We start from the raw sequence: 50,318 nt of genomic DNA on the forward strand, positions 1-50,318 counted from the left end.
CCGACCCACCCCCACACCCCCCCCCCCCCCCCCCCCCCCCCCCCCCCCCCCCCCCCCCCCCCCCCCCCCCCCCCCCCCCCCCCCCCCCCCCCCGCCGTGCCGTCCGCTCGTGGTCAGCAGGGCACCGGCTCCGCCCGGTTGGAGCAGTACTGGGTGGGCGGGTCGTCGTCCTGGGGAACGGGCTGCGGGAGCGGCTCCTCCACCACCGTCGGCTGCGACGGTGCCGACGAGTTCCCGGTGAGGGCGAACGCCAGGACCGTGGCGCCGGCGATAGCGACCAGCGCGACGGCGGCCAGCACGGCGAGCAGGGTCCGGTGCAGGGACGCCCACGAGGCGGCCGGGGCGGTGTGCGGGGTAGCGGTCATCGGAGTCCCTCTCCGGGCCGGCGGCGCGGCCCTGGCCGTCCCGGTCCTTCCGGGACCGCCTGCTCCGACGCTGGTCCCCGGCGGTCGCGCCGCCGTCCGTCCTCCGGTCGCAGCGCGGTCGCGATCCGGTCGCGGTCGCCTGCCGGCCGGTCGCGACCGTCAGCCCCCGGCGCAGTCCCCGGGCGGCAGGTACAGCCGGCACTCGTCGCGGGACAGCTCGCGGGTCACCTCGGCGCGGGCGAGGGCGACCAGGTCGTCGAGGTGGACCGCGGCCACCCGGACGGTCGCCTCGGTGTCCGACGCGGCGAGGTGGTCGCCGTCCGGGCTGAAGGCCACGCTCTTGATCCGGGTGGTCTGCCCGCGCAGGACCGTGACGGCCTGCCCGGAGTCGGCGTCCCACAGCCGGACCAGCCCGTCCTCGTGGCCGGTCGCGATGAGGGAGCCGTCGGGGCTGTAGGCGAACGAGGAGATCGCCGCCCCGGCGCCGGTCAGCTGCGTGACCTCGGCCCCGCTGGACAGGTCGACCACGGTGGCCTGCTCGCTCCGCGCGACGACGATGCGCTCCCCGTCGGGGCTGACGGCCAGGGGCGCCTCGTAGCCCGGCACCGCGATGCGCCGCACGACCTCGTCGCGGCGCCAGTCCCAGAGCTCGACCTCCGGCGATGTTCCCCGGGCGGTCTCGAACGGGCCGCGGTGGTAGGCCAGCAGCCGACCGTCGGGGGTGAACTCGACGGCGCCGAAGGTGGCCGGTTCGTCGCTGGTGTGGCGGGTCACCTCGCGGCCCGTCCGGTCCAGGACGACGACCTCGCCGCCGCTGTCGGTGTCGACGGTGCCCCAGCTCGCGGCGGCGACGAACCGGCTGTCCGGGGTCCAGGCGACCGAGTCGGCCCAGCCGGCGAGGGCCCTCGTGAACACCTCCGCCCCCGTGGCCGCGTCCCACACGGACATGGTGCTGTCGGCGCCGGTGGTGGCGATCATCGAGCCGTCCGGGCTGACGTCGACGGAGTAGACGGTGCGCTGGGCGCCGGCCGGCATGCCCGCGTGCGGACCCGCCCGCTGCACGACCTCGCCGGTCGCCGTGTCCAGGACGGTGGCCTCGCCCGAGCCCGTGCCGGCGACCAGCCGGTTCGCGTCGGCCGTGTAGTCGAGGCCGACGTACCCCTCGGTGTCGACCGTGAAGGTCGCGACCTCGGCGTCGCCACCCACCCCGACGTCCCAGACGGTCACGGCCGGTGGGTCCTGGGTCCCGGTGAGCAGGCGCCCCCCGTCGGGGGAGAACGTCAGCCACGCCACCGCCGGGCGCGTGCTGGCGGCCGACAGCGTCATCACCTCGGCCAGCGACCCGGCGTCGAGCTCCCACACCTTCGCCGTCCCGTCGCTGCTCCCGGTGGCCAGCCGCCGGCCGTCCGGGCTCCAGGTGACGGACAGGACGAAGCTGGTGTGCCCCTGCACCCGGGCGATCTCGGCGCCGGTGGCCGCGTCGGCGACGAAGAGGTACCTGGCGTCGGCGGTCGCGACGTACCGGCCGTCGGGGCTCCACTCGACGTCGGCCGTCGAGAACACACCCGCCGGGAGGTCGAAGAGCGTCCGGCCCGTGGCCAGGTCGGCCACGCGGGGATGGCCGTCGAACATGAACGCGACCTGGGTGCCGTCGGGGCTGAACGCGGTGGCCAGGGACGGCTCGGCGCTGTCCCGCGTGGCGAACTCCCGGACGAGGGTGCCGGTGGCGACGTCCCAGACCCGGGCGACGCCCTCGTCGCCGTGCCACGAGGCGGCGACCAGCCGCCCGTCGGGGCTGAAGGACGGCGCGACCACGCGGGTGCCCGGAGCCCCTCGGAGTGTGCGGACCAGCGTCCCGGTCGCGGCGCCCCACACCTCGAGGGCCCCGTCGAAGCCGGTGGTGGCGAGGAGCGCGCCGTCCGCGCTGTAGGCCAGGTCGGCGAGGTCCGGCTCGTGCGCGGCCCAGCTCTGCGTGAGGTCCCCGGTCACGGCGTCGCGGATCTCGACCACGCCGCTGCCGTCGGCGCTCTTGACGGCGTAGCTGCCCCCGGCGGGGCTCCAGTCCGCGGCGCCGCCGGCGCCGTCGAGGACGGAGAGGATGCGGGACGACGCCAGCGCGCCGTGCAGGGCCTCCGTGGCCTCGCGCAGCGCCACCCCGCCGACCGGGCGGGCGCGGTCCACGGCCTCCAGGGCGAGCAGGACGGCGAGCTCGGCGTCCTGGGGCACGACGGCCGTGGAGCTCGCGGCCAGGGCGCGGGCCTGCGCGGTGGTGGCCTCGCGCTCGGCACGGTCCTCCGCGCGGACGGCGACGACGCCGGCCACGAGGGCGGCCACCAGGACGACCGCCAGCCCGCCGAGCAGGAAGCGCAGCCGGCGGTTCTGCCGGGTCGCCGCGGCCGCCCGCTGCTGCGCGTCGCGGCGCTCGGCGTCCTGCTGGGCCAGGCCGCGCTCGACGAAGGCGCGCTCGACGTCGGTGACCTCGTCGGGGTGGGCGGCGGCGAAGTCGGCGCCGGCGACCAGGCGGCTGCCGCGCCACAGCTGCGCGTCCTCGCGGCCGCCGGCGTCCCACTCGGCGGCCGCCACGACCAGCCGCCGCTGCACGGCGCGGGCCTCGGCGTCTTCGGCCAGCCAGCCGGCCAGCCGCGGCCACTCGCGGAACAGCGCCTCGTGGGCGACCTCCACGTGGCCGGCACCGAGGCTGAGCAGCCGGGCGTCGGCCAGCGGGGAGACGACGGCGGCGACCCGCGGGTCGGGCAGGGTGCGGAGCTCGGCCAGCGGGACCCGGCGCCGGGTGGCCGCGTCGGCCTCCCCCGGGCCGGCCAGCCGCAGCAGCAGGACCCGTGCGGCCGCCTGGTCCTCGGGCGACAGCGCCAGGTAGGCGCGCTCGGCGATCCGGGCGACGGCCCCGCGCAGGCCGCCGGCCGCCACGTAGGCCGCCAGGGTGAGGCGGTCGCCGTCCCGGTGCTCCCACAGCTCGGTGAGCGCGGTGGAGAGGAGCGGCAGCACGCCGGGCTCGGCGCCGGCGTCGGAGACCAGGGCGTCGACCAGGCCGGTGTCGAGGATCAGACCCGAGCGGGCGGCTGGGTGCTCGACGGCGCGGCGGACCTCGGCCTCGCTGGGCGCCCCGACCAGGACGGTGGCGTCGGTCAGCGCCCGGGCGAGGGACGGGTGGTCGGCCAGCTCGCCCACGTAGTCGGCGCGCACCGCCAGGACGACGCGGCAGCCCTGGTCGGCGGTCACCAGCTCGGCCAGGGCGTCGAGGAAGGCCGTGCGCTCGGCCGGGTCGGGGCAGGTCGTCCAGACCTCCTCGAGCTGGTCGACGACGAGGACGACGCCACTCCGGGAGTCGTCGTCGAAGACCAGCTGCTCGAGCAGGTCGGCGACGTCGTCCCTAGTCTTCTGCTGCCCGTGGAGGGTGATGCGGACCAGCTCGCGGAGCGGGTGACGGCCGGGGCGCATCACGAACTGCGGCCACCGGTCGCTGCCGGGGAGGGCACCCGCAGCCAGGGAGGCCAGCAGGCCGGCGCGGAGCAGCGAGGACTTGCCGCTGCCGGAGGCGCCGACCAGGGCCAGCAGCGGCGCGGACGCGACCCGGGCCAGCAGCTCGGCCACCAGGCGCTCACGCCCGGCGAACCACGGGGCGTCGCCCACCTCGTAGGAGACCAGCCCCTTCCACGGGCAGACGTCGGCCGGAGCCGGGCGGGACCGTTCCAGGTGCCCGCCGAACTCGGCGACCCCCTCGGTCAGCGACTCGCGGGCGGCGACCAGCGCGGTCTGCATGCGGGTGGTGCGGACGGCGGCGTCGCTGACCTTCTCGTGGATCCGGCGGCCGGCGAGCGCCAGCGCCGCGTCGTGCACCCGGCCGGGAACCCCGCCGGTGTCGCGCAGCACCCGCCGCACGGTGTCGTCGTCGGCGGGGGACGGCAGGTACGGGTCGAGCAGCCGGCGGACGTCGTCGGCGTCGAGGGGGGCGAGCGGGACGGTGAGCGCGTCGGGCGGGACGGCGTCGGCCCGCCCGTGGACGACCAGCAGCAGCCGCGGGCCGGTGTCGGCGGTGGCCGCGTCGACGCCGTCGAGGACGGTCAGGGTGGGCACGGTCGCCGGCGGCAGCGGGTCGGCCGGTGAGGTCACGTACTCGACGGGGAAACCCTGCCCGGTGACGACGTCGGCGAGCTCGGCGGCGAGCCGGCGCGCACCGGCGCCCGGTGGGCCGCGGAGCGCGACGGTCTGCGCCGCGCCCTGGCGGGTCCGCTCCCAGGCGTCGCGGAGCAGCTGCAGCTCGGCGTCGCGGCCGACGAGGGCCCCGGGTGGCCGGCGCAGGGGGCCGGGCAGCCGTGGTGCCGGGCGGGCGGGGCGCAGGGCAGGGTCCTGTTTCAGGATCTGGGCGTGCAGCCGGCGCAGCTCCTCCCCCGGGTCGGCGCCCAGCTCGGCGAGCAGCACCTCGCGGGCCCGGCTGTAGGCGGCCAGCGCGTCGGCCTGCCGGCCGGAGCGGTACAGCGCGAGGACCAGCAGGTACCAGAGCCGCTCGCGCAGCGGGTGCTCGTGGACCAGCTGCTCGAGCTCGGGGACCACCTCGCGTTCCCGGTCCTGCTCGAGCTGGGCGGCGATCCGGTCCTCGACCGCGACGAGCCTGAGCTCCTCCAGTCTCCTCGCTTCGCCGCCGCATGCCCGGTCGGGCAGGCCGGCATAGGCGGGCCCGCGCCACAGGGCGAGCGCCTCGGTGAGGGTGGAGGCGGCGGCCTCGGCCCGGCCGTCGGCGAGCGCCTGTCGACCGAGCTCGACCAGCGTGGCGAAGCGGCGGGCGTCGACCGCGTCGTCGGGGACGGCCAGCCGGTAGCCGCGGCCGTCGGTGACCAGGATGTGCGGTCGGCCGTTGCGCTCGGGCTCGAGCACGTTGCGCAGCCGCAGGACGTAGTTCTGCAGGGACTTGGTCGCCGTCCGCGGGGGCTGCTCGCCCCAGAGGTTGTCGATCAGCTCCTCGGTGGAGACCATCCGCCCCTGGGCGGCGACGAGGTGGGCCAGCAGGGCGCGTTCCTTGGCGCCGACCACGTCGACTGGTCCATCCGGCCCGACCACCTGGAGCGGGCCGAGGACGGCGAACTCCACCGGGAAACGGTAGGGCCGAACGCGACCGGACGACACGGATCCGAGCCTGGCGGCGGCCGGTCGCAACCCGGTCGCCGTCTGGTCGCGCCCGGCTGGGTCAGCCGGGCTCTGCGGCCTCATCCCGCCCGGACGTCGGGTCGCCGCACGAGCTGCGCGGCGACCCGACGTCCTCGTTCACGGACGAGGCTGGGTGTGCTCCGTCCACCCCGAGCCGTCGAACCAGCGCATGAGGCCGGCGTTGTCCTGCGGGTCCGGGTACCAGCCGGCCGCGGGAGCCTGCTGGGGCGGCAGCGCGACCTGACCCTGCTGGAGCGCGGCCAGCTGTGCCTGCTGAGCCGCCTGGTTCTGCAGCTGGTACGTGGCGGCGAGCTGTGCCTGTGCTTGCGCAGCCATGGCCTGCATCTGCGCGGCGTGCTGCTCAGCCTGGGCCTTGGTCTGCGCCCGGACCGCCTTGTCCGTGCGACGAGTAGACCGCGCGATGCGTTCCTTGTCGCTGCGGAAGTCGATGAGCCCGAGCGTCGACACCGACATGGACTTCCTGATCAGCCCCACCAGTGCACCTTTCCGATGTGAGGACGAGAGGAACGATGCGTGCGCGTCAGGGGCAGGGCTCGCCCCGCTTGACCACGCCGAAGTCGATGAGGCCTTCGACGTCCCCGGTGACCTGCTGGCCGGCCGGGATGTTCTGGTCGCAGACGACCCAGTTCGAGTCGACCATCTGGTTGCGGCTCCCCAGCAGGTCGTGCGACAGACTGAGGAAGACGCCGTTGGCCTGGACCAGGTTCTGCGCCGTCTGGAGGTCCATCCCGACGAAGTCGGGCATCGCGAAGTTGACGACCGGGGCCTGCGGCGCCTCCGTCGGCGCGACGGTGGACGGAGTCGAGGCCACCGGCGGAACCACCGGTGCGCTGCTGGGAGGCGGCAGGGCCGGCTGGCTCGAGGAGGACTCGCTCGCGCTCGCCGAGGCGGTCTCGTCGTCCTTCTTGTTGAGCGCGGTCCCGATCACGGCCAGGGCGGCGATGACAACGATCACGATGAACCACGAACGCTTGTAGAGCGGCTGCTGCGGCTGCTGGTTCGGCGTAGCGGGAGGAAAACCTGCCGGCGGCGCGAAGGCCGTCTGAGCAGGGCCCGGCGCCAGCGGCGGTCCCTGAGGCGGCGGACCGTAGGGCTGCTGGCCGGGCGGGACCGGACCAGGAAGCGGAGCTCCCTGAGGCGGCGGGCCGTAGGGCGGTTGCGACATTGCGTGTCCCCGTTGCGTGAGGGCGAGGCGGGGCCGAGGCGGGCCCCGCGGTGAACGGGGCGACCCTGACACGACCGCTGCCCGACGCCCGCTATTTCGAACCAGATACGTCCGCAACTGCCCCTGTGTTCCCAGCAGCTCCCAGCCGTCGCAACCGGCGTCGCGCGCTGACCTTTGATCACCCACGCGATGTCGCGGGGGCCTACCGCGTCGCTCCCCGAGGAGGGCCGTCCGGCGCCCGCATAGTGGGGTCATGGCAACAGCGGACTTCATCGCACGGGAAGCGCTGGACCGGCTGGCGTCCCTGCGGCAGCACGAACGCAACGGTCGGCGGGCACCGCACAAGCCACTCCTCCTGCTGCTCGCCCTCAGCAGGCTCGCGTCGAGCGGGTCGAGCGCCACCCCGTGGTCGGTGGCAGAACAGCAGCTCGCGGCCCTGATCGACGAGTTCGGCCCGCCGTCGAAGACCGGGTCGGCGCAGAGTGCGGCCTACCCGTTCACGCACCTGCGCTCGGACGCGGTGTGGGTGCTCGACCGCGACGTGCCGATGGACAACGTGCGCCCGCTGCGGGAAGGCGTCACCGGCCGGCTGGAGCACTCCCTCGAGGAGATGCTGCTCCGACGGCCGAAGGCGATCCCGGTGGTGGCACGCGGCCTCGTGGACAGCCACTTCCCTGCCACCGTCGCTCCCGACGTGCTGAGCGCCCTGGGCTTCGATCCGGAGGAGCCGGTCGCCCCGGCGACCCCCCTCGATCCCGGACAGCGCAAGCGGAGCGCGACCTGGCGGGCCGAGGTGATCGAGGCGTGGGACCGCCAGTGCGCCTTCTGCGGGTTCGACGGGCAGGCAGGCGGCGTTCCGGTCGGCCTGGAGGCAGCGCACGTGCGCTGGTTCGCCCTCGACGGCCCGGACAGCCTCGACAACGGACTGGCGCTGTGCATGCTGCACCACAAGCTGTTCGACCGCGGGATGCTCGGGCTCGACGACGAGGTGTCGGTCGTGGTCAGCCGTCGATTCTCCGCACGAACGCCGCACGGCCGCGCCGTGTACGACCTGCACGGGCACCGGCTCGCCGCCCGCCCGGGCACCCCGTTGCCGGCACTGCCGCACGTCCGCTGGCACCAGGAGCAGGTGTTCCAAGGAACCCCGCTCAGCGCCTGACTACAGGTATCACGAGCGATACCATTGCCGCCATGGCCATGACGTTGCGCCTCGACGACCAGGAGGCAGAAGCCCTGCGCCGCCGGGCTCAGCTGGAGGGGCGATCGATGCAGGAGGTCGCCCGGCAGGCGGTACGCGACTACATCGAGCGCACCAGCAAGCGCGAGCTGCTCGATCGCGTGCTCGACCAGGAACTGCCTCGCTACGCCGAAGCGCTGGAGCGGCTCGGCCGGTGATCCACCTGGACCTGGAGGACCTCCTGCACGTCGCGCACCGGACGCTGGGGAACGTGCAGGTGCGGGACATCGGTCTCCTGGAGTCCGCGGCGGCGAGACCGCGCTCCACGGCGTTCGGCGAGGACGCGTACCGGTCGGTGCACGACAAGGCGGCCGCCCTGATGCACTCGCTCGCCCGCACGCAACCCCTGGTCGACGGGAACGAGCGGCTCGCCCTGGCCGCGACGATCGCCTTCTACGGCCTCAACGGCCTGCGACTGACGCTTTCCAACGAAGCCGCCTACGACCTGGTGATGGCGGTGGCGACCGGACGGCTCGACGACGTCGCGCCCATCGCCGAGCGCTTGCTGCGCGCCGCGGTCCCCTGCTAGGCGTCCTGGCAGCCGTCGAGCGATGCTCGGCGGACCGGGTCAGAGATCGTCTCGGTCACGCCTCCCCCCGCCGCTCCAGCCAGCGGATCAACGGTGGTCGGTCGTCGTCGATCTCCGCTTCCCGCTCGAAGAGCAGGTACTCCACCTTCTCCGCGTCGATGCCCGGGTAGTGCTGACTGAGCCGTTCAGCCGCCGCTTCGAGATCGTCGAGATAGCCGGCGTACTGGCCCCACCACCGCCGCGAGGGCACATCGGCCTGCGTGTGCATCAGGATCAGGCAGTCGACGACCCGCTTGTCGAGCACGTACGCCCGCCCCTTGCTCTCCGCGGCGAGCGAGACGGCCCAGAACCACTTGGTGAAGAAGGAGACGCCGCAGCCGGTCACGCGGAAGGCTTGGAAGGCGGCGTCGAGCTGGTCCGCCCGCACGAGACGGGCGGTTTCTCGGAGCACGTCGACGAGCGGCCCGTGAGCAAGGCCTTGCGCCGTGCGCCACGGCCCCCGGCCGTTGGTCATCCCGGAGCCCCAGATCATCGTGGCGACCCACAGGCCGATGAGTCCCTCGTCGCCGTCCGACGAGAGCTTCTCCGAGCGTGCGAGCAGGTCACGCCGCTCGATGCGGGCGTCCGCCCGGCCGTGGGTCTCCCGGGTGAGCCCGTCGAGAACGGCGAGAGCGGCCTCCGTACGAGCCTCGTCGTAGGGCGTGCAGCGTGACTTCGGCCGATGCGAGCCGCCGTCCCTCAGCCACGGGCGCCAGGTCGCCGTTCGCACCTTGGTCCACCGGGTCAGCGGGACCGGCTCCGCGATCCACCGCTCGTGGACGAGCTCCGCGGCGACGTACTCCCCGATCGTCTCGGCGATCAGCTGTGCGGACGGCGTCATGCGCCCGAGCCCGTGAGCCGCCGGACGACCGCCTCTCCCCCGACCCGGCGGATCAGCTCCAGGTCACCGCACACGACGAGCAGGTCACGGGCGCGGGACAGGCCGACGTAGAGCATCTCCCGGGCCCGGGCCTCGTCGCGGAAGCCGTTGACCGCCAGCACCACGGCCGGCCGCTCGAGCCCCTTGAAGCCGAGCACGTGACCGTAGAAGAGGTCCTCGTCGTCCCAGTACGTCGCCCAGTAGGCGTCCTGGCCCCCGGCCTGCCGCTCGGCCTGGACGGGATGGCGCCGGTGCGTCGTCAGCAGTGCGACCGCCTCGGGCGGCCAGCCCTCGTCGAGCAGGTCGGCCGCGACGTCATCTGCCACCCCGACGGCGTCCTCGGTGCTGCACTGCACGAACCGCACCGGCAGCCCTGACTGCCCGCGGACCTTCATCCCCGGGACGAAACTCGAGAACGTGCCGGCGATCTGCTTGGTGTTGCGCAGGTTCTCGGTGAGCGGGATGGGCATCAGCTCGACCGTCGGCCGGCCCTGCCGGGCGAAGATCCGCTGTCCCTCGTCGGAGAAGACGTAGAGGCAGCCCGCCTCCGGGTCGCGCAGCGCGGCGAGGACGGCGTCCCACCAGCTCTGCGCGAAGTCCTGGCCCTCGTCGATGACGATGGCGTCGAACTTGCGCTCGTCCGGCAGGTCAGCGGCGAGCGACACCATGCGCGCCGGGAGGAACTCCTCCCAGTAGGGGCTGTCGTCGTCCGAGCCCTGGGGCACGCCCCAGCCGATGCCGAGGTAGTGGAACGTGCCCACGTAGTCGGGCCGCTGCTTCTTCGGCAGCGTCTCCACGCGACGCTTGAGGAACTCCGCCAGCCCGCGCGAGTAGCACATGAGCGCCACCCGCTTGCCCTCCTTGGCCAGCCGACGGGCCTTCTCCACGGCCAGCCACGTCTTGCCGGAGCCGGCGCCGCCCTGGATCTCGACCCGCGGGAAGGCCGCGAGCATGTCGAGCACCTTCGCCTGGTCCTGGGTCAGCAGGTCGCAGGTGGCCTCCCGCTCGGCGAGCTCGGCCACGACGTGCTGCTGCGGGATCGCCGTCCCGGCGAGGCAGTCGGCGAGCTCCTCGATGTCCTCGGCCAGCGGGGGCTCGGGTTCGTCGCGCACCCTCTCCAGCGCCGCCCGGATCCGCGCGGCGGCGTGCGGGACGTCGCTGGTGTCGAGCGCCATCCAGCGGGCCAGGCCAGGGGCGACGAAGGCGTCCGGCAGCGTGGTGGCGGGCAGCGCGACGAGGTGTGCGGTGCGGGGACGGCCGGCGGTCCAGCGGGGGTGGTCGGCGAGGTACTCGCACAGCAGGTACTTGCAGGCGACCGCCTGGTCGACGGGGTGGATGACGCGCTCGCCGCCGTCCCAGGCCTGGCGCCACCCGCCCCGGTCCAGCCACACGCTGCCGCCCTTGACCTCGACGACAGCGATCCCGACGCCCGGCCAGCCGACGACCACGTCGGCCTCGCGATCCTGGCTGCCGTCGCTGAAGCGGAGGTTGCAGAAGAGGACGGCGTCGTCGGGCAGCTGCTCCTGCAGCGTGCGGACGAACAGCTCCTCCGAGCGTGACCCGTACCGCGGCTGGTCGGGGAACAGCCGCGCGGTCACGCGCGCACGCCCGACAGCGACTCCCAGAAGACGGCTTCGCTGATGACCCGGATGCCGAGCGCTCGGGCCTTGGACGCCTTGCCCGACTGCGAGTGCGGGTCGGCGCAGACCAGGACGCCGGTCCGCTTCGACACCGACGACGTCGGCACCAGCCCGGCGTCGCGCGCTGCCTGCTCGAGCTCCCCCCGGGTGCGGCTCATCGCGCCGGTGAAGACGATCTTCGTGCCGGGCGGCAGGAAGGCGTTCTCCCGTCGCGGCATGGAGACCTTCGCACCGCTCCGCACGACGGTCATCGCCAGCGCCACGTCGCGGCTGCCGAGCCCGAGCAGGGTGGCCACCCGCTCCAGGTCGGCGCGCTCCTCAGGGGTGACGACGCCGTCCGCATAGGCCGCGGTCGCCAGCGCGTCGAGGTAGAGCCGGTGCGCGGTGAGCACGTGGTCGCGACCGCAGCCCAGCTCGGCGGCGAGCGCCATGAGGGTCTCCCCCTCGGGAACGCTGACCAGCCGGTCCTCCAGCACCTGGTCGAGCACCGTCAGGTACGGCGCCATGCTCGGCGGCGCGTCCTCCAGCGCGGGCAGGGCGGCGACCAGGCCGCCCAGGTAGCCGTCCCGCTGCCGGGCGGCGGCGGTGGCGGCGTCCCGCGGCAGGGCGGGGCACCGCGTGGCCGGCGCGCCGGGTGTGCCGGCCAGACCGACCAGCTCCGCCCAGGAGGCGTCGAGCGCCTCGAAGCCGCGGTAGCCGCCGTCGTCCTCGAACTGCACCTGCACGCCGGCGCCGGCGAGCGAGCCGTCGCCGAGGTGGGAGGAGAGCATGTGCAGCATCAGCTCGGCGGTGGCGCGGGCGTCGTGCAGCGCCGCGTGGCCGTGCTCGAGCGGGATGTCGACGAAGTCGCACAGCGCCTGCAGCGATCGGGTGCCGGGGCCGAAGAACAGCGGCGCCAGCCGCATGGTGCACAGCGTCGGCGGCAGCTCGACCGGCAGACCGGCGCGGCCGAACTCGCGGGCCAGGAACCGCAGGTCGAACAGCGCGTTGTGGGCGACGACGACCCGGCCGGCCAGAAGCGAGCGCAGGTACGGCGCGACGTCGGCGAAGGCCGGCGCCTCGACGACGTCGGCGGCGCGGATGCCGTGCAGGTGGGTCGGGCCGACGTCCCGGCCCGGGTTGACCAGGGTCTCGAACTCCGCCTCGACCTCACCGCGGTCGTCGAGCAGGACGACGCCCAGCTCCACGACCCGGTCGGTCCTCGGCGACAGCCCGGTGGTCTCCACGTCGATGACAGCGACCGTCACGACGGCTCCTCTGCGCTCCCGGCCGCGCCCCGCCGCGGCCGACTGGTTCGGCGTCCGGCGGACCATGGCACGGTCGAGGGACTCAACCCGGGGTTTCGGTCCGGAAGCGGCCGCTTCCGCACCACTCGCCACAGGAGGGAACTGAGGACCCGTCGTGGACGGCTGGACCGGTCAGCTGCGCACGAGGGCGTCCCGGTACTCGATGCCGCGGCTCTGGGCGGCGACGGCATCCATGACGTCGAGAACGGGCTCGACGGTGAACGAGAACGGCGCGAACACCGTGGTCACGTGGTGCAGGTCGGCCCTGCTGTCGGTCTCGATGACGGCGTAGCCGCCGAACTCGCCGACCCGGACGAGGAACTGCTGGAACTCCAGGCTCTCCGGCATCTTCCAGTCGGCGAAGACCTCGAGGATGCGCTTCTGAGCGGCCTCGTACTCCGCGGCCGATCCGGTGGGCCGCTCACGCCAGTTCACGACGTACTTCATGGTCTTCTCCCTCCGCTGGAGCCCGGTGGCGGACACCGTGGCGAGGCCTCTGGAGGTCAGCAAGGAAGTCGCGCCGCGTCGCGCGCCCCGTGGCACGGCGCCACGCGCGGTCACGCCCGCCCGCCCTACGGTGAGCCGGTGCCCGGGCCGGACGACGACGCTCCCCGGTGGCCGCGGGCGGCCGGCCCCGGCCCGGTGGTCGCCCTGGGCAAGCTGGTGGCCGACCAGGTGCTGTCGCTCTCGGAACCGCTGGTGGTCGGCGGTCAGCAGCGGGTGGTCCGGACGACGACGGCGGGCGGTGCGCCGGCCAACGCCACGGCGAACGTAGCCCGGCTGGGGGGGCCGGCGCGACTGGCCGGCTGGGCGGGCGCGGACTCGATCGCGGACGGTTTGCTGGCCGGGCTGACCACGCGCGGGGTCGAGATCGCGGTGGTGCGTCGCGGTCGGACGCCGGTGTCGACGGTGCTGGTCCACCCCGACGGCGAGCGCACCCTGCTGTCCGACGGCGGCGAGGGCGGGCTGGGGCCGGCGGACGTCCGACGCGAGTGGCTGGCCGATGCCGCCGTCGTCCACCTCGACGGCTACGACCTGCTCCGCTACCCCGAGGCCCTGCGGACGGCGGCCGCGCTCGCCCGCGCCGCCGGCGTACCCGTCAGCGCGGACGTCGCCGCCGCGACCCGTATCCGGCGCGCCGGGAACTACGTCGAGCTGCTCGCCGCGCTGCGGGCCGACGTCCTGTTCTGCAACGCGGCCGAGGCGGCGGCGCTCGGGCTGGCCGGCGACCTGCCCGACTGGGCGCCGGAGCTCGTCGTGGTGCACGACGGTCCGCGGCCGACGTCGGTGCGCACGCGGCAGGGCGCCCGGCAGGTGCCGGTCGAGCCGGTGCCGGTGCGGGACACCACCGGCTGCGGCGACGCCCTCGCCGCGGGGGTGCTCGCCGGATGGCGGGCAGGCGCGCCGGTGCTCGACGCCGTCCGCACCGGCCACGCGGCGGCCGCCGTGGTGGCCGGGGTGGTCGGTGCCCAGCCGCCGGAAGCGCCCGCCCGAGCTACCGCTGCACGCTCCGGACCACCTCGGCCCACTCCTGGGTGATCGACTCGATCCGGCTCATCGCGTCCTCGAAGATCTTGCCGGGCTCGACCTCCGGGGCCTGGTCGGCGGCACCGGCCTCGTCGGGCTCCTGCACGTGGTTGTCCCGCATCTCGTATGCCACGTCGTCGATGATCCCGGGCAGGACGACGGTTCCGGCACTCCGGCGGGCGGAACCGAGGCGCATGTCACCCGCTGCCGGGCTCGTCGTCGCCGTCGGCGACCATGCGGACACATCCCCGCTCGGGGGGTCACCCAGGAGCTAGCGCCGCGGGTCGACCCACGACGTCGTCCAGCGTGCGCTCCAGGGCGTGCTGCGGCGACCACCGCCCTCCCTCCTCGCAGGCCGCGTCGTAGGCCTGGTCGCCGAGCTGCGCCCGCGACCGCGCCGCCAGGTCCGCCACCAGGGGCGGCAGCGCGGGTGTCAGCGGCGCGGCGATGTGCCGCCGGGCGGCGGCCGCCGCGGCCAGCGCCCGGGCGGCCACCGCAGGGTGGCCGTCGGCCAGCGCCACCGCGGCCAGCCCCTCCAGGGAGTAGGCGACCGCCGTGGTCTGCCCCCAGCGCTGGTTGGCCGCCGCGCCGTCCAGGACCGACCGCCGTGCGCCGGCCACGTCGCCCCGGCTCAGCAGCACGAGTCCCCGCAAGCTCATGGCCTGGCCGATCATCGCGTCGTCGTCGAGACGCCGGGCCAGCTCCACGACCCGGCGGTAGCGCCGGTCGGCCGTGTCGAGGTCGCCGCCGGCCAGCGCGATGTCCCCGCCCACCATCTCCATGTAGGCCTCGCCGAGCTCCTGCCCCAGCGCGACGAAGCGGGCGAGCGCCTCCTCGTGGGCGGCGCGGACCCCCTCGAGCGAACCGCGGGCCACGGCGGCGTAGATGCCGGCGGTGGCCGCGAAGGAGCGGTCGTACTCGTGGTCGGCGTCGTCGGGGAGCAGCGGCCGGCCCTCGTCCAGCAACGTGGCGACGGCGGCGAGGTCGTTGAGAATCCCGGCGACGAGCGCCCGCAGCACGAGAAGCCGCCCGCGGACGGCATCCGGAGCCCCGTGCGACATCGACAGCGCCCGGTCCAGCCACGCCCCGACCTCCCGTTCGCCGTCCCTGCGGGTCATGTAGCCGAACGTGTTGCGCACGAGGAGCGCGGCCGTGGTCAGGTCGCCGGCGTCGAGCACGCGGTCGATCGCCGTCCGCAGGTTGGGCAGCTCGTCGTCGAGCCGGAGGGAGCGCCCCCGGACCTCGGGCACGGGTGCGGTCAGCAGGGCACCGGTGAGCTCCACCATCCACTCGGTGTGCCGCCGTCCGGTCTCGTCCCGGTCCGGGGAGGCGGCGAGCTTCTCGGCCGCGTAGGAACCGACGGTGTCGAGCATGTACAGCCGCGGCTCCGCCGCGGACTCCCCCGACTCGGCGAGCAGGCTCGCGTCGAGCAGGGCGGAGAGGGCGTCGAGGACGGCGGGCTCGCCGGGCCGGCCGCAGACGCTCTCCGCCGCCTCCAGCGTCCAGCCGCCGGAGAACACGGCCAGCCGGGCGAAGACGGCCTGCTCGTGCGGACCGAGCAGGCCGAAGCTCCAGTCCATCGTGGCCCGCAGGGTCCGCTGCCGCGCCGGCAGGTCGACCGGTCCGGCGCCGAGGACGTCGAGCCGCTGCCCGAGGCGGGCGAGCAGCGCCGGGGGCGGCAGCAACCGGGTCCGGGCGGCGGCCAGCTCGATGGCCAGGGGCAGCCCGTCCAGACGGCGGCAGATCTCCGCCACCGCGGCGGCGTTCGCGGCGTCCAGGGTGAAGCCGGGGCGGACCGCTGCGGCGCGTTCGGCGAAGAGCCGCTCCGCGGGCCCGGCGGCCAGCGGGGCGAGGGGGAACTGCTGCTCGGCGCGCAGCCGCAGCGCCTGGCGGCTGGTCACGAGGGCGACCGCGGCCGGGGTGCTGTCGAGCAGGACGCTCAGGTCGCCGGCGGCCTCGACGACCTGCTCGAAGTTGTCCAGCACGAACAGCGTGCGTTCCTCGACGGCGGTGGCGATCGCGTCGACCGGTGAGCTCCCGCTCTCGCAGCGGGCGCAGATGACGTCGGCGACCGTGCCCAGCACCAGCCGCGGGTCGGTGATCGCGCTCAGCGGCGCGAACACGACCCCGCCGGGGAACTCGTCGGCCACGGTCCGGGCCGTGGTGAGCGCGAGCCGGGTCTTGCCGATGCCTCCGGGTCCGGTCACGGTGACCAGCCGGATGCGGGCATCGGTCAGCAGCGCGGCGACGGCGGCGACGTCGCCGTCCCGGCCCAGCAGGTGGTCGGGGACGTCGGGCAGGACCAGCCGACGGGACGACGGGGTGCGCGGCGGCGGGAACCGGGTCGGCAGCCCGGCGATGTCCAGCTGGTAGAGCGGCGCCCGCTCCGGGAAGTCCTTGAGCTCGAAGTCGCCGAGGAAGCGCAGGGCGGCGCCGCCCGGCAGCTGCTCCGCGGCCACGGCCGCGGTGATGTCCGACAGCAGCACCTGCCCACCGGAGGCGGCCGCGGCGATCCGGGCCGCGCAGTGGACGGCCAGGCCGACGTAGCTGCCGCCGGCGACGGCGGCCTCCCCGGTGTGCAGGCCCATCCGCACGCTGATGCGCCGCTCGTCCGGTCCAGGCTGGGCGGCCAGCGCCCGCTGCGCGTCGACCGCGGCGGCCAGCGCCTGGCCGGCGGAGGGGAAGGCCACGAAGAAGGAGTCGCCCTGGGTGTCGACCTCGTGGCCGCCGTGCTCGGTGAAGGCCGCCCGGAGCAGGCGGCGGTGCTCGGCGAGGGCGTCCGCGTAGCCGTGCCGGTCCTCCCGGAGCAGGCGCGTCGACCCGACGATGTCGGTGAAGAGGAAGGTGACCGTGCCGGCGGGCAGGACGTCGCCAGGGCGCACGGAGTCCACCGCGATGCGCTCGTCGGCCATCCCGGCCTCCCCGCCCTCAGGTCAGCCCGCCCCTGGAGGATAGGAACCCCGGGCTCCCGCGTCACGCGTCGACGTGCTCGTAGGCCGCCTCGCAGTCCTGGCAGACGCGCTCGGTGCCGACGAACCACTCCGGCGGGTGCACCCGGCGGCAGCTGCGGCACCAGCGGAACGAGCGGCGCCGCCGCGAGGCGATCTCGTCGGCCGCCGCGGCGACGATCTCCGAGGAGTACAGCAGGTCGTCGCGCCCGAACTGCCGCTGGTCGGCGGGCTGCAGGTCGACGCCGCTCCCCCAGCGGGTCAGCGGGCGGGCGAGCACGAACCACGGGCCGGAGATGCCGACGGCCACCTGGGCCGGCTCGCCGCTGACGAACCACTCGGCGCCGTCGACGGCGATGCTCGCGCGGCGCCAGCCGGTGCCCAGGGCGCGCAGGACGTCGGCGTGCCGGACGCCGAGCGAGTCGGCCAGCGCCTGCTCGTCGGCGGTGGGGTCGCCGGGGCGGCCCCAGTCGAGGCCGCAGGCCCGGCAGTGGAGGTCCGGGCTCTCGCCCGGGACCATGCAGCCGCCGAGCGCCACCAGCCCCCGCTCGGCGAGCCGCATGGCCTCGGCGTCGGGCAGTCCCCAGATCAGCGAGACGGAGTCCTCCCGCCCGCACTGGGGGCAGACCCGCCCCAGCTGCACGCCGACCGACCCGCTCACGTCACCTCCGCGTTCCGCCCGTCCATGCGACGAGCGGCGGGGAGACTGCCAGAGCCCACCGACATTTTGGCGGGCGGCGGGTCAGCGCGCGGTCGGCTCCTGCGGGGGCACGGGGCGGGGACGCTGCTCGCGGAAGCCCTCGAACCGCTGGGTGGCCTCGAGCTCGTCGTCGTGCTCGGCGGCGTGCCGGGGGATGCGCGGCATCCGGAATTCCGCCGTCTCGTCGAGCAGGTGCTTGCCCACGCTGTCCGTCCTTCCGTGGTCGGGGTTTCCGCCAGCGTATGAGCCGAGGTCGCCCTCCGGCGGGACGCGTGGGAAAGCCCCAGGTGAGCTGTGACGAGTGGGGCGGGTGGGTGTCGCGCCGCCGCGGTCAGCCGGTGGTGACACTGCCGGTGCGGTTGGGGACGAGCTCGATCCAGGTGGTCCCGGGCGCCAGCGTCACGGGGGCGCCGTCCGCGCCGGTGAGCGTGACGCGGTCACCGATGGCGGGCTTGGACCAGGTGGCCGCGACCGTGTGGCCCCCGGAGGCGACGAGGGCCTCGCCTTGGCCGGTGAGCACGGTCTCCGGGACGGGGTTGCCGGCGGGGTCGCGGGCGTCGGTGGCGACGACGTCGACGTGCAGGACGACGATGTTGGTGGCGCCGAGCTGCGTGCCGTCGGCTTCGGTGGCCGGAGTGCTGCCCTCGGCGCGCAGCCAGCGGCCGTCGGGGCTCCAGGTCCACCGCGGGTTGCTGATACCGGACAGCTCGAGGTCCAGGGTGGAGGTCGGCTGGCCCGCGGTGACGGCGGTGGGCTGCTCCCCCGGTGTCGGGTGGTCGAACTGGGCGGACGGCGGGGCGCGATGGGCGGCGTCGGCCTGGTCGACGAGGGCGTGCGGGACGGCGTAGACGTTGTGCGGTGCCCGGCGGGTCGTCGTCCGGTGGAAGCCCGCGGCACCGGAGTCCTGGCTGAGCACCTGCAGCCCGGCGGCCGTGACGGCGTCGACGTACTGCTGCTGCCCGCCGGAGAAGGCGAGCAGCCCGTGCAGCGGAGCGGCGATGGCGGGGTCCATCGGGCGGATCGACCGCACCGGGCCGATCTCGGGCGGCAGGTTCGAGTGGTAGACGGCGACGAACCGGGTGATGCCGCCCTCGACGACCTGCTCCCACACGATGTCCGCGGTGTTCAGGCCGGTCTGCGGGCGCGCGTCGACGGAGTTCTCGATCTTCACCGCGAGCGCCGGGTGGCTCGGTGCTGCTTGGACCGGCACGCCGGTCAGGGGCCAAGTGGGACCGGACGCCGGGAGGGTCAGATCCGCCCGGGCCGACTGGTAGCCGAGCGCCCCGAGCACCAGCAGCACGACGAACGCCGCGGCGCTGAGCACGGGCCGCCGTGTGCGCCGCGCCTTGACCGGCTTGCGCTTCGCCGGACGGGAGGGCGGACGCCGCCGGGATGCGGTGGAACGAGGCAGAGCGGGTCTCCCGGGTGCGCGGTGCGGTCGGTACCTCTGAGGTATCGGCACCTCGTCAGGAGGTCCACAACTCCAGCAGCCGGTCTGCGATGGGCTCCGGGAGCGTCCGGCCGGAGGCGTAGACCTTCCGCCACGCGAACTCGGGCGCGACCGACTCCAGCTCGTCCAGCAGCAGGGCGTCCTCGAGCCGGCGGAACTGCGACCAGCGGACGTGGACGTACCTGCTCGTCCCGCCGCTCCCCGACCAGTGGTCGTCCTCGTAGGGCTCGCTCATGATCTCCCCGAGCGCGACGAGACCGCGCCCGGAGCTGCCCTGCCGGTACAGGAAGGCGCGGTCACCACGGCCGATGCCGTGGCGGCGTCCCCCGACGCTCCACCTGCCCTCGATCGGCGCACCGGCCTGAGTCCGGGCGATGAAGCCGTCGTAGTCCATCCGCCAGTGGTCCGGGTTCCATGTCAGCAGCAGCGTGGCCACGCACCCACCCCCTTCACGCTTTCGCGCATGAGTGCGCAAAGTGTCGGTGTACCGCGGTAGGAAGGGGTCGACACCCCGACCAGAGGAGAAACATGACGACTCTCGAGGCGCGGCTGGACCTCGGCGCGGGCGCGCTGAGCCCCCGGTTCGACGACGCGCTGCACATCGCCTTCGAGCGGCATCGCTTCCACGTGCGCAAGGGCTCGCGCATGCCGTACCTCTCCCACCTCTGAGCGTTAGCGCGCTCGTGCTCGAACACGGCGGCAGTGAGGACCAGGCCATCGCGGGTCTGCTGCACGACGCCGTCGAGGACGCCGCGCCCGGGCAGGGACCCGACGTCCTTGACGCGATCACGAGCCAATTCGGCGCGGCCGTCGGCGAGATGGTCGCCGCGTGCAGCGACTCGCTGAACGACGAGGGAGGCAAACGGCCGTGGCGCGAGCGCAAGCTGGCCTACGTCACCGGCCTGGGGACAAAGCACGAGGACGCGCTATTGGTGACGGCCGCGGACAAGGTGCACAACGCCCGGGCGATCGCCCGTGACCTGCGGACGTTCGGGCCGGCGTTCTGGACGACGTTCAGCGCCTGCGAGCACGACCTGCTCTGGTACTACACCGCCGTCGAGGCGGCCATTACCGCGCGACTCGGCGGCCACGAGATCGTCGACACACTGCACCGAGCGGTGGACGAACTTCTCGCCGCGGCAGAGATGGGGCGGAGCGCCGTCCCTGCGCAGCCGTCGAACGGCGGCTGCCCGCACCACAGGTCAGCGGGTTGAGCGGGACGGCGTGCGGCGGTACAGCATGGCTGGCCTGCCGACGGTGCGCCTCGTCATCTCCCCCGTCTCCTGCAACTGCGGCTCCATCAGCCGGCGGAAGGTGTCGGGCTGGAGGTCGCCGAGCGGCAGCCCGGCGACCGCGGCGTGCATCTGGCGCAGGTCCCGCATCGTGAACGGCTCGGCGAGCAGGCCATACGGATCCGGGCGCCTGCGGTACCTCCCGCGGAGCTGGGTCACCGCCCTCCGCACGATCACGTCGTGGTCGAACGGCAGCCCCACCGCCTCGGCGACAGGGCGGACCTGGACGTCGTCCGGACGCTCCGCCAGAACCGGCTCGATCGCCCGCCAGGGCAGGACGACGACGTGCGCGACTGACAGCACCCAGCCGCGGTCGTCGCGGTCGGGCTTGTCGAAGACGTGGAGCTGCCGCGGCGCCGTTCCCCGCAGCCCGGCCTTCTGCTCCAGCGAGCGGAGCACCGCGTCGGCGAGCCGCTCCCGCGGATGCAGGAATGTACCGGGCAGCGCCCACGCGTCGCGGCGATGAGCGCCGTCCCGCCGGACGAGCAGGACGGCGAGCGCGCCGTCCGGATCCACCGTAAGGACGGCGGTGTCGACGGCCACCGAGGGCCTCGGATAGTCCTCGAGCGTCTTGCCGGACGAGTCGCGGTACACGGGCTTGACTTTACGTGGATTCCATCTAATGTCCAGTTAGCGCAACGGTGCGCTAACTTGAGAGAGGTGGTCGGGATGCCGACACTGGACGTACGCCTGCACGTGGGCCAGGGGACCCACCGCGGTCCGCTCACCTTCTTCCCGGTCTGGACCGATGCCGCTACGACTACCATGGACTACTCCACCGGTGCATCCGCGCGAGTGGAGGTGGCTGAGCGGCCCGGATCTCCGGACGTCGGAGAGCTGGTCCTGACCAACCGCGAGGGGCGGCCCGTCCTCCTGCTGGCCGGGGAACTGCTCGAGGGCGGGTGGCAGCACCGCGCTCTTGCCACGACAACGCTACTGCCCTCTGCGCGCCCGTCGGTCGAGCGGGTCGTGTGCGTCGAGGAGGGCCGGTGGGGCGGCCCCACCGCACACAGCCGCAGCGCCCGTCGCGCGCCCGTGGCCGTGCTCTCCCGCCTCGACGGCGAGGACGCGCAACAGCGTGTGTGGGCTCGGGTGCGCGGCTACGACGCCGTCGCCGGCCCTTCCCCCACGGGTTCGCTGAGCGAGCGGCTCGACCCCACGATCGGCACCGCCGCCCATCTGACCCGCGGGTTGGCGCCACTGTCCGGGCAGCACGGCGTGGTCATCGGCGTCGCCGGCAAGCCCGCGTGGCTGGAGGTGTTCGACACGCACGAGGCACTCGTCGCCCACTGGCCGGGGCTGCTGCAGGCAGCCGCTCTCGACGGTCTCGGGCGACCCGCGGTCCGCACCTCGGCCGCACTAGCGCGCTCCTTCGCTGAGCGTGTAGAGGCCAGCCGCCTGACCGCCGGCGACAAGGCCGGTCTCGGTCGCCGCTTCGCCGCCCGCGGCCGAGTCCGCGTCGACGGCCTGCGCTGGCAACAGCGCACCGTGCACCTCACCGCCACCGACCTCGCCCACCCGCTGCAGGAGGCCTGAATGCCCGTTCCCATCCACCGCTCGCACCGGGTCGCCGGCGCCCTCGTCGGATCGGCCGTCGGCGACGCCCTCGGGGCCCCGTTCGAGTTCGGCCCACCCGGCCAGTTCTCGAAGCGCTTCCCGACCCCGGAACGCGGCGCGGCCACCGAGATGTGCGGAGGCGGCTCCCTCGGTTGGAAGCCGGGTGAGTTCACTGATGACACGCAGATGGCTCTGCTGGCGGCGACGTCCCTGGTGGAGCGCGGCCGGCTCGACGCGGCCGACGTGTTCGACCGGTTCCGCACGTGGCTGCGGGCGGGCCCGCCGGACGTCGGCAACCAGACCAGCGCCGTCCTCGGCTCGGGACGGCCGTGGGACGTCGCCGCGGCCGAGCACTTCGCCGGGTCGGGGCATGCCGCGGGCAACGGGTCGTTGATGCGGACGACTCCGGCGGCCATCTGGTTCGCTCAGTTCGGCACCGAGGCGACCATGGACGCCGCTCGGCGCATCTCGGCGCTGACCCACGGCGACCCGTCGGCCGGCGAGGGGTGCGCGATCTTCCACGAGCTCGTGCGCGTGGCGCTGGACGGCGAGGACCCGCTGGCCGCCATCCCCGCCGCGCTGGATCTCGTCGCGCCGGAGCACCGCGAGCGCTGGGCGACGGTACTGGCGCCGGGGTGGACGCCGGAGCAGGCGACCGAGGGCAACGGTGCGGTGTGGCCGACGCTCGGCCAGGCCGTATGGGCGCTGCGGCAGGGCGGCGGGTTCGAGGCGGTGATTCGGCGGGTGATCGACCTCGGCGGCGACACCGACACCGTCGCCGCGGTGGCCGGGGGCCTGGCCGGAGCGGTGTACGGGATCGCCGGCATCCCGATGCGCTGGACGTCGGTCGTGCACGGCCGGGTGCCCGGCTTCGCGGACCGCACGTGGCGGCTCGCCGACCTGCAGGAGCTCGCGGCGGCGCTCGACGGGGGCGACGGCTTCGACTACGACCCGGGCCCGACGCGGCGGTTGGGTCCGGCGGAGATCATCGACGGAGTGTGGGCGGCCGACCTGGACGGCGCCCGGTTCAGCGACGAGGACTTCGCCGTCATCTCGCTGTGCCGGGTCGGCGAGCCGTTCCCCCATCAGGTGCAGCGCATGGCGTACCTGGTCGACGACGACTCCAACAGCGAGCTCGACGCCGTCCTGCGGGACGTGCTGGCCGACATGCAAGCGCTACGCGACGAGAGACGGCGACTGCTCGTGCACTGCCACGGCGGCGCCTCGAGGACCGGGCTTGTGCTGCGCGCTTGGCTGATCTGCGAGAAGGGCATGGCGGTCGACGAGGCCACAAGCCACGTCGACGCTCGGTGGCCGCACCTGGGTCTGTGGAACCGGAGCTTCACCGCAGCGCTGCACCGCCTGCAGCAGCACGGCTGCACCGGGGAACCCCGATAGGCCCTGCTGGCATCACCCTGCGGGCCGGTAGTTCGGGGCGGGCGGCAGCAGAACTACAGGCCATGACAGCGGCTGGCGGAGGCGGAGTGCTCGACAAGCACTCCCCTGACCTGCACAGTTCGGCACCCGAGCTTGAGCATTCGATCCCACGCGTCCGAAGGGCAGAGCCGTGACCGCTCAGCACACCGAGTCCACTGCCCCGAGGGGGGATGTCGAGTACGCCAAGTGGCTCTGGGTCGCCCATTCGACCGACTCACTCGCCGAGGGAGCGATTCCGGCAGACGAGGAGGGGTGGTGGACCTGCTCGCCGGAGACGCGATCGGGAGACCTGGCGCTCATCTACCGAACCGCTCCGGAGTCGGCTGTCACCTGGTTGGTCCGGGCTGAGTCCGACGCCGAGCGGCTGGAGGGCGACCTGGAGTTCCCCCGCAGTACGGGGTTCGCGTGCCGGTACACAGTGGTCTGCGCGCTGCCCCAGTCGATCGGCATCGCCGCGATGAGGCGCGACGAGGTGACCAGCACGTGGGGCGCACTCCGGACGAACTTCCGCGGCTCTGCGTTCACCGTGCCGTCCGCCGTGTGGGACCGCCTCCTCCACCTAGGCGGTGTTGACCCGTCCGGCCTGAAGAACACCATCTCTCGACAGGCCCAATGGTTCGCTCGGGAACGCGACCTGGAGCAACACCTCGTCGATCACCCGGAACTCCTGCGGAAAGCGACAGGGCTGCGGCTCAAGCTGACCGCCAGGCAGAAGCGTCTGCCCGGCGGGCAAATCGCCGACCTGTACTTCCGAGGGCGGGGTGGTGGGCCGGTCATCGCGGAGCTCAAGAACGGCCCGGCTGACCGGGCCGCTGTCCGTCAGCTCCTGGGCTACCTGGCGGTCGCACCGACGGCACTCTTCGGCCTTCCTCGCCCACGCGGCTACCTGATCGCCGCGTCTCTGGAACCCATGGCGCAGAAGATGGTGGATGCCTGCAGGGACATCGACTTCCTGTCGTTGGCCGAACTTGGGCTGTCCGCCCCGACCACCGTGCAAGGGACGACGCCGAGACGGCGCAGGGGCAAGACAGCCCCGGCTGCCTCCGATCAGTGATCGCGATGGAGCGACCCAGCCCTGAGGAGAACAGGTGCCGAACTTGAACGGCTTCTCGAGCATCGTGGAGGAGCGCATCGGCTGGTACGTCTACTTGCTGCGCGATCCGCGCGACGACGAGGTGTTCTACATCGGCAAGGGGCGAGGTAGTCGCGCCTTCCAGCACGCCAAGCAAGCCGCCGACGATGATGACACGGAGGCCACCCGCCAGGCCAAGCTGGAGCGCCTCCGCGACATCACCGCCGCCGGGTGCACTGTCCGAGTCGAGATCTTGCGGCACAACATCGCCACAGAGTCCGCGGCCTTTGACATCGAGGCAGCCGCGATCGACCTGTTCCGCGCCACGGGCCGACAGCTGACGAACATCATGGGCGGGCACCACAGCGGCACCCGCGGGTGGGGCGCCGCCGATGTCGTGGCGAGCATCTACGACGCCGAACCGGCTCCGGACATCGACGTGCCGCTGCTCCTCGTCAAGGTGCCGCGGCTGTGGCAGCCGTCGAGGTCGGCCGGGGAACTGTACGAGGTGACCCGGGGTTGGTGGGCGCTGGGCGAGAAGAAGGGACCACGGGCTCGCTTCGCCGCAACGGTGAGCAAGGGCGTGATCCGAGCGGCGTACCGAATCGAAAGCTGGCGCGAACGCGTGCCTGGCGACCGGGACTGGCAGCGCGACGTCGGGAAGAAGCCACGCCTCGGCTTCATCGGTGCGCCAGCGCCCGAACTGGAACAGCTGCTCAACCGGAGCGTCAAGCACCTCTTCAAGCCGGGTCAGGCCAGTCCGGTGACCTATCTCAACTGTGCCGATCCTGAGCTGTCGCGTGCGCCTGTTCTTCGGGGAGAGGACGCCCGACGGCGGCCAAGGAGGAGGGCGTCACCGTGCTCTGACGTCTGAGACCCGGTCAGTCGGACGGCGACACAACCGACACCTTGCCGCCGGACAGCTCCCCGATGCGCAGCACCAGGGCTCGGAGGTAATCGAGGGTGTCGTCGTCCGGGCTGTACCCGAAGTGGCGCCAGCGCCGCTGCTCGAAAAACAGGGCGATCCGGGCTTCGGTGAGGTCATTAGGTAAGCGCCCGTACCGCCGGTACTCCTCCAGCGCTTCGTTTCCGACGGCAGCGACCGGCTCGAATCCGCCGTGCCGCTGATACGCGTTGTACGTGAGCGCGAAGCGCCAGATCGCGCCCTCGCTCAACGGCGACTCAGGCACGGGCACCAAGGACGCCGAGCCGGCGAGGGTCGTCGCAGTCGGTGCACCCAGACGGTGCAGGGCCTCGGTCACGTCCCGCCACCCGTTGGTGGCCGTAGCCGGAAGCCTCGACAGCTCCTGGCTCAGGGAAACGAGTCGGTCCGCGAGCTCTCGTTCGGCGTCGCTCTGCAGAAGTTCGCGGTACCGCGGGTCGAGGAGATGCCGCGACCGGGGCGCCGCCAGCATCGCGATGCGGTCGAGGAAGACCTCCAGGTCGCGGGCCGCCTCAGAATCATCGTTCCGCGGGCTCCCGAAATCGACGTACTTAAACTCGGGGTCCCACAGCTGCTGACGCAACGGATCGGCCGACAGGCTGAGCACGGTGCCGAACGAGCGCTTCCCGCCGCTCTGGGTCAGCTCGGCCACCTCGTGCACCAGTCGGATGACGTTGTCGTCGGTCATGGACGCCCCGACCACGAGCAGGTGCTTGGTCAACAGCGTCGTCTGCAGGACGCCGCCGAGGGGACGGCGGCTGGCGTCGTATCGGACGAACGATCGGCGATCGAGCACGATCGACCGGGGGTCCTCGACGTCGCCGTGGAGCTTCAACAGCCAGGGGCGGCGCCCGCCCCACCCGTCCAGGTCCGCAGGTTCTGTGTCCGGGAGCACGACGAGCGGCTGCTCACCCCCGATTGCCGAGACCGCCTGCTCGTACAGCCGGTCGAAGTTGGTCGTGATGACCTGGTCGGCGTCCAGCGCCGCAAGCAGGATGTGGCTCAACGCGTAGCGCTGCGGGCGGCCGATCACCTCTGCCACGAGCTCGCCGAGAGGGTTGACGCGACGCTGGGACTGCGCCTTCTTCTCCTCTCGCGACTCCGCGGCCCGGCGAAGGACCTCCGCTGAGTCAAGCGCTCCGAGCTTCTCGAACTCGGTCGTTGTTGCCATCTCTAGGCGCGAGGCGAGTTCTTTCAACAGACCGCCCCAGGTTGGCAGCCCGGCCGCCACACCTGTTCCCGCACCCATGAAGACAGCGAGCCGGTCCGCGCGGGCCAGGAACGCGAGGCGACGGGCTCGCTTCTCGAGAGTGCTGGGCAACGGGCGGTCGTGCTTCTCCGAACGGAGCGCCTGGAATGCCGAGTAGTCCGACGGGTCTGCAGCCACGATGACGACGTCGAGGTCGTGCTTCGACGCCCCGGATTGCGCCACGTCGAGGAGCCCGTGGATCGCGTTGCCGCGCTGACCGTTGAAGCCCCCGCGGCCGACTCCCATCACCGGCATGGCCACACGACGACGCCGTCCGAGCGGTGTCCTGTCGCGCCCATTTTCGACCACTGCCTCGAGGGCCTGCCGGACGCCGTCGAGAAGCCAGGTCACGTCGGCGCCTTCGTGCGCACCGACCGCGACCAACCAGCGGTTGGGGCCACCAGGAACGTCCGAAGTAGAAGGAACGAGTGCGACCCGACGGCGCGGGGACAGCTCCGGCAACGTGCGGCTCCGCACGGCTCCCTCGCGCTCGTCCCACCCGAGTACCGGCCACCACTTCCGGCCGATGCCTGGCGCGTAATCGGTCGAGACGAGGACGTCGTCCGCTCGAAGGGACTGGAGATTGCCCGGGACGACGAAGACATGGCCAGTCACGACGTGATCCTGGCCCGCCGGTCGAGGAGATGCAGGGGTGACACCCACGCAGGAGATGCCACGGCACAGGCGCCGTGCAACTGGCCGAGCTCAGGACTCCAACACTTCGTTCGCCTACCGAGTGCAGGCGACCGATCGGCGTGCGAGGTTCCCTGCATGGGGGGCAACGGCATCTTCTGTCTCGAAGGCGACTGGGGGTCCTCCCTGACCGACCGCACGAGCGTCCGTCTCGGCCTCGACATGCTGATGACGGTCCGGCGTGGCCGGCTCATCCACCGCAATGCCGCGACCAAGCAAGAGTTCGCCCACTACATGGACCGCTGGTGCCTGCAGCAGTATCGCAATTTCCCGGTGGCCTACTTCTCTTATCACGGCGACCGCAGCGTTCTCTCGCTCGGCAAGGACGACGTCACGCTGACCGAAGTCTCCGACATGGTGACCAGGCCACTGAGCGACCGAATCCTCTACTTCGCGTCCTGCGGGACCATGTCGGCTCCCGCCGACGAACTTATGGAGTTCGTCGGAGTCACCGGAGCCAAGGCGGTCGTCGGGTACACGAAGAACGTCGGCTGGGCCGAGTCCGCGGCCTTCGACTTCACTCTGTTGCCGGCGCTGCTCGACAGGGTGGACATGAGGAGACTCTTCACGCACCTACGAGAGCGGCATCCGTACTTCGTCGAGGGGTTGGGCCTGAGAATCGCGACTTCTCGCTGGGCGCTACCAGCCTGATCGAGCAGGTCGCGGCGACCAATGCCTCATGAGGGCTTCACTGCCTCACGGTCCTCGTCCGTCCACTCCGCCGGACGCCCGATCGAGCCACAGAACTCGGTCCACGTCACCTTGGAACGACCCGCCGCCGGCGGGTGGCACCAATACGAGATGCGGCCGTTGTACGACCAGGCACCCGTGGCCGGCCCCCATTCGAACGCGAGGTCACCACTGCGCGCCAGCCGCCCGAGGGCCACGCCGAAGCGCACCGCAGATGCCGTCGTCTGCGTGTGACCGAGCAGTGTGTGTCCTCGCTCGGCGACATGAGTCCGGAAGAGGTCCGGGTATCGCGCGCGAAGGCGGTACTCGACGATGCCGTACTCCAGCAGCCCGTCGCCGGCATCGATGCAACCCAGCAGCGGCTCGAGCAGGTCGTCGGTGACTCCCTCCGGCGCCGCCCAGCTCTCCCTCGCTGCCGCCGCGGAGCCCACCCACTCGTGGGGTTCCCCATCGGCATGCCGACCGGTGCAGTAGTAGGCCAACAGCTTGTCAGGCAGCCGTTGGTAGCTGACCTCGTCCGCAGAGAAGCATGCGGGACAAGTGACAATCACAAGCTCACTCCTTCATGACGGCCGGCTCCCCACGGTGCTGCACCGGCGTGGCAACGACGATCAGCAGCGTCTGATCGGCCGGCCGCCGCTCGTTGAGCTCCCGTCCTGGAAGGGCAAGAGTGAACACCATGCCGCGCCGAGAGCCGTGCCGCTCCAGGGCTTCTAGGCAGCAGAGGCGCAACTCGAGTGTCCACCGCCTCAGGCGTCACTCCGACCGCTTGCCACGCTCGAACGGGGCAACCGAGGCGAGTTCGACCCGATTCGTCGGTGGCGTGACGGACAATCCGCAGCGATGAACGCACGGGGTACATGGGAGCGGCCGCAGGCTGCCCTACAGCAGTGGATCGTGGACCAGCGCGAGCGGACGATGGAGGCCTATCGCGCCGACCGACTCCTGGTGGCAGAGCACGGCAACCAGGAGGACGCCTACCGCACTGGCGGTTACGCCGAGCGGCAGCTCCTGGAGCTGATCCAGAACGCCGCTGACACCCTCAGTAGAGGCGGTGACTCAGGTCGGGTGGAGATCCGTCTGGTCGGGACCACGCTCTACTGCGCAAACGAGGGTGAGGGCTTCACCCAAGCGGGACTCGAGGCGGTCTGCCACGCATTCCTCAGTCCCAAGCGAGGTGAGGAGATCGGACGCTTCGGTCTGGGCTTCAAGTCCGTTCTCGGGGTCACCGACCGTCCTCAGGTCTTCAGCAGGTCGGTGAGCTTCGGGTTCGACGCGGATCAGGCCCGCAAGGACCTCTCCCCCATCGATCCGACCGTGATCCGCTATCCCGTCCTTCGCACTCCCCTGCTGCTGGACCCGATGGCCGAAGCCGCGGACGACGACGTGCTCCGCGACCTGATGGCCTGGGCGACAACAGTCGTGCGACTGCCCCTGACGTCGCAGGCCAAGCGCATCGCCAACGACGTCGAAACGTTCCCCGCGGAGTTCCTGCTCTTTGCGGACAAGGTGCTAGCCCTACGCCTCGAGGTCAGTGGCCCCGAGGGCACTTCCTTCGAACGAATCCACACCTGCGGGCGCGGTGACGACGGCCGCTATCTCCTGGCAGGTGACGGCGACTTCCCATCGCCGTGGCGCGTCTGGCACCGGGATCATGATCTGTCGGACGAGGCGCTCGCGGAGGTCGGCGAGGCGATCCGGCGCGAGAAGGTCCGAGTCTCCTATGCCGCGCCCCTGTCGGATGCGCGCGAGAGAGGGGAGTTCTGGGCGTTCTTCCCGCTGAAGGACGTCTCCTCGACACGGGGGATCATCAATGCTCCCTGGCAGGTGAACGACGACCGCACCAATCTGCTCGAGGGCAGGTTCAACAGGGAGCTGCTCGACCTCGTCGCCGAGATGGTCGTGGAGGCCCTTCCGGAGCTGACGAGTACCGAGGACCCGGCGCGGCATTTTGATTACTTGCCCGCCCGAGGCCGGGAAGCATCGAACTTCGCGGACAAGCACCTCACGCGGGAGATCCCGAGCCTCGCCCGCTTCACCGAGAGCATCCCTGATGCCGACGGTGTCCTCCGGATGCCCGCAGAGCTCGAGTACCCGCACTTCGAGTTGCGGTTGGAGCCCGCGACGCACATCGCCTGGCACAAGGCGCCTAGCCGTCCCGCAGCAGCTCCGCACCCATCCTGCTTCACGTCGACCACCCGGCGCGCCCGACTGCGGACGTTGGTTCGGGAGGAGGACGGCACCAAGGCCCCCACAGAGCTTGGTGCCAAGGAGTGGCTCCAGCGCATCGTGCCCGCCGAAGGCGTGACCGACCAAGATTGTGCCGCTGCCGTTGGGGTCTTCGGCACGGTTGTCGATCCGCCGACGCGTCGGGACATGGAGCGAGCCTCCGTGGTGCCTGACACGGCCGGCCGTCTGCATGCCCTCAGCGCGACCGACGAGCTCTTCCTCGGCGGCGAGGTGAGCAGCTCGGCAGGTGGCTTGGCTCTTGTCCGGCCGTCCTTCCTCGAGCGCCCGGGTGTATCGGAGGTGCTCCGTGAACAGGGCTTCCAGGAGGTCGACCCGCTCGAAGAACTCCGCCGACTCGTCGACTCCGTCGACCGTAGGTGGGGGCACGCCCAGTGGGGAGCCCTCTGGCACCTCGTCGACAGGGTCGGAGGCTCCGACGCGCGCGACATCCTGGTCGGCCATGTCGAACGCGGTGGCGTCCTGCGCGTACGAGCGCGGGACGGCGCCTGGCACGATCCGAGCGAGGTGGTCGTCGCCGGCGTGGTGCAGCCGACCGAGCCCGCGCTCGTGCTCGACGAGGACGTCCACGGACTCCACCTCGGGATGCTGGAACTCCTGGGCGTGAGCCTCAGACCGCAGGTGAGCACGGCGCTGCTACGCGACGCGACCTTCCAGGAGTACCGCAACAGCCGTCGGGAGATCTACCTGCAGACGGCGACCGGCCGGCGGCCCGAACCGCTGGCCCTGGTTTTCGACCGCACGGAGGGGCTCACCGGACTACAGCTCCTCCGTAGGTTCATGGAGACGGGCGACGACGCGGCCCGGCTCACGTGGACTCGCGAGTTGCTGGAGTCGGACCAACCGCACGAATGGCAGCTGATCCACAACAAGCGACCGGATCAGTTCTCCGCGCTCACCTTCCCGGCCCCACACATCTGGGCGGTGGAGCGTTTCGGAAGTCTGGACACGGAATGGGGTCCTCGACCCACGCGACGCGCCCTCGCGCGGTCCCTCGGCGCCTTCGCGCCCTACCTTCCCGTGGTGGTGTCGCCAGCCGCGGACGTGTTGGAACTGATCGGCGACCTCGCCGCCACGCCGGTCGACATGTGGCGCGAGTTCCTCGATCGAGTTCCGGCGGGATCGGACGCCGCCCTCCTCGGACGACTCCTGGCCGAGGCCGCCGGGAGACTGCCGGAGACGGAGACGCCGGCACGTGTCCCTGCCGTCAGCTCGGGGAACGGCGTCCTCGTCCGCACGACCGGCCTGTACCTCGCGCAGGACGAGGAAGAGGCCAGAGAGCTCGCTGCCCGCGATCTCCCGCACGTCGTCGTCGACGAGGACACCGCGACGAACCTCGCCGGACGATGGGGATGCAGGCTCGCTTCGGCACACCTCCGCGTGGAGGTGCTCGTGGATGCACCGCGCACCCCCGTCGTCCTCCTCGACCGCTACCGCGGCCTGCACTCCGTCGCCGGCAATCGCCTCGACCGGCTCCAGCTGGTCGAATGCAGCAGCGTCATCCGGCAGGTGACCGCGCCCGATGGCATCGACGCGCGCGCGGAGGACCTCGCGATCGACGGCGACACCGTCTACCACTTGGATACGTTGAGCGACGAGGAACTGCTCGAACGGCTGGCCGAGAAGTTCGAGATCCCGCTGACGAACACCACCGTCGACCAGATCCTGCGGGATGCGCAGTCGGAACAGGCCAAGAAAACCATGTACGCCTGCCGCCTGGAACGCGACCACGCGAGCAAGCTGCTGGTCCTCCTAGAGGCAACAGCACTCGAACGGAGGCTGCCGAAAGGCCTCCTCGAATCCTTGCGTCGGATGGGACAGGACCTCACCGAGCTCGAAGTCGCGCGACTGTTCCTGGACGTTCACGGCTACGACGCAATGTGGGAGGTTCGGAAGGACCTGGAAGCAGCAGGCCTACGGGTTCCCAAGCAGTGGGCAGGGTCCTCGCCTGCAGTGGAATTCGTAGGCAAGCTGGGATTCCCTGTCGAATACGCCGGTATCTCCGGAGCGCACCTCGAGGCCGACCTCACGGTCCAGGGCCCCCCGGAGCTCGATCCCCTGCACCTGTATCAGGAGGCGTACGCCGGGAAGATCCGCCGGCTGTTGACGGACGGCGGACGAGCGATGCTGTACCTCCCCACGGGCGCCGGTAAGACCCGGGTGACCGTGGAGGCGGTCGTACGCGCCTTCATCCAGGACGGCTTCCGTGGTCCGCTGTTGTGGATCGCCCAGAGCGAGGAGCTGTGCGAACAGGCCGTTCAGACGTGGAGTGTCGTCTGGCGGCAGTTCGGAGACCGCAGGCCACTGCGGATCGGTCGACTCTGGAGCCGGAACGAGGTCGCCGAGACCGAGGACGAGGTGTCCGTCATCGTCGCCACGGATGCCAAGCTCGCCATCTGTCGAGAGAAGGACGACTACGACTGGTTGAGCAGGCCGTCCGCGGTAGTCATCGACGAAGCGCACAGTGCCATCGGGCCTGACATCACCGCCACGCTGCGCTGGCTGGGCATCGACGCCCGCCGCACGGACCGGCCATTGCTCGGGCTGACCGCCACCCCGTTCAAGGGCCGCAGTGAAGAAGCGACCCAGCGTCTGGCGGCGCGGTTCGGGCAAGTCAGGTGGAACGAACTCGGAGAGGATCCTTACAAGCCACTCCAGGAGATGGGCGTGTTGTCGCGGGTCGAACACCGCCGTCTTCCGGGGTCCGACTTCGTCCTCGACGCCGATGAACAGCGCAAGACCCGTGAGCGGGGGCTCCTCCCCAGCCAGGTGCTCGAGCGCATCGGTCGGGACGAGGCACGAACCCTGCGACTGCTCGAGGACATCAGCGGGCTGCCCTCCGACTGGCCGGTGCTCGTCTTCACCGCGTCGGTCCAATCGGCTCAGGTGTTGGCGGCCCTGCTGAAGTACCGGGGCATCAAGGCGGCCGCGATCAGCGGAATGACTAGGGTCCACGAGCGCCGCAGGTCCATCGAGGCGTTCAAGAACCGCGAGATCCGGGTGCTGACCAACTGCAGCGTCCTCACCGAGGGCTTCGACGCCCCCGGCGTGAGGGCCCTGTACGTCGCGCGCCCCACTTTCAGCCCCAACGCCTACATCCAGATGGTCGGCCGGGGCCTCCGTGGGCCTCTCAACGGCGGTAAGGAGGAGTGCCTCGTCGTCAACGTCGAGGACACCTTCGGCCAGTTCGGCGAGAGCCTCGCGTACAAGGAGTTCGACCACCTCTGGCAGCAGGACGGAGGTAGCTCGGCGTGAAGCTCGTCCCGGCGACATCGCTCATGGGACCGGTCGACAGCCAGGCCGAACTCCGGGTAGCCCAGCTGCTCGAACAGGTCGAGCTTCCCGGTCCGGTAGCCGCTCTGTACTCGGTGCACCTCCCGGTGCACGAGTACAAGCGGATGTCCGAGATCGACTTCCTCGTGGTCTGGGACGACACGGTTCTCGTCGTCGAGGTCAAGGGTGGACGCCTCGCCCGTCGAGCCGGTCTCTGGACCTTCACCAACCGCTTCGGCGAGACGAACGAGAAGCGCGAGGGACCCTTCGAGCAGGCCCGGAGCGCGATGTTCGCGCTGGAACACCGAGTGGCGGATCGGCTGCCTTCGGCGGACGTCGCCTGGGGCTGCCTCGTCGTCACACCCGATCAGGTGCTGGCTCCGGACGTCGAGTGGCATCCGCGCGAGTACGCCGGCCCGGCCTCGATGTCGGTAGCCGGCCTCGCCAAGGCCCTTGCCGATGCGCGCAGCCATGCTCACTCGGTCCTGTCGCGCCCGGTGAGGGGCGGGGCTTATCAGGACCTGCTTCGGGTGCTCCGTCCCGACTTCGACTGGGTTCCTACCCTGGGGGCTGTCGGGCCACGGCTCGAGCAGGAGTACGTCCGGCTCGCCGAGCGTCAGTACGACCTGCTGGTGGGTGCCGAGCGGAACCGCCGTGTCGTCTGCATCGGCGGTGCGGGGTCTGGCAAGACGCTGCTCGCAGCCGAGACCGCCCGTCGGGCGGCGAGCTCGGGCGCATCCGTCCTTGTGACCTGCCGATCTACGCGATTGGCGGAGCTCCTCGGTAACCGCCTCGTCGGAACGGGCGTCGAGGTGACACCGTTCGGCAGGCTCCACGCTCGGGCCGAGCCGGTCGACGTCCTCGTCGTCGACGAGGCGCAGGACCTTCTCGACATCGATTCACTGCTCGTGCTCGACCAGGCTGTCGACGGAGGCCTGTCGGGAGGACGTTGGCGCATTTTCTGCGACCCCAACAATCAGGCGAACGTGGATGGAACGTTCGACCAGGCCGCGTTCGACGAGCTGTCGAACTCCGCTTCGGTCGTCGACCTGCCGTACAACTGCCGCAACACGACCCAGGTCGTGGCGCAGACGCAATTGACTACCGGTGCCGACATCGGCGTCGCCCGAGCCGGTGACGGCCCACAGGTTGTATGGGAGAAGTGCCCGGACGATGCCGCCACGGCGAACCTTCTTGATCGGCGGCTGAAGGAGCTGCGTCGGGAAGAGGTCGACATGGCGGACGTCGCCGTCGTCACCCTGCGCGACCGGGTCGAGGACAGTGCGGCTCTGCGGTCCAAAGCCGTCCGCACCGGACGGCTTGTGCCGACGTCCGGCCCGTCCGTACCCGACGCCGCAACGCTGGCTACTGCGGCGGACATCAAGGGGCTGGAGGCACGCCACGTGTGCGTCGTCGACATCGACGAGGCCGACGGGCCGATCGCTCTTTCGCGTCTGTATGTCGCGATGACACGGCCCCGCGTCAGTCTGTGGCTCGGGGTCTCGCTCCCGGCCTGGGCTCACATCGCCGGACAGCCACTCACCGTCGGAGGAACTTCGTGACCGCGCCGCTCGATCCCGTCGCCGTCAGGCACGACCTGGTCGACTATCTGCGGCAGCAGTACCTGGGTCCGCAGGACGGCCCGGACGAGCTCCTCGGGACCCGCCCCGACCGGCACTACCTGGTCGGCACCCTCTACCCGCGCGCTCAGACAGCGGTTCACCACGACGGCTCGAAGCTCGGTGACGAGGCTCTCGACGACGACCTGGACGAGCCGGTGGAGCTGGCCAACGCCTGGCATCCTGCCTCCGCGGCGGTCTCCTTCCTGCACGACGCCGGTGCGCTGCGCTGTTCCGTGACCGCCGGTCGGTACGAGCGCGCCGCAACGGAGGAGGAAGGCTGGCGGCGGACGCCCCTGCAGGCCGAGGACGTCGAGCTGGCTCCCGACGTCCCGTCCAGAGAGCTGTTCGACGGACGGGCTCGGCTCGTGTCCGTATGGCGGCGGACCGTCGACCGCTGGTTGGTCACCGTGGCTCTGGAGAACACCGAGGTCCATGACGACGCTGAGACCCCTCCGCCCACGGACAAGTGCCTGTTCCAGGTCCACGTTCGTTGTCGAACCGCCGGTGGCGTCGTGCACCCCTACCCCTCCCCCGACGAGCTGAGCGACGATCCCGAGGAGCAGGAACTCCGCCTCCTTTACCGGGACCGCCGGGCCTACGGGGTCGGTCACGGCTGTTCGGTCGAGTGGCGCCCGGCCGCGGACGGCAGCGTGACCGAGGTCGCGACCGAGATGCTGCCCATGACTCTGGTGCCGGCGACCCAGGCTCCCGAGCTCCGATCACCCGCTCTGTCGTTGGCCCGGCTGAGCGACGAGGGGCTGCCCGTCGAGGACCTGTGTGCCGAGCTGGACGGGTTCGTCGACGAGTACCGCACGTGGGCCGGCGCTCGCGAGGCGGAGATCCAGGGACTCCCCCCTCACCACCGTGACGCGGCCACCCGGCTGTTGTCCCGGATCCGCGACGCCGAGGAGCGAATGCGTGCCGGCGTCACGCTGCTGCGGACCGATCCCCAGGCCCTCCTGGCGTTCCGGCTGGCCAACGCCGCCATGCGTGAACAGATGTTGCAGAGCGATCACGTGCAGCGGCGCCCGAGCGAGTTCGGGCGGCCGCTCACCTCTCGCAGGGACGAGCGCGACCCGCAGTGGCGCCCCTTCCAGCTGGGCTTCCTCCTTCTCACGCTGCCCTCGATGACGGACCAAGCCCACCCGGACCGGGAAGTCGTCGACCTCATCTGGTTCCCGACCGGCGGCGGGAAGACCGAGGCGTATCTAGGGCTGGCCGCGTACGAGATGATCCGCCGGCGGCTCACCCGCGGGCTGGCCGGCGGCGGGACAGCAGTTCTCACCCGGTACACGCTGCGGCTCCTGACGACGCAGCAGTTCCAACGGGCGGCGACACTCATCTGCGCACTCGAGCGCCTGCGGGCCTCCCACCCGGCGCTAGTCGGCGCGCCCTTCTTCTCGATCGGGCTCTGGGTGGGCAGCGGCACCACCCCGAACGATTACGAAAAGGCGCATAAGGAGGCCCTGGACCTGAGGAAAGCCCAGGCCCCCGTGAGCCCGTATCAGATCCAGGCCTGTCCGTGGTGCGGCACACCGCTCTTCCCGGCCAAGCGATCCAAGGACGCCGCCTACGGGGTCCGGTCGACCAGGTCTAGCTTCGAGCTCTTTTGTCCGCACGACGAGTGCGACTTCCACCAGTCGCTTCCGGTGAGCGTCGTGGACGAGCAGATGTTCGACGAGCCGCCCACTTTGCTCGTGGCGACCGTGGACAAGCTCGCTCGGCTGCCCTGGCTCGACGGTGCCGGTTCGTTACTCGGGCTGGGCAACGTTCCGTTCGACTCGCCCAGCCTGGTCATCCAGGACGAGCTGCACCTGCTGTCCGGCCCCCTGGGCACCACCGTGGCTCTATACGAGTCGGCCGTACAGGGCCTCCTGGGCTGGCACGGGAAGCGACCCAAGGTCGTGGCGTCCACGGCCACGATCCGCGCCGCGGATCATCAGGTGCGCAGCCTGTACGGCACGGACGTCGCCTTGTTCCCGCCGAGCGGTCTCAGCGCGGACGACAGCTTCTTCGCCGTCACCGACCGATCTGCACCCGGCCGCCTGTACATGGGGCTGATGCCGCAGGCGCACACCCAGGCGTTCGCGACCGTGCTGGCGTGCACCGCTCTCCTCCAGGGGCCGGAACATCTTGGTCTCGGGGGACCCGCGAAAGACGCCTATTGGACGGTGGTGGCGTACCACAACAGCCTGCGGGAGCTCGGCCGCACGGTCACGATCGCTCGAGACGACGTCGAGAGCATGCTGCTGGCCCGATCCCGAGCGGATCGACCTTCCCGCCGACTCAAGCGCGACGGTGTCGTCGAGTTGACCAGCAACGTGAAACCGGAGCAGCTGCCCCAGATCCTGTCGCAACTGGAGCGCGACGCCGACCACGCCGAGGCGGTCGACCTTCTCGCGACCACGAACATGCTCTCGGTCGGCATCGACATCAGCCGGCTCGGCCTCATGCTGATGAACGGGCAGCCGAAGACGACGTCGGAGTACATCCAGGCCACCAGTCGCGTGGGCCGTGGCAAGGTGCCAGGGCTCGTGGTAACGCTGCTGCGTGCGTCCAAGCCACGGGACAGGTCGCATTACGAGGCCTTCCGCGCCTATCACGAGGCCCTCTATCGACACGTGGAGCCGACCAGCGTGACGCCGTGGTCCCTCGCGTCGCGGAAACGCGCGCTCAGCGCCGCGTTGGTGATGCTCGTCCGTCACGGAGTGGGGCTGAGGCGCAACGAGGACGCCGGCGATTTCTCGGCCGACGACCCCCGCGTTCGGGCTGCGGTGGAGAGCATCAGGGGCATGGCTGCGGCTGCCGACCCGGAGGAGCTGCTGCGGGTTACGGACGAGCTTCGCGCGCTGGTCTCCGAGTGGGACCACCGCGCCCGGGAGGCCGAAGCACGCGGGGAAAAACTCAGGTATCGCTCGCCGAACGGCGAGGCGTTGCTGAAGGAGTTCGGGGAACGGAAGGACGGCTGGGAGACGATGAACTCCATGCGCTCGGTGGACCGTCAGGTGAGGGTGCTCGCAGTCGGAGAGGCGAGCCGATGAGGTCGCTGCGTCTCAGCCAGACCGTCAGCCCGTTCGGCGTGGGCGCCATCCTCGACGTCCTCGGTGAGTCCCTGATGGGGACCGACATCAGCGAGTGGCCGTACGAGCACACGGTCCGCGTCGAGTGCAAACGGCTCGAGGACCGGCTGGGGGTCAAGGAGCTGCGCTCGCCGCCGAGCTCGCCGTCCGAGCCGTCGAGTCGCGCTCCGGGCCTGCGGTACCAGCGGTTCCCCCGCTGGCTGTTCTGTCAGAACTGCCGCCGGATGCACCGGTCGAGCATGTACGAGGAGGACGGCAAGCCCCCGGTCTGCGCCGCGTGCCAGGGCCACCTGGTGCCGATGCGGTTCATCGTCGTCTGCACCCGCCGCGGACATGCGATGGACGTGCCGTGGGACATCTGGGCGCACTCCGAGTACGAGTCGGAGGACCAGCGCAAGTGCCAGAACAGGAAGCTGCGGTTCGAGACCCGGGAAGGCGGCTCGCAGGGCTTGGCGAGCCTGGTGATCCGGTGTGAGACCTGCAAGGCACGTCGGGACCTCGGCGATCTGACCGCCAAGGACTCGCTGAAGCGCATCGGTGTCCGGTGCAACGGCAAACAGCCGTGGCAGACCGGCGGCGGCTTCGCCCCCTGCGACGAGCGTGTCGAGGTCGTCCAGCGTGGGGCCACCAACGTGACGATGGCGGAGGTGACCACGGCGCTGGACATCCCGGAGCCTGCCAAACCGCCCCGCGACTACGTGGCCGAGATCCGACAGCACCGCAATTTCGGGGATGTGGCATCCGCCCCGAACGGCCCCCGAGCCGCGGTCCTCATCGGGCTGATCGCGGACGACCTGGGCGTCTCGGAGGAACTCGTACTCCAGGTCGCCCAGGAGGGCACCGTCTCTTTCGACGAGCTCCTCGAGACCCGAGCCGGCCTGCTGGCGGACGAGTGGAGCGCCTTTCAGCAAGTGGGTGACGATCCGGACGAGCGAACCGGTAGCCGTGACTTCGTGATCTCCCCGTCGACCATCGTGAAATCGGCTCGCAACGCCGTGGAGCAGGAACTGTCCGACCTCGTCGACGACGTCGCCCTAGTCCACCGGCTGCGCGAGGTCCGGGTGCTCCACGGGTTCAGGCGGTATGCGTTGGACGCCGACCTTGTGCCCGTGGACCTGGGACCGAGGATCCGGGAACGGTGGCTGCCGGCAGTCGAGTCGTTTGGGGAAGGCATATTCCTGTCCTTCGACCAGGACGCCGTTGCCCACTGGGAGAACGAGCCGGAGGTCTTGGACCGCGCCGCCAAGCTTGAGAAGCGACGGCAGGAGAGCCTCCTGGGCTCGCGTCTCACCACAGTGAGCCCGCGGTTCCTTCTCGTCCACACGTTCGCCCATCTGCTCATGCGGCAGCTGGCGTTCACTTGCGGTTACTCCGCCGCGTCGCTGCGGGAGCGCGTGTACGCGTCCGAGGGGCCGGCCGGGCAGGCCGGGCTGCTCGTCTACACGGCGGCGGGCGACGCGGAAGGCACCCTGGGCGGACTGGTACGCCAAGGGGAGGAGCCACGGCTCGCCCGCAGCGTCGTCGCGGCGCTGGAGAGCGCAGCCTGGTGTTCGGCCGACCCGGTCTGCCGCGAGAGCCAGGGCCAGGGCCTGAACAGCCTCAACCTTGCCGCCTGCCACGGGTGCAGCCTGGTCGCCGAGACGTCGTGCCAGAACAGCAACGTCCTGCTGGATCGCGTACTCGTGGTCGGGGACGACCACACCCCCGGATTCTTCGGCGAGCTGGTCACGGCTATCCGTGAGGAAGCAGTGCGGAGGGTCGGCTGAAGTTGTTGCAACAGAGCGGCACGAGTACTGCAGGACGCGAGTACCCATGGCTTGAGCCGACCCTCAGCAAGAGGAACGGCCGGTATCGGGTCATGCCCGACGGCAGCGTCGAGCTGGTCGTCTTCCGGGACGGGGCCGAGATTCGGGCGGTGGGCCTCGACCCGCACCCGGAACTCGCCGCGATGGCACGGCAGTGCCTCGGCGTTGACCGTCCGGCTTGGGTCGGGATCAACGAGTGGCAGCACGTCCTGCTCAAGAAGGATGGACGAACGCTGTACGCGGGTCGCTACGACAAGGCTCTGCAGTTCCGGTCAGAAGGACGGATCCTTTCCGCCGCGGCTCCACGAGGGCTCCGACCAGGAGATCGATGGGACGGTCCCCGGGTCGGCATGCGGTACACGCTCGCGGCAACCGGCAAGGACGTGTATGCGAAACGACGCATCGCGAACAGCGCCGAGCTGAAGGAGTACCTCAGCGCCTACCTGGCCGATTGCGAGCTGCACGTGCGCCAATGGGCCGAACACAAGCCCGGAGGTGGGGCCATCTACATCAATGAGGCCAGGGAACTCTTCGGGCCCCGCGGGGAAGACGACTACATGTACCTGGGCTATGTGCCGCTGGGTGAGTGGTTCCCCCGTCCTTCGGTCGACGACGAGGAGTACTGAGCCCCTCGTGACAGCCGCGCCTCAGGACGCCAAGCGCTCCGCCAGGGTTGCGGCGATCGCCCGCGCCAATGGTGGGGGCACTGCGTTGCCGATCTGACGGGCGATCTCGGCCTTGGTACCGCACCAGACGTGGCGTTCGTCGAAGCCCTGCACGACCGCGGCCTCGGCATGGGTGAGCGCGCGGTTGATCTGCTCACCGCCGTTCTCCCACTGTGGGTGCAGGAAGCGCCCCTTCTCCGGCTTGAAGAACTCGGTTCGGATCGTGACGGCAGGCTCGTCCCAGCGCAGGCGGCCCAGGACGTCGCCAGCACCCTTGGTGTGTCGACGCCAGCATGGATATTGAAGTTGCTCAGGGAGCTGGAACCGTCCCTGGCCAGGAGCGATGTGGGCATACCTGATCTGAGAGGTCAGGTCGTAGTTCTGAGTGACGTGCAGGTCGTACAGCTTGAACGCACCCTCGATCGGAGCACCCCGGAAGTCGGTGGTGCTCTCGGGCAGCCAGGTCTCGCGCACGTCCGGCTGCAAGACGACGGGACCGCCGAGAAATGCCTCTCGCAAACTGCGCCAGCGAGGTAGGCCGCTCTCCGAGAATTTCGCATGGGTAGGTTCCGGACCCTGAACCACGCCGATTCTGGACCCGATCACGATGGTTCGGATCCGCTTCTGAGGTGCACCGAAGTCAGCGGCGTTCAGCCGGAGAACCTGCGTGCTGAAGCCGGCCAACTCGCCACCTTCTCCAACGGAGCCCAGAAGCAGTTCGAATTCGGGGGTCCGCGCGAAGCGGTCTACGTTCTCGAAGACGAACATGCGCGCGTCGGCCTGGCGCACCACCCTGACGAATTCACGCCAAAGTTGATTGCGAGCGTCCTCGGGGTTCTTCTTTCCAAGGGCCGAGAAGCCTTGACAGGGCGGCCCTCCGATAACGACGTCGACCTGGGGCACTTCGCGGAAGTCGGCGATGTCACCGGCAAAGGTGTGCTCGCCATGAGGGTCGAAGTTGGCGGCATAGGTGGCGGCTGCGGCACGGTCGAGCTCGACCGCCCCCACAGTGGCGAAGACACCATGGTCGAGGAAGCCCCTGGTCAACCCTCCACAGCCCGCGAAGAGATCCAAGAACGTCCAGACAGTCCCCCGCACGTCATGAAACTAGCCGGCGCTGCCGACAAGGCCATGCGCCGACGCGCCGACATAGGTCACGCCCGGTCCTTGTCGAGCGCCTCCAGCACCCGCTCAAGAGCGGCTTCCGGGGGTTCGTGCTCCCAGACCTCGAGAACTACCCAGCCGAGACTCTCGAGGTGTGCGCGTGTGTCGGCATCTCGGGCTCGGTTCGCCTCGATCTTGCGCTGCCACCAAGCAGCGTTGGACGTCGGCCACGTGGCATGAAGGGGACAGCCATGCCAGAAGCACCCGTGAACGTTGACAGCTACCCGCGCCCGCGTGAAGGCGATGTCGATCTTGCGGCGCGAAATACCCGGTACCGGCCACCCGACCCGGTACCGCCGGCCATGAGCGTGCAGAAGGCGTCGGAGTGCCATCTCGGGCGCGGTATCCGCCCGCGCCTGTTTGCTCATGCGGGCGGCGACCGCCGGAGAGCTCGGGAGCGGCACGTCTGGCACGCCGCCGAGCATCCCCTGCCGTCCCACAGCGGTAGAAGAATCCGGCTCACACATGACACGGCCGCCCGTCGAACCACTCAAAGCTCTGCACACGCCGATCCGGCGGCGCCGGTCCAGGTCCTGTCGGCGTGGCCCCTTAGCATCCACGCCGTGCCCGACTCCCCCACGATGATCGACCTCTTCGCCGGCTGCGGTGGGATGACCGCAGGGTTCGTCAAAGAGGGCTTCCGACCCGTGCAAGCAGTCGAGCACAATTTATACGCCGCTGCCACGTATGAAGCCAACTTCGGCAAACATGTGTTTTGCGGGGATATCGCCGACTTCCCCAATGCCGACATACCTGAGGCCGACGTCATCATCGGCGGCCCTCCATGTCAAGGGTTCTCGAATCTCGGAAGCAAGGACATCGACGATCCACGGAACAAGCTGTGGAAGCAGTATCTCCGCTTCGTCGAGCGAGCCAAACCCCGAGTCTTCGTCATCGAGAACGTCGATCGTTTCCGCCGCAGCTCAGAGTTTCAACTACTGCTTGACGAATGCGACGGCGGGCTGCTCGCCGAGTACACCTTGACTCACGACGTCTTGCTCGCCGCGGACTATGGCGTGGCGCAGAAGCGGCCTCGAACTGTGATCATCGGTTCCCGGATAGGCGACATCCCACTGCCGGCACCGACTCACAGCAAGGTCGGGAGCCTGACGACCGAGCCCTGGCGCACAGTCCGGGATCGTATTGCCGGCCTGCCCGAGCATCCCGCAACGGTCCACCTGCCCGAGGCTGTCACCGAGCATTTCGGTCGCACCGTTCCCGGCGAATTCAAATGGCTCGACCTGCACTTCGGGCGCAACCCGACGCAGACATCACTTGATCGCTACAACTGCATCAGACCTGGCAGGGGGCGCCTCGACCTGCCTGATCACCTGTTGTCCGACTGCTGGCGGAACAAGCCCAAGGGCACCACGGACGTCATGGGCCGCATGATGTGGGACGCGCCGTCGCTCACCATTCGCACCGAGTTCTTCAAGCCCGAGAAGGGCCGGTACCTCCATCCGCAGTGGGACGATGTCGACGAGAGCGCTCGAGTGAACCGGGTGATCACACATCTCGAGGCCGCACTGCTTCAGGACTTCCCGGACGACTACCGATGGTGCGGCTCCAAGATCGAGATTGCTCGCCAGATCGGGAACGCCGTTCCGGTCGGCCTCGCTGCCGCGATCGCCAGGCACCTCAAGGGCTATCTCAGCTAGCACCTCGCGTCTCGTAGTGCCCGCTGCCGAACAACCGACTCGTCCGCCACGACTGATGACAGAAGTCCCGTCTCACCCAGACGAGGCTCGACGGGCGTCCAGAGAATCGGAACACTGTCGTCGCATTGAGGTGTGTCACACCGAGCCGGCCTGACACAAGGGCCGACCCCCTCGACTGTCGCGGATGCGGGATCGCGCTCCCGCGCGCTGGGACGAGCGGCGGTGCACAGCGGTCGTTTGCACGAGGGGAAGTCACGCATGACTGATTGCCGGTGGACGTGGGAGAAGCAAAGCAAGACCTACGGCAACTACGGGAACGCGAATCAGTGGACGGTGAATGCCGGCCTCGCGTCCCTGGCACGGGAGAGCTGCCAGAACTCCGCCGACGCTCGAGCAGGGCGGTCTGCCGACCTGGTCTACACGCTCATCACGCTGAGCGGCGCGGCGCGTCACGATTTCGAAGAGGCCCTCGGTTGGCGCGCGGTGTTACGTCCGCACCTCCAAGCCATGACCGCCGGCGCGAGCGCCGCGGTCGCGGCCGGTCAGATCCGGGCGGGCCTCGAGGCCCTGGACCAGTCCGACCGCCTCGTCCTTCTTCGCATCGACGACTACGGATGTCGGGGGCTGACCGGGCCCGAATTCCCTGACGCCGGAACGCAGGAGGAGGACTACGGCAACTTCATCAAGCTCTGCCGACTGGACCTCTTCAGCGGCAAGGACGAGGCCTCGGGCGGCTCCTTCGGCCTGGGTAAGGCCGTGTATTGGCGCTTCAGCGGACTGCAAACCGTCTTGTTCAACAGCGTCCTGTCCCCCGAGCACGCCGTGGACGGTCGGCGGTTCAACCGTGTCTTCGGGGTCAACCAGGGCACCGTCCATCGCCTCGGTGGTGAGGCATTCCAGGGACGCGGGTACTTCGGGATCCCCGATCAGGACGGCGCGGCCCGGAGCACGTGGGACGACGAAGAGTTGGTCCGCCGTCTGCACCTCCTCCGTGAGGACGACCGCCCCGGCACCTCGGCGCTCGTGCTCGCCTTCTACGACCCCGACAACCCACTGATCGAGGGCGAGACCACGGCTGACGTGGTCCAACGGCTCAGCCGGGGTCTCCGGGACGGCATCGAGGAGAGCTTTTGGCCGTTGCTTACCCGCGGTGGCATGAGCGTGCGTATCAGGCACGTCGACAACGGATCGCTGATTGCCGACGCCGTGGTGGACCCGTCCGAGAAGTACACCGAACTGGTGAATGCCCTGCGGCGCTACGACGCCGGTCGGGTCGACCAGGTCCTGGAGAAGCCGTACGACGTCGTCGTCCGTCCTCTGCCCATCGAGATCTCGCGGCGGCGAACCGGGGATCAGCATGACCGCTTCACGCATGAGGCACGCCTTGTCGTGACGCTCTCCGACGAGAAGCGAGACGACCTCGAGGATCGTGTCTGCCTGTTCCGCAAGCCCGAGATGGTCGTGCAGACCATCGACAAGCGATACGAAGGGCGCCGCTACCACGCCTTCGTCGTGGCCGGCGCTGCCGTCGCCCCCGGAGCGCCCACAGCGGACGATCTCCGCGCCGACGACTTCTTGCGCTTCGCCGAGCCGCCGGCCCACGACCGGTGGATTCCAGGCCGCGGGCGTTACCAGGCCTCGCAGGTCAACCTGACGGCCCATTACGTCGCGCCGTGGGTACCCAACCTGTCAGCCATCGAGACGCGAGTCCGGGACGTTCTGGACGAGCTCTTCGACGTTGTCCCGACACCGGACGGCAAGGGGCCGCAGAGCGTTCTCCGTCACCTACGTTTCCTGCGCAGTCCTTCGCCCGGCGACGAGACGCCTGGAGGCGCTCCCCGGAAGCCGACCATCGAAATCGTCGACTGGTCCGTGACGGACGGCCGCTGGGACGTCGAGGTCGAGGTGCAGGCGAAGAATCGCGATCAAGGCTGGTCCCTCGAGCCCACGCTGGTTCTGGTCGGTCTGGACGGCGGCCGCCTACCGGTCAAGTGGTCTGGCGCGCTGACTGCCGTCGACGGCTGCACGACAAACGGTGGACTCGTGGAGATGCCGGGCCAGCCCCGGGGAAGGAAGCTGAAAGCGCGATTCCGCGGATCATCGGTCGCCGACCTCCCCATTCCGGCGGAACTGTCCGTCGTCGACATCCTGACCGGACCCACCGGTCCCAAGATGCGTGAGGTCGAGGCGTGACCGCCCGCTTCCCGTGGCCCCAGTACCTGCGGCCGCTCGAACTCGACGTGGTCGCGGTACACCTGGACGGATTGGACGCGGACGTCGCCGACAGCGGCCAGGCACGTGTTCACCTCGACAGCGTCGAGAGCGACTGGGCGGAGATCGAGCTGGGGCTCGACCTGTCGACGAGCGACTCACGGCCACCCGCACTCGAGGGAATACCGCTTACTGCACACGCGGTGTTGTCCAGTGGCAGCACCAACAGCCGCATCCCCGCCGTCCTCCACGAGGTGGAGGACGGCCACTGGCAGGGGTTGCTTCGAGCCCGGCGCGCCGAGCTGGGCGGCGTGATGACGCTCGAGGCGCGCCTCACCGCCCCTGACGACACGGGCCGACCGCTTCTGCGGGGGACGTCGACGTCCTGGAGCGTCGTGCTCGAGGCCGGGGCGGCTCCGACTTCACCCGCCCGGACCCCCGTCACCAGCAAGTGGGTCGACTTCGCATCCGCCGAAGCTCCGCCCGTCTGCCGTGCCTACTCCTCCGCTCCCTTCGCGGTGACGCTCGAGGGGGCCACGCCTGTCCTCTACCTGAACAGCGGGGAGAAGCACTTCCAGAAGCTGCTGCTCAACGAGCACGCTCAAAAGGAGCGGCGTCGGCTGCGGGACACCTTCTCGACCCTCATCGCTGCCACGCTCACCCGGACGCTGGTCCAGGCAGCCGTCGAGGATCTCGTCCTGAACTCCCAGGGCGAGGAGGCCGTGCCCCCACAGGATCCCGTACTGAGGCAATCCTGTGAGGCGGTGGCTGAGGTGATGCGCTCTGTGACTGACGTTCACGAGCTCTACACGCGCATGTGGACGGCACAAGGCTCAGCCGCTCAGCTCCGAGATCTGTGGACGGAGCTCGACCTCGCCATCGGCGAGTTGGTGTCTCTCAACCAGAACATCGTCACCTTCGCCGAGGAGGTCCGCTGATGGCCGTGGCCCTGTCCCGGTACGTGCGCGAACTCGACAGTTTCGAGCGGGAGCGCCTGGCTGAGGGGGATGCCCGGATCGAGGATGTCGAGGAGATCGTCCACAGACGCGGGCAGACGGTGGACGTGGAGGCCGTCGATCGGCTCATGGGATATGTGACCGGTCTGGTGGAGCGAGGACGCTGGGCCTCCCCGGAGGACTCCGACGCCTGGCTTGCCCCGCGGCTGCACTCGGCTCTCCGACTCACCCGCTCGGAAGCCGGCGACCGGGGCGTGTGGCACTGGCTCGCGTTGCGCTACCACGACTACGTCGATTACCGCTGGAGCGGGTCGGGCGGGGTGGCGCGGGATCGGTGGTTCGGTCCGGTGCACAAACAGGCGCTGGCCCGTCTCTGGTGGGGCGCTGAGCTCTTCCGCGACGGCGACGACTACGAGCCCGTGCGCGTTCTCTTCTTCCGTCAGGACATGCCCAACAGCTACCTGCACCGGCCACTGGTCCGGTGCCGTCCGCTGGCCTTGGGGATGGTGGACCAGTTGCAGGCGGTGGGCGGCGAGGGGGGCCCCAAGGCCAGTGCGGTGAACGACCTGGCCCGCGTACTCAACCTGACCACCGCCGGCCTCCCACCGGAAGCCGAGACCGGCTTCTTCCGTGACGATGCCGCGGCGTACGAGCGCTGGCTGCACGACTTGCTCCCACCAGATCATGACTGGGACACGACTCCAGCCGGGCCGCCGACCGGCAGACGCTCGGATGCGGTCCGCGCCGCAGGCCGAGGTATCGCCGAACGCGGCTGGTCCCTCGCGCCGAATGTGGCGGCGGCCATCGGCGCAAGAGGCGCGGCGCGGCCGACCTGACCGCCTTCTTCGCCCCTCTGTTGCAGTCGTTCCTAACCTCGCGCCGGCCCCGAGTTCGGACGCAACCGTGCATCTCTTCCTAGGTGGTTCTCTTGTCGTCGCCCGTCCTTCAGGGACAGTCCCTGGCCGCGGTCAAGCACCGCGGCTCACACATTCAGATCATCGCCAGCGCCGGAGCCGGCAAGACAGAGGTCGTCTCACAACGGGTGGCGGACCTCTTGGCCGAGGGGACGCCGGCGAACGCGATCGTGGCATTCACCTTCACCGAGCGCGCGGCAGCCTCGCTGAAGGAGCGCATCAGCGCGCGGGTCGCCGAACGGTTGGGGTCGCAGGCGTTGGACCAGCTGGGCGGCCTCTACGTCGGCACCATTCACGCCTATTGCTTCCGCCTGCTGCAGACCCACGTGCCCCGGTACGAGACCTACGACGTCCTTGACGAGAACCAACTCACCGCCTTCCTGATTCGGGAGAGCAACAGGCTCGGCATCAAGGAGCTCGAGGGAACCCTCTTCAAGTCGATCCGGGCTTTCCTCCCGAATCTCGACGTCGCTGAGAACGAGCTGCTTCGTCCGGAGCAGCTCGACGACCCCTTCCGCAGCGTGCTCCAGCGCTACTACGACTCGCTCGAGAAGTACCGACTCCTGACCTACGGGCAGCAGATCGCCCGTGCGGTGGCAGAGCTTGAACGCCCTGAGGTCCGTGCCAGTGTCCTCGCCGACCTGCGGCACCTCATCGTCGATGAGTATCAGGACGTCAACCCGGCGCAGGAGGCCTTGATTCAGTCGTTGACCGGTCCCGACGTGAGCCTTGTGGTGGTCGGTGACGACGACCAGGCGATCTACGGCTGGCGCGGCTCGGACGTCTCGAACATCACCTCGTTCGCGCACCGATATGCCGGTGTCGCGACCTTCACGATCACCGAGAATCGCCGCAGCCGCCCGCTCATCGTGGAGACTGCTGACGCCTTCGCGAGGTCCATCCCCGGCAGGCTTCCCAAGACCATGACCGCCACCCGGGATCCCATGGGCGGCGAGATCGTCAAGTGGTTCGCGGAGTACGAGGACGAGGAAGCCGCCGAGATCGCCGAGTCCATCCACCGACTGCATGCGGGCGGCCTGGCCTACAAGGACATCGCGATTCTGGTCCGCGGCCGCACCAGCTACCGCGCGCTGCTGACGGCACTGGAGGACGCGCGTATCCCTGTTCAGCCGGCCGGTCGAACCGGACTGTTCGACCGCCCGGAAGCGGAGGTCCTGGGCAAGACTTATTGCTGGCTCGTGGACTACGACTACCGGCCGGCCGGATTCGGCGTCCAGTCGGAGACCATCACCGAGGACGGGCTCGTCGCCGAGTACACACGGACGTTCGCACTCACCCGGGACACCGCCGCCCGGGTACGCACACTCCTGCGGGAGTGGAAGTCAGCGGTCGACACGCCGGACCGGCAGGTCGACCTCGTCCGGGACTTCTACCAGCTCCTCGATGTGCTCGGCTGCAAGCACTGGAGCCACGACGATCCTCGCTTCATCGCAGCCTTGGGCACTCTCGCTCGCTTCACAACCCTGCTCACCGACTACGAGTCCGTCCGACGGCGGGCCCGCCCGGACGAGTCGAAGCCCGGGGAGCAGGTCGGCGGCCAGGTCGGCGGCCCGTGGTACTACCGAAATCTCGCCATCCACATCATCAACTACGCGAATGGCGCCTACGAGGGCTTCGACGGCGAACCGGACGTCAGCACCGACGCCGTCGACCTGACGACCGTGCACAGCGCCAAGGGCCTCGAGTGGCCGGCCGTCTTCGTGCCCTCACTCACCAAGCGGCGCTTCCCGTCCGCCAACACGGGCAAGGTGCGGTCCTGGCTGATCAGCCGAGACCTCTTCGACGCGGACCGGTACGAGGGTTCCGACGCCGACGAGCGTCGACTCTTCTATGTGGCGACGACCCGTGCCCGCGATTGGCTCTCACTCTCCCGGCACGAACGGGTGACCACGAAGGCGGTCGGTAGCTCGGCCTACTGGGACGAGGTGCCGAACGGCCTGTCGGCGGTCCCGCCGCTGCAGGTCCCGTCACTGAGCAGCGCCGACGCGGATGAGCAGTCCCTGCTTCAGGTGACGTTCAGCGAGTTGGCCGCGTTCGACGCCTGTGGCCTCGCCTACCGCCTGCGCAACGTCCTGGGCTTCCAGCCGACGTTGGCACCGGAACTCGGCTACGGGAAGGCCGTCCACCACGTCATGCGCACCATCGCCGAACACACCAAGGAGACCGGCACGGCTCCCGACCCGGCGACGGTGGAGCAGATCCTCGACGACGAGCTGTTCCTTCCCGCGGCCAACAAGGGAGCGCATCGCCAGATGAAGGAGGCTGCGCGCAAGCTGGTCAACCGGTACATCGCCGATCACCAGTCGGACCTGCACCGGGTCTGGATGACGGAGCGCCCCTTCGAATTGCACCTCGGGGACACGATCGTCTCCGGGCGGGCCGACGTCATCCTCGATCAGGAGGGCGGCGTGACGACCGGTCTGGCGATCGTCGACTACAAGACCTCCGTCGGCGAGGAGGGCGCCCACGACCTCCAGCTGCAGGTCTACGCGGACGCAGGGCGGCGAGAAGGGCTCGACGTACGCGGGGCGTACGTGCACGACCTCAAGAAGGGACAGCGTGAGGTCGTCGACGTGGCCGGCCCTGCCATCACTGCGGCCGAGGCCAAGGTGGCGACCGTCCTTACAGATCTTCGGCAGCGACGCTTTCACCCTAAGCCAGGCGCTGGCTGCGCGTCCTGCGACGTCAGGGTCCTCTGCACTGCCAGGAAATGAACCGGGGGGCGGGCGGGGGGGGGGGCCGCCGCCCCCCACATTATCAACCCTAAAGTTAGTACATGAACAACAAAAACTAAAAGTCCCACCACTAAGTAAATAACA

Annotated in this window: 40 protein-coding genes; 21 read left to right on the forward strand and 19 right to left on the reverse strand. The window is 70.7% G+C overall.

Features of this window, described 5'->3' with window-relative positions; translation table 11 throughout:
- Nucleotides 1–113: 113 nt before the first annotated feature.
- The 4 genes from ACI8AF_RS22485 to ACI8AF_RS22500 all read right to left on the reverse strand — a co-directional run bounded on the left by ACI8AF_RS22485 (nucleotide 114) and on the right by ACI8AF_RS22500 (nucleotide 6,504).
- Nucleotides 114–365, reverse strand: a complete 252-nt coding sequence (locus tag ACI8AF_RS22485) for a hypothetical protein (RefSeq protein WP_456541987.1) — start codon at nucleotides 363–365, stop codon at nucleotides 114–116.
- Nucleotides 366–524: 159 nt separating this feature from the next.
- The gene (locus ACI8AF_RS22490; protein WP_456541988.1) at nucleotides 525–5,471 is read right to left on the reverse strand and encodes an nSTAND1 domain-containing NTPase; all 4,947 of its coding nucleotides are present in this window, start codon (nucleotides 5,469–5,471) and stop codon (nucleotides 525–527) included.
- 174 nt (nucleotides 5,472–5,645) lie between these two features.
- A complete protein-coding gene (locus ACI8AF_RS22495) occupies nucleotides 5,646–6,023 on the reverse strand; it encodes a DUF2510 domain-containing protein (RefSeq protein WP_456541989.1) in 378 nt (125 codons plus the stop codon).
- Between the two features lie 46 nt (nucleotides 6,024–6,069).
- Complete coding sequence (locus ACI8AF_RS22500) at nucleotides 6,070–6,504, reverse strand: hypothetical protein (protein ID WP_456541990.1); 435 nt, start codon at nucleotides 6,502–6,504, stop codon at nucleotides 6,070–6,072.
- A gap of 463 nt (nucleotides 6,505–6,967) precedes the next feature.
- On the opposite strand from ACI8AF_RS22500, the gene ACI8AF_RS22505 reads away from it, so the two are divergent.
- From ACI8AF_RS22505 to ACI8AF_RS22515, 3 genes are read left to right on the forward strand one after another with little or no spacing between them, the layout of a single operon-like run.
- Nucleotides 6,968–7,873, forward strand: coding sequence for a phosphorothioated DNA-binding restriction endonuclease (locus tag ACI8AF_RS22505; protein ID WP_456541991.1), 906 nt, complete (start codon nucleotides 6,968–6,970; stop codon nucleotides 7,871–7,873).
- Between the two features lie 32 nt (nucleotides 7,874–7,905).
- Nucleotides 7,906–8,109, forward strand: a complete 204-nt coding sequence (locus tag ACI8AF_RS22510) for a DUF6290 family protein (protein ID WP_456541992.1) — start codon at nucleotides 7,906–7,908, stop codon at nucleotides 8,107–8,109.
- The gene (locus tag ACI8AF_RS22515) at nucleotides 8,106–8,480 is read left to right on the forward strand and encodes a type II toxin-antitoxin system death-on-curing family toxin (protein WP_456541993.1); all 375 of its coding nucleotides are present in this window, start codon (nucleotides 8,106–8,108) and stop codon (nucleotides 8,478–8,480) included. The genes ACI8AF_RS22510 and ACI8AF_RS22515 overlap by 4 nt, the downstream gene beginning before the upstream one ends.
- A gap of 55 nt (nucleotides 8,481–8,535) precedes the next feature.
- On the opposite strand, the gene ACI8AF_RS22520 is transcribed toward ACI8AF_RS22515, so the two are convergent.
- From ACI8AF_RS22520 to ACI8AF_RS22535, 4 genes are all read right to left on the reverse strand, one after another.
- On the reverse strand, nucleotides 8,536–9,360 hold the full coding sequence (locus ACI8AF_RS22520; RefSeq protein WP_456541994.1) for an 8-oxoguanine DNA glycosylase OGG fold protein: 825 nt from the start codon (nucleotides 9,358–9,360) through the stop codon (nucleotides 8,536–8,538).
- Nucleotides 9,357–10,997 carry an NERD domain-containing protein gene (locus ACI8AF_RS22525; protein WP_456541995.1) on the reverse strand — a complete coding sequence of 547 codons (1,641 nt, stop codon included), beginning with the start codon at nucleotides 10,995–10,997 and terminating at the stop codon, nucleotides 9,357–9,359. The genes ACI8AF_RS22520 and ACI8AF_RS22525 overlap by 4 nt, the downstream gene beginning before the upstream one ends.
- On the reverse strand, nucleotides 10,994–12,286 hold the full coding sequence (locus tag ACI8AF_RS22530; RefSeq protein WP_456541996.1) for an exonuclease domain-containing protein: 1,293 nt from the start codon (nucleotides 12,284–12,286) through the stop codon (nucleotides 10,994–10,996). The genes ACI8AF_RS22525 and ACI8AF_RS22530 overlap by 4 nt, the downstream gene beginning before the upstream one ends.
- A gap of 171 nt (nucleotides 12,287–12,457) precedes the next feature.
- Complete coding sequence (locus ACI8AF_RS22535; protein WP_456541997.1) at nucleotides 12,458–12,772, reverse strand: DUF3303 domain-containing protein; 315 nt, start codon at nucleotides 12,770–12,772, stop codon at nucleotides 12,458–12,460.
- A gap of 138 nt (nucleotides 12,773–12,910) precedes the next feature.
- Here ACI8AF_RS22535 and ACI8AF_RS22540 point away from each other — a divergent pair, with 138 nt between their 5' ends.
- A complete protein-coding gene (locus tag ACI8AF_RS22540; RefSeq protein ID WP_456541998.1) occupies nucleotides 12,911–13,864 on the forward strand; it encodes a carbohydrate kinase family protein in 954 nt (317 codons plus the stop codon).
- Here ACI8AF_RS22540 and ACI8AF_RS22545 read toward each other — a convergent pair.
- The 6 genes from ACI8AF_RS22545 to ACI8AF_RS22570 all read right to left on the reverse strand — a co-directional run bounded on the left by ACI8AF_RS22545 (nucleotide 13,821) and on the right by ACI8AF_RS22570 (nucleotide 19,386).
- A complete protein-coding gene (locus ACI8AF_RS22545; protein ID WP_456541999.1) occupies nucleotides 13,821–14,048 on the reverse strand; it encodes a hypothetical protein in 228 nt (75 codons plus the stop codon). The two genes, ACI8AF_RS22540 and ACI8AF_RS22545, sit on opposite strands and share 44 nt — an antisense overlap.
- A gap of 64 nt (nucleotides 14,049–14,112) precedes the next feature.
- Entirely contained in the window at nucleotides 14,113–16,764 is a 2,652-nt protein-coding gene (locus ACI8AF_RS22550) for an ATP-binding protein (protein WP_456542000.1), read from the reverse strand.
- Between the two features lie 61 nt (nucleotides 16,765–16,825).
- Nucleotides 16,826–17,461, reverse strand: a complete 636-nt coding sequence (locus ACI8AF_RS22555; RefSeq protein ID WP_456542001.1) for a hypothetical protein — start codon at nucleotides 17,459–17,461, stop codon at nucleotides 16,826–16,828.
- Nucleotides 17,462–17,542: 81 nt separating this feature from the next.
- On the reverse strand, nucleotides 17,543–17,704 hold the full coding sequence (locus ACI8AF_RS22560; protein WP_456542002.1) for a hypothetical protein: 162 nt from the start codon (nucleotides 17,702–17,704) through the stop codon (nucleotides 17,543–17,545).
- A 127-nt stretch (nucleotides 17,705–17,831) separates the two neighbouring features.
- A complete protein-coding gene (locus ACI8AF_RS22565; protein WP_456542003.1) occupies nucleotides 17,832–18,824 on the reverse strand; it encodes a DUF3048 domain-containing protein in 993 nt (330 codons plus the stop codon).
- Nucleotides 18,825–18,966: 142 nt separating this feature from the next.
- Complete coding sequence (locus tag ACI8AF_RS22570; RefSeq protein ID WP_456542004.1) at nucleotides 18,967–19,386, reverse strand: hypothetical protein; 420 nt, start codon at nucleotides 19,384–19,386, stop codon at nucleotides 18,967–18,969.
- 92 nt (nucleotides 19,387–19,478) lie between these two features.
- Between ACI8AF_RS22570 and ACI8AF_RS22575 the strand changes: the two genes are divergently transcribed.
- Together ACI8AF_RS22575 and ACI8AF_RS22580 are read left to right on the forward strand one after the other, a co-directional pair.
- Entirely contained in the window at nucleotides 19,479–19,619 is a 141-nt protein-coding gene (locus ACI8AF_RS22575; RefSeq protein WP_456542005.1) for a hypothetical protein, read from the forward strand.
- A gap of 14 nt (nucleotides 19,620–19,633) precedes the next feature.
- On the forward strand, nucleotides 19,634–20,164 hold the full coding sequence (locus ACI8AF_RS22580) for an HD domain-containing protein (RefSeq protein ID WP_456542006.1): 531 nt from the start codon (nucleotides 19,634–19,636) through the stop codon (nucleotides 20,162–20,164).
- Here ACI8AF_RS22580 and ACI8AF_RS22585 read toward each other — a convergent pair.
- Complete coding sequence (locus ACI8AF_RS22585; RefSeq protein WP_456542007.1) at nucleotides 20,153–20,836, reverse strand: NUDIX hydrolase; 684 nt, start codon at nucleotides 20,834–20,836, stop codon at nucleotides 20,153–20,155. The two genes, ACI8AF_RS22580 and ACI8AF_RS22585, sit on opposite strands and share 12 nt — an antisense overlap.
- Nucleotides 20,837–20,911: 75 nt before the next feature.
- On the opposite strand from ACI8AF_RS22585, the gene ACI8AF_RS22590 reads away from it, so the two are divergent.
- The 4 genes from ACI8AF_RS22590 (at nucleotide 20,912) to ACI8AF_RS22605 (ending at nucleotide 25,182) form a co-directional block, all read left to right on the forward strand.
- Complete coding sequence (locus ACI8AF_RS22590) at nucleotides 20,912–21,778, forward strand: ARPP-1 family domain-containing protein (protein WP_456542008.1); 867 nt, start codon at nucleotides 20,912–20,914, stop codon at nucleotides 21,776–21,778.
- The gene (locus tag ACI8AF_RS22595) at nucleotides 21,779–23,197 is read left to right on the forward strand and encodes an ADP-ribosylglycohydrolase family protein (RefSeq protein ID WP_456542009.1); all 1,419 of its coding nucleotides are present in this window, start codon (nucleotides 21,779–21,781) and stop codon (nucleotides 23,195–23,197) included.
- Nucleotides 23,198–23,366: 169 nt separating this feature from the next.
- Nucleotides 23,367–24,290 (forward strand): endonuclease NucS domain-containing protein, encoded by a 924-nt coding sequence (locus tag ACI8AF_RS22600; RefSeq protein WP_456542010.1) that lies wholly within the window; start codon nucleotides 23,367–23,369, stop codon nucleotides 24,288–24,290.
- 34 nt (nucleotides 24,291–24,324) lie between these two features.
- Nucleotides 24,325–25,182 carry an LEM-3-like GIY-YIG domain-containing protein gene (locus ACI8AF_RS22605; protein WP_456542011.1) on the forward strand — a complete coding sequence of 286 codons (858 nt, stop codon included), beginning with the start codon at nucleotides 24,325–24,327 and terminating at the stop codon, nucleotides 25,180–25,182.
- A gap of 7 nt (nucleotides 25,183–25,189) precedes the next feature.
- Here the strand turns inward: ACI8AF_RS22605 and ACI8AF_RS22610 are convergent, their stop codons facing one another.
- Nucleotides 25,190–27,115: an SIR2 family protein gene (locus ACI8AF_RS22610; protein WP_456542012.1), complete on the reverse strand. Its 1,926-nt coding sequence runs from the start codon at nucleotides 27,113–27,115 to the stop codon at nucleotides 25,190–25,192.
- Between the two features lie 156 nt (nucleotides 27,116–27,271).
- On the opposite strand from ACI8AF_RS22610, the gene ACI8AF_RS22615 reads away from it, so the two are divergent.
- Entirely contained in the window at nucleotides 27,272–27,844 is a 573-nt protein-coding gene (locus ACI8AF_RS22615) for a DUF6642 family protein (protein WP_456542013.1), read from the forward strand.
- Nucleotides 27,845–27,870: 26 nt separating this feature from the next.
- Here ACI8AF_RS22615 and ACI8AF_RS22620 read toward each other — a convergent pair whose 3' ends face one another.
- Nucleotides 27,871–28,434, reverse strand: a complete 564-nt coding sequence (locus tag ACI8AF_RS22620) for a hypothetical protein (RefSeq protein WP_456542014.1) — start codon at nucleotides 28,432–28,434, stop codon at nucleotides 27,871–27,873.
- Between the two features lie 346 nt (nucleotides 28,435–28,780).
- Here ACI8AF_RS22620 and ACI8AF_RS22625 point away from each other — a divergent pair, with 346 nt between their 5' ends.
- The 5 genes from ACI8AF_RS22625 (at nucleotide 28,781) to ACI8AF_RS22645 (ending at nucleotide 40,536) form a co-directional block, all read left to right on the forward strand.
- Complete coding sequence (locus ACI8AF_RS22625) at nucleotides 28,781–33,385, forward strand: sacsin N-terminal ATP-binding-like domain-containing protein (RefSeq protein ID WP_456542015.1); 4,605 nt, start codon at nucleotides 28,781–28,783, stop codon at nucleotides 33,383–33,385.
- The gene (locus ACI8AF_RS22630; protein ID WP_456542016.1) at nucleotides 33,382–34,965 is read left to right on the forward strand and encodes an NERD domain-containing protein; all 1,584 of its coding nucleotides are present in this window, start codon (nucleotides 33,382–33,384) and stop codon (nucleotides 34,963–34,965) included. Before ACI8AF_RS22625 ends, ACI8AF_RS22630 begins: the two co-directional genes overlap by 4 nt.
- Entirely contained in the window at nucleotides 34,962–38,066 is a 3,105-nt protein-coding gene (locus tag ACI8AF_RS22635; RefSeq protein ID WP_456542017.1) for a helicase-related protein, read from the forward strand. Before ACI8AF_RS22630 ends, ACI8AF_RS22635 begins: the two co-directional genes overlap by 4 nt.
- A complete protein-coding gene (drmB, locus tag ACI8AF_RS22640) occupies nucleotides 38,063–39,871 on the forward strand; it encodes a DrmB family protein (protein ID WP_456542018.1) in 1,809 nt (602 codons plus the stop codon). The genes ACI8AF_RS22635 and drmB overlap by 4 nt, the downstream gene beginning before the upstream one ends.
- A 92-nt stretch (nucleotides 39,872–39,963) precedes the next feature.
- The gene (locus ACI8AF_RS22645) at nucleotides 39,964–40,536 is read left to right on the forward strand and encodes a hypothetical protein (protein ID WP_456542019.1); all 573 of its coding nucleotides are present in this window, start codon (nucleotides 39,964–39,966) and stop codon (nucleotides 40,534–40,536) included.
- 21 nt (nucleotides 40,537–40,557) lie between these two features.
- On the opposite strand, the gene ACI8AF_RS22650 is transcribed toward ACI8AF_RS22645, so the two are convergent.
- Nucleotides 40,558–41,673 carry a DNA cytosine methyltransferase gene (locus ACI8AF_RS22650; RefSeq protein ID WP_456542020.1) on the reverse strand — a complete coding sequence of 372 codons (1,116 nt, stop codon included), beginning with the start codon at nucleotides 41,671–41,673 and terminating at the stop codon, nucleotides 40,558–40,560.
- A 56-nt stretch (nucleotides 41,674–41,729) separates the two neighbouring features.
- The gene (locus ACI8AF_RS22655) at nucleotides 41,730–42,206 is read right to left on the reverse strand and encodes a very short patch repair endonuclease (RefSeq protein WP_456542026.1); all 477 of its coding nucleotides are present in this window, start codon (nucleotides 42,204–42,206) and stop codon (nucleotides 41,730–41,732) included.
- A 96-nt stretch (nucleotides 42,207–42,302) separates the two neighbouring features.
- Here ACI8AF_RS22655 and ACI8AF_RS22660 point away from each other — a divergent pair, with 96 nt between their 5' ends.
- The 5 genes from ACI8AF_RS22660 to ACI8AF_RS22680 all read left to right on the forward strand — a co-directional run bounded on the left by ACI8AF_RS22660 (nucleotide 42,303) and on the right by ACI8AF_RS22680 (nucleotide 50,213).
- Nucleotides 42,303–43,397 (forward strand): DNA cytosine methyltransferase, encoded by a 1,095-nt coding sequence (locus ACI8AF_RS22660; protein ID WP_456542021.1) that lies wholly within the window; start codon nucleotides 42,303–42,305, stop codon nucleotides 43,395–43,397.
- A 258-nt stretch (nucleotides 43,398–43,655) separates the two neighbouring features.
- On the forward strand, nucleotides 43,656–45,590 hold the full coding sequence (locus ACI8AF_RS22665) for a hypothetical protein (protein ID WP_456542022.1): 1,935 nt from the start codon (nucleotides 43,656–43,658) through the stop codon (nucleotides 45,588–45,590).
- The gene (locus ACI8AF_RS22670) at nucleotides 45,587–46,546 is read left to right on the forward strand and encodes a hypothetical protein (RefSeq protein ID WP_456542023.1); all 960 of its coding nucleotides are present in this window, start codon (nucleotides 45,587–45,589) and stop codon (nucleotides 46,544–46,546) included. Before ACI8AF_RS22665 ends, ACI8AF_RS22670 begins: the two co-directional genes overlap by 4 nt.
- Entirely contained in the window at nucleotides 46,546–47,400 is an 855-nt protein-coding gene (locus ACI8AF_RS22675) for a DUF6339 family protein (protein ID WP_456542024.1), read from the forward strand. The genes ACI8AF_RS22670 and ACI8AF_RS22675 overlap by 1 nt, the downstream gene beginning before the upstream one ends.
- A gap of 92 nt (nucleotides 47,401–47,492) precedes the next feature.
- Nucleotides 47,493–50,213 carry an ATP-dependent helicase gene (locus tag ACI8AF_RS22680; protein WP_456542025.1) on the forward strand — a complete coding sequence of 907 codons (2,721 nt, stop codon included), beginning with the start codon at nucleotides 47,493–47,495 and terminating at the stop codon, nucleotides 50,211–50,213.
- The last annotated feature ends 105 nt before the right edge of the window (nucleotides 50,214–50,318 follow it).

The sequence above is a fragment of the Blastococcus sp. SYSU D00669 genome, assembly GCF_054050715.1.

Bases quoted from the DNA above. Each gene is read 5' to 3' on its own strand.
- ACI8AF_RS22485 (WP_456541987.1), bottom strand. From the start codon at position 365: ATGACCGCTACCCCGCACACCGCCCCGGCCGCCTCGTGGGCGTCCCTG.
- ACI8AF_RS22505 (WP_456541991.1), top strand. From the start codon at position 6,968: ATGGCAACAGCGGACTTCATCGCACGGGAAGCGCTGGACCGGCTGGCG.
- ACI8AF_RS22510 (WP_456541992.1), top strand. From the start codon at position 7,906: ATGGCCATGACGTTGCGCCTCGACGACCAGGAGGCAGAAGCCCTGCGC.
- ACI8AF_RS22520 (WP_456541994.1), bottom strand. From the start codon at position 9,360: ATGACGCCGTCCGCACAGCTGATCGCCGAGACGATCGGGGAGTACGTC.
- ACI8AF_RS22535 (WP_456541997.1), bottom strand. From the start codon at position 12,772: ATGAAGTACGTCGTGAACTGGCGTGAGCGGCCCACCGGATCGGCCGCG.
- ACI8AF_RS22545 (WP_456541999.1), bottom strand. From the start codon at position 14,048: ATGCGCCTCGGTTCCGCCCGCCGGAGTGCCGGAACCGTCGTCCTGCCC.
- ACI8AF_RS22550 (WP_456542000.1), bottom strand. From the start codon at position 16,764: ATGGCCGACGAGCGCATCGCGGTGGACTCCGTGCGCCCTGGCGACGTC.
- ACI8AF_RS22575 (WP_456542005.1), top strand. From the start codon at position 19,479: ATGACGACTCTCGAGGCGCGGCTGGACCTCGGCGCGGGCGCGCTGAGC.
- ACI8AF_RS22590 (WP_456542008.1), top strand. From the start codon at position 20,912: ATGCCGACACTGGACGTACGCCTGCACGTGGGCCAGGGGACCCACCGC.
- ACI8AF_RS22595 (WP_456542009.1), top strand. From the start codon at position 21,779: ATGCCCGTTCCCATCCACCGCTCGCACCGGGTCGCCGGCGCCCTCGTC.
- ACI8AF_RS22615 (WP_456542013.1), top strand. From the start codon at position 27,272: ATGGGGGGCAACGGCATCTTCTGTCTCGAAGGCGACTGGGGGTCCTCC.
- drmB (WP_456542018.1), top strand. From the start codon at position 38,063: ATGAGGTCGCTGCGTCTCAGCCAGACCGTCAGCCCGTTCGGCGTGGGC.
- ACI8AF_RS22645 (WP_456542019.1), top strand. From the start codon at position 39,964: ATGCCCGACGGCAGCGTCGAGCTGGTCGTCTTCCGGGACGGGGCCGAG.
- ACI8AF_RS22655 (WP_456542026.1), bottom strand. From the start codon at position 42,206: ATGTGTGAGCCGGATTCTTCTACCGCTGTGGGACGGCAGGGGATGCTC.
- ACI8AF_RS22665 (WP_456542022.1), top strand. From the start codon at position 43,656: ATGACTGATTGCCGGTGGACGTGGGAGAAGCAAAGCAAGACCTACGGC.
- ACI8AF_RS22675 (WP_456542024.1), top strand. From the start codon at position 46,546: ATGGCCGTGGCCCTGTCCCGGTACGTGCGCGAACTCGACAGTTTCGAG.